Annotated in this window: 42 protein-coding genes (1 of these 42 running past the window's edge); 15 read left to right on the top strand and 27 right to left on the bottom strand. The window is 61.2% G+C overall.

Translation table 11 applies throughout. The annotated features are described in order from the left end of the window. A protein-coding gene (locus GYK42_RS24140) for a TonB-dependent receptor (RefSeq protein ID WP_240943784.1) crosses the window boundary here: on the top strand, positions 1-945 show its final stretch. The gene continues 1602 nt to the left of window position 1, outside the view; the window shows 945 of its 2547 coding nt (coding positions 1603-2547); its start codon lies off the left edge, out of view; it ends in the stop codon at positions 943-945. Positions 946-1062: 117 nt separating this feature from the next. Here GYK42_RS24140 and aroG read toward each other — a convergent pair whose 3' ends face one another. After that, complete coding sequence (gene aroG, locus GYK42_RS24135) at positions 1063-2127, bottom strand: 3-deoxy-7-phosphoheptulonate synthase AroG (RefSeq protein ID WP_058050880.1); 1065 nt, start codon at positions 2125-2127, stop codon at positions 1063-1065. A 495-nt stretch (positions 2128-2622) separates the two neighbouring features. Between aroG and GYK42_RS24130 the strand changes: the two genes are divergently transcribed. Further along, on the top strand, positions 2623-5469 hold the full coding sequence (locus GYK42_RS24130) for a TonB-dependent receptor (RefSeq protein WP_166449557.1): 2847 nt from the start codon (positions 2623-2625) through the stop codon (positions 5467-5469). 171 nt (positions 5470-5640) lie between these two features. Here GYK42_RS24130 and tldD read toward each other — a convergent pair whose 3' ends face one another. The 3 genes from tldD to GYK42_RS24115 are packed head-to-tail and all read right to left on the bottom strand — an operon-like array spanning position 5641 to position 12113. After that, complete coding sequence (gene tldD / locus GYK42_RS24125; RefSeq protein WP_058050878.1) at positions 5641-7101, bottom strand: metalloprotease TldD; 1461 nt, start codon at positions 7099-7101, stop codon at positions 5641-5643. 20 nt (positions 7102-7121) lie between these two features. Next, positions 7122-7922: a carbon-nitrogen hydrolase family protein gene (locus tag GYK42_RS24120; protein ID WP_082127856.1), complete on the bottom strand. Its 801-nt coding sequence runs from the start codon at positions 7920-7922 to the stop codon at positions 7122-7124. 30 nt (positions 7923-7952) lie between these two features. Further along, on the bottom strand, positions 7953-12113 hold the full coding sequence (locus GYK42_RS24115) for a YhdP family protein (protein WP_346768160.1): 4161 nt from the start codon (positions 12111-12113) through the stop codon (positions 7953-7955). A gap of 259 nt (positions 12114-12372) precedes the next feature. Here GYK42_RS24115 and glnE point away from each other — a divergent pair, with 259 nt between their 5' ends. The 3 genes from glnE to GYK42_RS24100 all read left to right on the top strand — a co-directional run bounded on the left by glnE (position 12373) and on the right by GYK42_RS24100 (position 16243). Then, the gene (glnE, locus tag GYK42_RS24110; protein WP_240943781.1) at positions 12373-15126 is read left to right on the top strand and encodes a bifunctional [glutamate--ammonia ligase]-adenylyl-L-tyrosine phosphorylase/[glutamate--ammonia-ligase] adenylyltransferase; all 2754 of its coding nucleotides are present in this window, start codon (positions 12373-12375) and stop codon (positions 15124-15126) included. Between the two features lie 13 nt (positions 15127-15139). Next, entirely contained in the window at positions 15140-15916 is a 777-nt protein-coding gene (locus GYK42_RS24105) for a YoaK family protein (RefSeq protein ID WP_166449554.1), read from the top strand. 138 nt (positions 15917-16054) lie between these two features. Next, positions 16055-16243, top strand: coding sequence for a hypothetical protein (locus GYK42_RS24100; protein WP_133994032.1), 189 nt, complete (start codon positions 16055-16057; stop codon positions 16241-16243). Between the two features lie 58 nt (positions 16244-16301). On the opposite strand, the gene gap is transcribed toward GYK42_RS24100, so the two are convergent. Together gap and tkt are read right to left on the bottom strand one after the other, a co-directional pair. Next, positions 16302-17312 (bottom strand): type I glyceraldehyde-3-phosphate dehydrogenase, encoded by a 1011-nt coding sequence (gene gap, locus GYK42_RS24095; RefSeq protein WP_046685413.1) that lies wholly within the window; start codon positions 17310-17312, stop codon positions 16302-16304. A 76-nt stretch (positions 17313-17388) separates the two neighbouring features. Beyond that, a complete protein-coding gene (gene tkt / locus GYK42_RS24090; protein ID WP_166449553.1) occupies positions 17389-19386 on the bottom strand; it encodes a transketolase in 1998 nt (665 codons plus the stop codon). Positions 19387-19573: 187 nt separating this feature from the next. On the opposite strand from tkt, the gene GYK42_RS24085 reads away from it, so the two are divergent. Further along, positions 19574-20299 (top strand): 16S rRNA (uracil(1498)-N(3))-methyltransferase, encoded by a 726-nt coding sequence (locus GYK42_RS24085; RefSeq protein ID WP_166449552.1) that lies wholly within the window; start codon positions 19574-19576, stop codon positions 20297-20299. 94 nt (positions 20300-20393) lie between these two features. Here GYK42_RS24085 and GYK42_RS24080 read toward each other — a convergent pair whose 3' ends face one another. Both GYK42_RS24080 and GYK42_RS24075 read right to left on the bottom strand, forming a co-directional pair. Beyond that, a complete protein-coding gene (locus GYK42_RS24080; protein WP_166449551.1) occupies positions 20394-23174 on the bottom strand; it encodes a TonB-dependent receptor in 2781 nt (926 codons plus the stop codon). 1130 nt (positions 23175-24304) lie between these two features. Beyond that, positions 24305-24550 (bottom strand): hypothetical protein, encoded by a 246-nt coding sequence (locus tag GYK42_RS24075; RefSeq protein WP_166449550.1) that lies wholly within the window; start codon positions 24548-24550, stop codon positions 24305-24307. A gap of 165 nt (positions 24551-24715) precedes the next feature. Here GYK42_RS24075 and GYK42_RS24070 point away from each other — a divergent pair, with 165 nt between their 5' ends. Beyond that, complete coding sequence (locus tag GYK42_RS24070) at positions 24716-27403, top strand: TonB-dependent receptor (RefSeq protein WP_240943780.1); 2688 nt, start codon at positions 24716-24718, stop codon at positions 27401-27403. A 231-nt stretch (positions 27404-27634) separates the two neighbouring features. After that, entirely contained in the window at positions 27635-29269 is a 1635-nt protein-coding gene (locus tag GYK42_RS24065) for an NAD(P)/FAD-dependent oxidoreductase (protein ID WP_166449548.1), read from the top strand. Between the two features lie 82 nt (positions 29270-29351). Here the strand turns inward: GYK42_RS24065 and GYK42_RS24060 are convergent, their stop codons facing one another. The 7 genes from GYK42_RS24060 to glnA all read right to left on the bottom strand — a co-directional run bounded on the left by GYK42_RS24060 (position 29352) and on the right by glnA (position 39788). Further along, complete coding sequence (locus GYK42_RS24060) at positions 29352-32045, bottom strand: TonB-dependent receptor (protein WP_166449547.1); 2694 nt, start codon at positions 32043-32045, stop codon at positions 29352-29354. A 415-nt stretch (positions 32046-32460) separates the two neighbouring features. Then, positions 32461-33843 (bottom strand): GAF domain-containing sensor histidine kinase, encoded by a 1383-nt coding sequence (locus GYK42_RS24055; RefSeq protein WP_166449546.1) that lies wholly within the window; start codon positions 33841-33843, stop codon positions 32461-32463. A gap of 134 nt (positions 33844-33977) precedes the next feature. Then, a complete protein-coding gene (gene corA, locus GYK42_RS24050) occupies positions 33978-34943 on the bottom strand; it encodes a magnesium/cobalt transporter CorA (RefSeq protein ID WP_034760218.1) in 966 nt (321 codons plus the stop codon). A gap of 140 nt (positions 34944-35083) precedes the next feature. Next, positions 35084-36574, bottom strand: a complete 1491-nt coding sequence (ntrC, locus tag GYK42_RS24045; RefSeq protein ID WP_058049185.1) for a nitrogen regulation protein NR(I) — start codon at positions 36572-36574, stop codon at positions 35084-35086. Positions 36575-36622: 48 nt separating this feature from the next. Then, a complete protein-coding gene (gene glnL / locus GYK42_RS24040; RefSeq protein ID WP_058049184.1) occupies positions 36623-37711 on the bottom strand; it encodes a nitrogen regulation protein NR(II) in 1089 nt (362 codons plus the stop codon). A gap of 5 nt (positions 37712-37716) precedes the next feature. Next, on the bottom strand, positions 37717-38199 hold the full coding sequence (locus GYK42_RS24035) for a DUF4124 domain-containing protein (protein WP_166449579.1): 483 nt from the start codon (positions 38197-38199) through the stop codon (positions 37717-37719). Between the two features lie 173 nt (positions 38200-38372). Then, positions 38373-39788, bottom strand: a complete 1416-nt coding sequence (gene glnA / locus GYK42_RS24030) for a type I glutamate--ammonia ligase (protein WP_029496182.1) — start codon at positions 39786-39788, stop codon at positions 38373-38375. Between the two features lie 384 nt (positions 39789-40172). Here glnA and GYK42_RS24025 point away from each other — a divergent pair, with 384 nt between their 5' ends. From GYK42_RS24025 to GYK42_RS24015, 3 genes are all read left to right on the top strand, one after another. Continuing rightward, positions 40173-40634: a rhodanese-like domain-containing protein gene (locus GYK42_RS24025; RefSeq protein ID WP_046685424.1), complete on the top strand. Its 462-nt coding sequence runs from the start codon at positions 40173-40175 to the stop codon at positions 40632-40634. A gap of 156 nt (positions 40635-40790) precedes the next feature. Beyond that, positions 40791-41141, top strand: a complete 351-nt coding sequence (locus GYK42_RS24020) for a type II toxin-antitoxin system RelE/ParE family toxin (RefSeq protein WP_166449545.1) — start codon at positions 40791-40793, stop codon at positions 41139-41141. Next, positions 41138-41422 carry an XRE family transcriptional regulator gene (locus tag GYK42_RS24015; RefSeq protein WP_166449544.1) on the top strand — a complete coding sequence of 95 codons (285 nt, stop codon included), beginning with the start codon at positions 41138-41140 and terminating at the stop codon, positions 41420-41422. Before GYK42_RS24020 ends, GYK42_RS24015 begins: the two co-directional genes overlap by 4 nt. A gap of 4 nt (positions 41423-41426) precedes the next feature. Here the strand turns inward: GYK42_RS24015 and GYK42_RS24010 are convergent, their stop codons facing one another. Continuing rightward, a complete protein-coding gene (locus GYK42_RS24010) occupies positions 41427-42779 on the bottom strand; it encodes a TAXI family TRAP transporter solute-binding subunit (protein WP_166449543.1) in 1353 nt (450 codons plus the stop codon). 131 nt (positions 42780-42910) lie between these two features. Between GYK42_RS24010 and GYK42_RS24005 the strand changes: the two genes are divergently transcribed. Next, on the top strand, positions 42911-43516 hold the full coding sequence (locus GYK42_RS24005; protein WP_166449542.1) for a glutathione S-transferase family protein: 606 nt from the start codon (positions 42911-42913) through the stop codon (positions 43514-43516). Here GYK42_RS24005 and GYK42_RS24000 read toward each other — a convergent pair. The 7 genes from GYK42_RS24000 to GYK42_RS23970 all read right to left on the bottom strand — a co-directional run bounded on the left by GYK42_RS24000 (position 43513) and on the right by GYK42_RS23970 (position 51948). Beyond that, the gene (locus GYK42_RS24000) at positions 43513-43893 is read right to left on the bottom strand and encodes a hypothetical protein (protein WP_166449541.1); all 381 of its coding nucleotides are present in this window, start codon (positions 43891-43893) and stop codon (positions 43513-43515) included. The two genes, GYK42_RS24005 and GYK42_RS24000, sit on opposite strands and share 4 nt — an antisense overlap. 56 nt (positions 43894-43949) lie before the next feature. Beyond that, positions 43950-47078 (bottom strand): transglycosylase domain-containing protein, encoded by a 3129-nt coding sequence (locus tag GYK42_RS23995; protein WP_166449540.1) that lies wholly within the window; start codon positions 47076-47078, stop codon positions 43950-43952. Between the two features lie 363 nt (positions 47079-47441). Beyond that, positions 47442-48227, bottom strand: coding sequence for a competence/damage-inducible protein A (locus GYK42_RS23990; RefSeq protein WP_166449539.1), 786 nt, complete (start codon positions 48225-48227; stop codon positions 47442-47444). A gap of 31 nt (positions 48228-48258) precedes the next feature. Beyond that, complete coding sequence (locus GYK42_RS23985) at positions 48259-49086, bottom strand: EI24 domain-containing protein (protein ID WP_166449538.1); 828 nt, start codon at positions 49084-49086, stop codon at positions 48259-48261. After that, complete coding sequence (locus GYK42_RS23980; RefSeq protein WP_431190184.1) at positions 49086-50126, bottom strand: sterol desaturase family protein; 1041 nt, start codon at positions 50124-50126, stop codon at positions 49086-49088. The genes GYK42_RS23985 and GYK42_RS23980 overlap by 1 nt, the downstream gene beginning before the upstream one ends. Next, positions 50123-50962, bottom strand: a complete 840-nt coding sequence (locus GYK42_RS23975; RefSeq protein WP_166449537.1) for a polysaccharide deacetylase family protein — start codon at positions 50960-50962, stop codon at positions 50123-50125. The genes GYK42_RS23980 and GYK42_RS23975 overlap by 4 nt, the downstream gene beginning before the upstream one ends. Before the next feature lie 14 nt (positions 50963-50976). Continuing rightward, complete coding sequence (locus GYK42_RS23970) at positions 50977-51948, bottom strand: cytochrome D1 domain-containing protein (RefSeq protein ID WP_058049179.1); 972 nt, start codon at positions 51946-51948, stop codon at positions 50977-50979. A 196-nt stretch (positions 51949-52144) separates the two neighbouring features. Between GYK42_RS23970 and GYK42_RS23965 the strand changes: the two genes are divergently transcribed. The 3 genes from GYK42_RS23965 to GYK42_RS23955 all read left to right on the top strand — a co-directional run bounded on the left by GYK42_RS23965 (position 52145) and on the right by GYK42_RS23955 (position 53205). Next, positions 52145-52501 carry an FKBP-type peptidyl-prolyl cis-trans isomerase gene (locus GYK42_RS23965; RefSeq protein WP_034760263.1) on the top strand — a complete coding sequence of 119 codons (357 nt, stop codon included), beginning with the start codon at positions 52145-52147 and terminating at the stop codon, positions 52499-52501. A 199-nt stretch (positions 52502-52700) separates the two neighbouring features. Further along, positions 52701-52955 (top strand): acyl-CoA-binding protein, encoded by a 255-nt coding sequence (locus tag GYK42_RS23960; RefSeq protein ID WP_034760268.1) that lies wholly within the window; start codon positions 52701-52703, stop codon positions 52953-52955. A gap of 46 nt (positions 52956-53001) precedes the next feature. Then, complete coding sequence (locus GYK42_RS23955; protein WP_205711532.1) at positions 53002-53205, top strand: hypothetical protein; 204 nt, start codon at positions 53002-53004, stop codon at positions 53203-53205. Positions 53206-53296: 91 nt separating this feature from the next. Here the strand turns inward: GYK42_RS23955 and proX are convergent, their stop codons facing one another. From proX to GYK42_RS23935, 4 genes are all read right to left on the bottom strand, one after another. After that, entirely contained in the window at positions 53297-54355 is a 1059-nt protein-coding gene (gene proX, locus GYK42_RS23950; protein ID WP_166449536.1) for a glycine betaine/L-proline ABC transporter substrate-binding protein ProX, read from the bottom strand. A 9-nt stretch (positions 54356-54364) separates the two neighbouring features. Beyond that, positions 54365-55468 (bottom strand): glycine betaine/L-proline ABC transporter permease ProW, encoded by a 1104-nt coding sequence (gene proW / locus GYK42_RS23945; protein WP_166449535.1) that lies wholly within the window; start codon positions 55466-55468, stop codon positions 54365-54367. Next, a complete protein-coding gene (gene proV, locus GYK42_RS23940; RefSeq protein WP_035828675.1) occupies positions 55465-56697 on the bottom strand; it encodes a glycine betaine/L-proline ABC transporter ATP-binding protein ProV in 1233 nt (410 codons plus the stop codon). The genes proW and proV overlap by 4 nt, the downstream gene beginning before the upstream one ends. Positions 56698-57278: 581 nt before the next feature. Continuing rightward, positions 57279-57563, bottom strand: a complete 285-nt coding sequence (locus GYK42_RS23935; RefSeq protein ID WP_070303356.1) for a polyhydroxyalkanoic acid system family protein — start codon at positions 57561-57563, stop codon at positions 57279-57281. Positions 57564-57671: the final 108 nt, after the last annotated feature.

The following is a 57671-nucleotide window of genomic DNA, read 5'->3' as shown; positions in this document are numbered from 1 at the left end:
GGCGTACGCTGGCAGCCAACGAGCCAGGTGCTGCTGCGCGGCTCCTACAACACAGGTTTCCGCGCGCCAACGCTGTATGACCTGCATGGTCCGCAAACCAAGACCTTCACGGCCAACAAGTACGACGATCCACGCCTGTGCCCGGGCGGCGTACCGATCCCTGGCGCCAACAGCAACGTCGCCTGCGGCGCGCAGCAATACATCCGTTCGGGCGGCAATCCGGACGTCGGCCCGGAAAAATCGAAGACCTTCAGCGCCGGTATCGTCATCGAGCCTGTCAAGTCGGTCACCGTGTCGCTCGATTACTTCAAGATCAAGTTGCGCGACAAGATCGGCACCGTGGCCGAACAGACCCTGTTCGACAATTACGATAAATATCAAAGCAACTTCATCTACACGGCCGACGGCAAGCTCGATTACGTGCTGGCCACCCTGGGCAACCTGGGCGAAATGCACACCTCGGGCATCGACCTGGGCCTGAACTGGAAATTGCCACGCAGCCAGTACGGCAACTTCACCTTCAACTTCGACGGCACCTGGGTACAGAAGTATGAGTACCAGAACGAACGCGGCGGCGAATTCGTGCAAAACGTGGGCGTGTATGGCGACAATGCACCGGTATTCCGCTGGAGACACAATGCCTCCCTGCAATGGAATCTGGACAAGTGGAACGCCACGCTGTCGAACAAGTACATGAGCGGCTACCGCGACCAGAACTATGTCGATCCGCAATTCGAGCAAAGCGTCAAGGCTTACTCGGTATGGTCGCTGTCGGGCGCGTACTCGGGCTTCAAGAACACCGAAGTCACCGTGGGCGTGAAAAACCTGCTGAACGAAGATCCACCGTTCAGTAACCAGATCGGCACCTTCCAGTCCGGTTACGATCCGCGTTACGCCGATCCGCTGGGCCGTACTTTCTACGTGCGCGCGACCTACAAGTTCTAAATACACCTGACATAAGCTAGCCGCTCGCTACGCTTCTGTCAGGCATCTTGAATGAAATGAAAAAGCCCGGAAAGCTTAGCTTTCCGGGCTTTTTTTCATGCTGCGCGCCACGTCACTTTATTCCGCGTCGCCCTTCAGGCGGCGCTGCTTCACGGCTTGCGCCAGGTTTTCCAGCACGGCCACGCTGGCGCTCCAGTCGATGCAGCCGTCCGTGACGGACTGGCCATAGATCAATTCCTTGCCCGGGATCAAATCCTGGCGCCCCGCCACCAGGTGCGACTCCACCATCACGCCGACGATGCGGTCGTCGCCGCCCGCCACCTGGGCGGCGATGTCGGCGCACACGGGAATCTGGTTTTCCGGTTTTTTCGAGCTGTTCGCATGCGAGGCGTCAATCATCAGGCGCGCCGCCAGGCCTTGCGCCGCGATGGCCTTGCAAGCGTCGTCCACGCTGGCCGCGTCATAGTTCGGCGTTTTGCCGCCGCGCAAGATGATGTGGCAATCCTCGTTGCCGTTGGTCGAAACGATGGCCGAGTGGCCGCCCTTCGTGACGGAAAGGAAATGGTGCGGCTGCGAGGCGGCCTTGATGGCTTCCACGGCGATTTTCACATTGCCGTCCGTGCCATTCTTGAAGCCGACGGGACAGGACAATCCCGACGCCAGCTCGCGGTGCACCTGCGATTCCGTCGTGCGCGCGCCGATGGCGCCCCAGCTGATCAGATCGGCGATGTATTGCGGACTGATCACGTCGAGGAACTCGGTACCGGCCGGCAAGCCCAGCTCATTGATGTCGCGCAACAGTTCGCGCGCCATGCGCAAGCCGTCGTTGATGCGGAAGCTGTTGTCCATGTACGGATCGTTGATCAGCCCCTTCCAGCCCACCGTGGTGCGCGGCTTCTCGAAGTAGACGCGCATGACGATTTCCAGCTCGCCCGCGAAACGCGCGCGCTCCTTGACCAGCAGGCGCGCATATTCCATCGCCGCCTTGGTGTCGTGGATGGAGCAAGGCCCGATCACCACCATCAGGCGGTCGTCCTGGCCGTGCAGGATACGGTGCAGGGCGATGCGGGCGCTGGCGGCGGTCTGTTCGGCTTGCTCCGAGCAGGCGAATTCGCGGATCAGGTGGGACGGCGGGGTCAATTCCTTCATTTCGCGAATTCGCAAATCATCGGTGCGGGGCATCATTTTCTCCAAAATTTAAGGATGGGTAAAACATCTGGGTAAAAAAAAACCGCCATCAGTGGCGGTTTTTTAGAATTTGCTGGGATCTCGTTTTGCTGCTACGTGAACCGACCGCTACTCCACCGCCTTTGGGTTGGAATTGCTAAAGTAAAAATAAGCGGTAAAAAAGTGGCGAGCGAACATGCGAGTCATCCGTAAGTGATGAACGACTATAAACCTAAATTGCAAGGGTTGGCAAGCATATTTGTCGGAAAAGCCGCATGCAGCCGCCGTTTTACACTGCAAAATACGTCAAAAAGCATAAAAAGTTGCGCGCTGCCGATGCGCACCGGCTCGCCAACAATGCTGAGGCCGCCGTGGCGCGCACGCCACGGCGGCCCGTTTTGAACCCGGGAAGCGGCGCACTACTGATATAGATCGAATCCCCGCCAGGCCGCACGGCCAAGACTTCAAGGTGCATCCCACCTTTTCCTGTCTGACCTTCCGGAGAATCGCATGACCTACAAAGAATCCGCCCATCCATCCCTGCTTTCACCGCCACGCATGGGCCTGGCCCTGGCAAGCGCCCTGCTCGCCCTGCCCGTCCTGGCACAGGAAGCTGCCCCCGTTGCCCGCGTGGAAATCACCGGCTCGAACATCCGTCGCGCGCAGGCGGAAACGGCATCCGCCGTGCAAACCCTGAACGCGGCCGACATTGAAAAATCGGGCAAGTCCAGCGTGGCCGAACTGCTGCAGACCCTGGCCGTCGACAACCAGGGTTCCGTGCCCACCAGCTTCGGCAACGGCTTTGCCGCCGGCGCTTCCGGCGTGTCGCTGCGGGGCCTAGGGACGGCCTCGACCCTGGTGCTGCTCAACGGCCGCAGGGTGGCGCCGTATGGCCTGGCCGACGATGGCCAGAAGGTATTTGCCGACCTGAACATCATTCCCCTGGAAGCGGTGGAACGGGTGGAAATCCTCAAGGATGGCGCCTCGGCCATCTATGGTTCGGACGCGATTGCCGGCGTCGTCAACGTGATCCTGCGGCGCGACTACCAGGGCACGGCCATCAAGGGCAATTACGGCAAGACGAAGGAATGGGACGGGCGCGACGCGCGCGCCGCCATCACGCACGGCTTCGGCGACATCGACAGCGACCGCTACAACGTGCTGCTGAACCTCGAATACAGCGAAAAAGCCGCCATCTGGAACCGCGACCGGGCCGGACGAGGCGCCGTGGGACGCGGCGATTTGCGCGACCTGGGCTTCAGCGCGCAGGAATCGCTCAGCGGCGCGGGCGCCATCACCACCAACAACGCGGCCGGCAGCGCCGTCAACGGCAATGTACGCAATCCCGACACGCTCGACTACTACAACCGCGGCAACCTGGCCGGCGCGGGTTTTACGCGCACCTTCCCCGGCGCCGCCTGCGGCAACTTCACCACGCACCCGCAGGGCGACCCGGGCGGCGGCTGCCTGACCGATGCCGCGCAGCAGTACAGCCAGATCCAGCCCAAGCAAAAGAATATCAATTTCTTCGGCCGCGCCGCCTGGCAACTGACGCCGGCGTTGCAAACGTATGCCGAGTTGAACGTGTATCACAGCGAATCGCATTCGGCCACCACGCCGTCGACGGTCAGCGGCTCGGTCGGCTACCCGGGCGGCCCCGTCAGCAATGCGGGCGTCTCGCTCGGCGCCGCCCACCCGGACAATCCGTATTTCGGCACGGCGGCGCGGCTGCGTTACCTGGCAGCCGACGTGGGGCCGCGCCTGTCGGAAGTCAATTCCACCTTCACGCGCTTTGTCGCCGGCATCAAGGGCACCGTGGCGGGCTGGGATATCGACAGCGCCATCCTGTACTCGCAGAACAAGGTGTCGAACGACCTGGACGGCTACCTGCAGCGCGACGTCGCCTTCGCCCTGCTCAACCCGACCGCCGCCAACGTGGCCGCGGCCAGCCTGAACCCCGCGTATGCGGCCCTGCCGGCCGGCAGCCTGTGGCGCATCGCGGAAAACGCGGGCCTCAATTCGCCCGAGCTGTACGCTGCCCTGGCGCCGCGCATCTCGAACGACGCCAAGACGCATATCGCGCAGATCGACTTCAAGGCCAGCCGCGAGGTGGCCAAGCTGGAAGGCGGCAGCCTGGGCCTGGCCGTGGGCGCCGAATTCCGCCACGAATCGACGCAACTCAAGCCCACCACGGGCACGGAGCGGGGCAATATCATCGGCCTCGGCTATTCCGCCTACAAGGGCAGCCGCAATGCCTCGGCCATCTATGCCGAAGTGCTGGCGCCCGTGCTGAAAACCGTGGAACTGTCGGGCGCCCTGCGCGCCGACCACTTCACCGATGTGGGTAATTCCTACACGCCGAAAGTGGGCGTGAAATGGACTCCCATGCGCGAACTGGCCCTGCGCGGCACCTTCGCCAAGGGTTTCCGCGCCCCCAGCGCGGCGGAAAACGGCGTCGGCGGCCTGGCCGCGTTCTCCACTGCCAGCGATCCGCTGCGCTGCGCGCTGGGCGTGGAAGTGGCGTGCGATCCCGCGCCGATCGCCGTCATCACGTCGCCCAATCCGAACCTGTCGCCCGAACGTTCGCGCAGCTATTCCGTCGGTGCCGTGTGGGACCCGCTGCCGCGCAGCAGCATTTCCGTCGACCTGTGGCAAATCCGCCGCAAGAATGAAATCAACCAAGAGCAAACGGATGCGGCCATTGCCGCCGGCAACGTGGCGCGCGACCCGTCCACGGCCACCGGCATTCCCGGCGATCCGGGCGCCATCACGGCCGTGCTGGCCAACTATGTGAATTCGGCGCAAACGACGGTGCGCGGCATCGATATCGACGCCCGCCAGCGCTTCAACCTCGACCATGGCTACGGCAGCCTGACCTTCGACCTGAAGTGGACGCATCTGTACAAATGGCTGCGCACGGAACAGGATGGCACGCAGCGCGATTTTGCCGGCACGCATGGCAATTGCGATATATCCAACTGCATGGGCACGCCGGACGACCGCATCAACCTGGGCGCCACCTGGGAACGCCAGAACTGGCGAGTCTCGGCCAACGTCAACTACCGCGCGCCGCTCGACAATGTCCGCTTCAAGAACGACCCGGACGGCTGCGCCACGCATTTCGCCGACGGCACGGACGCGCCGCGCGGCTGCCGCATCGCCTCGTTCACCACGGTGGACCTGACGGCCCGCTGGCTGGCCACGCCCAAGCTGGAAGTGTTTGCGACGATACAAAACCTGTTCGACAAGATCGCCCCGCTCGACCCGCTGACGTATGGCGCCACGGGCTACAACCCACTCGACTACGCGGGCGCGGCGGGACGCTTTGTCAGTGCGGGGGTGAAGTATAAATTCTGAGATCCAGCAACCGTGTTGGCGCGGCCGGTGGTTGGCTTGATGGTGATGTCGGCTTACGCGCTTTGCGCTAACCCGACCTACACGGGCAGCATGCCAGAAATGTAGGTCGGATTAGCGGGGCGCAGCCGCGCGTAATCCGACAACCATGTTGGCCTCACAGTGCCCGAAAAATCAGGCCGTACCGCCAACCGTAATACCATCAAGGCGCAAGGTCGGCTGCCCCACGCCCACGGGCACGCTCTGCCCCTCCTTGCCGCATACGCCCACGCCCGAATCGAGGCGCATGTCGTTGCCGATCATGGAGACACGGTTGAGCACGTCCGGGCCGTTGCCGATCAGGGTCGCGCCCTTGACAGGGTAGCTGAGCTTGCCGTTTTCAATCATGTACGCTTCACTGGCCGAGAAGACGAACTTGCCGTTCGTGATGTCGACCTGGCCGCCGCCGAAGTTGACGGCATACAGACCATTTTTGACGGACGCGAGGATCTCGCCCGGGTCCTTGTCGCCGCCCAGCATGTACGTATTTGTCATGCGCGGCATGGGCAGGTGGGCGAACGATTCGCGGCGCGCATTGCCCGTCACGGGCATCTTCATCAGGCGCGCGTTCATCGTATCCTGGATGTACCCCTTCAGGATGCCGTCCTCGATCAGGGTCGTGCATTGCGTGGGGTTGCCCTCGTCATCGATATTCAACGAGCCGCGCCGGCCCGCCAGAGTGCCGTCATCGACCACGGTGACGCCCTTGGCGGCCACGCGCTCGCCGATGCGGCCCGAAAACGCGGACGAGCCCTTGCGGTTGAAATCGCCTTCCAGGCCATGGCCGATCGCTTCGTGCAGCAGGATGCCGGGCCAGCCCGGACCCAGCACGATGGTCATGGGGCCGGCGGGCGCCGGGCGCGCTTCCAGGTTCACCAACGCCGAATTGACGGCGTCCGTTGCGTATTGTTCCAGCACGGCATCGCTGAAATAGTCGTAGCTGAATCGTCCGCCACCACCGGCCGAGCCCGTTTCGCGGCGGCCATTCTGTTCCGCGATCACGGTCAGCGACACGCGCACGAGAGGACGGATGTCGGCCGCCAGCACGCCGTCGCTGCGCAGCACCAGCACCACGTCGTATTCGCCGGCCAGGCCCGCCATCACTTGCACCACGCGGGGATCTTTCGCGCGCGCCATCTTTTCCACGCGCTCGAGCAATTGCACCTTGGCCGTGGCGTCCAGCGACGCGAGCGGATCGTTGGGCAGGTACAAGGAACGTCCGCCTTGCGGCTGCATCTGGCCGGCGATCTTGATTTTGCCGGCACCGGCGCGCGCGATCGTGCGCGTGGCCGCCGCCGCTTCCAGCAGGGCCCGCTCGGAAATGTCGTCGGAATATGCAAACGCCGTCTTGTCGCCGGACACGGCGCGCACGCCCACGCCCTGGTCGATGGAAAAACTGCCCGTCTTGACGATGCCCTCTTCCAGGCTCCAGCCTTCGCTCTTGGTCGACTGGAAATACAGGTCGGCATAGTCGACCTTGTGCGTAAACATCGTGCCCAGGGCTTTGAGCAGCTTGTCTTCGTCCAGGCCGAACGGCGTGAGCAGGATATCACGCGCCACGGCCAGGCTGGATAGATTGGGTTCAAATGGAATCATGGCTTTTCTCAACATTCAATTTACATGGTGCGGTGCGTCAGGGCCGGCAAGGACTCTCGCACGCCGGCCAAAAACACCAGGTCGATCTCGCCGCTGACCACGCCCTCGCCTTCGGGCAGCACGGCGATCACTTCGCCCCACGGGTCAATCAGCATGCTGTGGCCCCAGGTGCGCCGGCCGTTCGGATGCAGGCCGCCCTGCGCCGAGGCCAGCACATAGCACTGGTTTTCGATGGCGCGCGCGCGCAGCAGCACTTCCCAATGGGCGCTGCCCGTCGTATGGGTAAACGCGGCCGGCACGACGATCAGCGCGCAATCGCCCATGGCGCGGTACAGTTCGGGAAAGCGCAGGTCATAGCAGATGGACAGGCCGACGCGGCCGAACGGCGTCTCGATCGAACGCACCTGCGCGCCGGGCACGATGGTGCGCGATTCGTTGTACGACTCGGCGCCGCGCGTAAAACCGAACAGGTGGATCTTGTCGTAGCGGCCGGCCGGCTCGCCTTGGGGGTCGTACACCAGCGTTGTATTGAGGACCTTGCCCTCCTCACCGGAAATCAGGGGCAAGGTGCCGCCAATCAGCCAGATGCCGTGCTGGCGCGCCATCTGCGCCATGCCGTCCTGGATCGGTCCGCTGCCGGGCTGTTCCGCATGGGCCAGCTTGTCCGTTTCCTGCTTGCCCATGATGGCCCAGTATTCGGGCAGCACCACCAGCTGCGCGCCACCGGCGGCGGCCTGCGCCACCAGGCGCCGCGCCGTGGCCAGATTGTCTTCCACGGAGGGCGAGGAAATCATTTGTACTGCTGCGACTGTATGCATCATTGCCACCTCTTATCCATTCGAACGCCTCGCCTATTTCGCCACGGCCTCCACGGCTGCGGCGGCAGGCACGGCGACAGGTTCCAATTTACCACCATCGAGCTTGGTCACGACGGGCGATTTCCACGGGCCGGCGATCTGCATGTGATAGGTGAGCGCTTTCATCACGGGGGCGCGCAGGAACAATTGCGCCAGGAAACTGCCCAGGCCGATGACGGGATTGACGGCCAGCGCGTACACGAGCGGCCCCGTGCCCAGGTTAAATTCCGGAATTACCACCACGTGCAAATTCGTCGTTTCATTGGCGATATCGGCCGTGCCATCCATCAGCACGGTGGCCGCCACGCCATGCATCTTGAGGTTGTCGGTGGTCACCACGCCGCGCTTGATGCTGGCGTTGGCCGTGATGCCGTCGAAGGCCAGGCCTTCGGAAAACACATCGTGGAAATCGAGTTTCAGCAAGCGGGGCAAGGCTTGCAGGCTGAGCACGCCCAGCAGCTTGGCCGCGCCCGGATCCTGCTTGAGGAACTGGCCCGATTCCACGTTCATCTCGATCTGCCCCGACAAGGTGGGAATATCGAGCGAATACGGCAAGCCGTTCCAGGCGATGTCGCCGCTCAGGCGGCCCTTGCCGCGGCGCACCGTGTCGGCAAAGCCGAAGCGGTCGAGCAGCTTGCCCGCGTCGACGATATCGAGGCCGAAACGCAGGCTGGTCGTGCTTTGCCCATCCTTGATGACCCATTTGCCACTGCCGCTCAGCGCGCCGTCGGGGTTCGACAGTTGCAACTTGCCCACGCGCCACTCGCGCCCGCCGGCCGCCATGGTGTTATAGGCCTGCAACTCCAACCGGCCGATCTTCTTGTTGAACAGCTCGAATTGCTCGGCGACGATATCGAGCGAAGGAATCGACTGGGCGCCGCTTTTGCCTTCCAGCAAATTCTTCACGTCGTTGGCGGCCGACTCGGGAATGATCAGCGACGACAGGCGCGCCGTCATCTTGCCCAGACCGGATGGGGTTTCCAGCCACGTCACATAGCCCGACACCTGTTTCGCATCGATATTGGCTTGCCACACATCCTTTTGATGCGTGGCGCCCACCACCACGTTTTCCAGCTTGCGCTCGCCCAGCATCAGTTCGCTGGCACGGGCCGCCATCATGTCCGGCACCACATATTGCGCGATATCGGGCGCGTCGTCGGCGCCGCCGCTGTCGGCGGGCGCCGTGGCGCTGCCGGCGATCTCGCTGCCGGCGGCGATCCAGCTATCCACGTCCAGGGTTTTCATATTCACGTTGAGCATCATGCCGCTCTCCGGTTCCGGCGCCGGCGCGTTCACGCCGATGCCGCCGCGCACCAGGCGCCAGGCGTCCTTGCCCTGCTTCTGGCGCTGGTAGCGCGCCGCGATGCCGGAGCCCAGCGCGATGCGGATATCGTCCGTGCGCAAGCCGGCGCCATTGGCCGCGTTGCCCGTCAGGGTAAATTTCACGGGCAGGCTGTCGCCGGCCGGCTTTTTCAGGGGAGCGGGGAAATCCAGGCCCAGGCCCGTCAGCGGCGACTCCACATTGACCACCACCTGATGGTCGCGCGCCGTGATCAGGCCGTTGTAACGGGCGCCGCCATTCAAATGTTTCGCCAGGCGCTGCAGCACGGGTGCCGGATACGTCTTGCGCAAGCCATCGATGGTCATGTTGCCGGCCAGTTTCACCTGGATGGAACTGTCCGGCTGCGTGCCGCCCGAGATGGCCAGCGGGCCGCCCAGCAGGCTGCCATTCAAGCCATTCAGGTTGACGCCTTTTTCGTTGAATTCAATCTTGCCCTGCGTGCCCAGCACGGGCGGCATGTCATGGAACAGCACCACGTCGTTGCCCGCCAGCTGCAAGCTGCCCTGCACGGTCGACTCGAGCATGCGCTCGATAGGCAAGTGCAATTTGAGGGCCAGTTTGGCGTTGCCCGTCGCCGTCGTTTCATCCGTGAAATGCTCGATCCAGCCCAGCACGGGGCTGGCCGTCACGTACTTGAGAAATTCCTGCATCGGGCCGGCCGCATTGCCCTCGATATCGAGCAAGGTGTCGAAGACGGTCAGGTCGGGAATCACAGCTTTGACGTTCGTCAATGCCACGCCGCCCGTGGTGGCCGTGTCGCCGCGGATTTCCATGCGCGCGCGCTCGAACACAAAACTGCCCTTGATCTTTTCCGCCTGCGGCCACAGGGGCGCCTTGCCCGCCAGCGGGCCGCTTTCGGAAAATTCGCCGGGCGCATAGTTCAAGGTGCCGTTCTCGATCTTGCCGGCCACGCGGAACTCGCCGCGATTGCGCTGGGCCGGTGTGTCGGCCTTGAACGGGAAATGTTCGAGTTCGCCGCGCAGGCGCAGACTGACGTCGTGCGCCATGCCGCCTTCCAGCGCGCCCGTCAGCCAGTGGCGCAGGTGCTCGGGCGTTTGCAGCGGCAGATAGCGGCCGATGGTATTGATCTGGAAATTATCGATCGTGCCCGTCAGGTCGACCTGGCCCAGGTTCTTGCCGTCGAGCGGCAGCCGGTGCGTGCCTTGCAAGGCGACGCGCAAGCCTTGTTGATTGAAGTCGAGCTTGTCCACCTCGACCTGCAGCATATTGGCCGCTTCAAACGTCCAGCGCGCCTGCATGGAAAATTGCTCGAACGGCAAGGCCGGCTCGCTCAAGTAAGTCGGCAATTGCAGCACCAGGTCCTGCGCGTCGATGGCAATGGTGCCGCCCTTGTCGTTGGCGTCGATGCTGCCAGTCAGGCGGTCGAAGCCGGGAATGGCTGGCGCTGCCGCCTGCGCGGGGCTGGTCGCCGTCTTCGCCACGGCCAGGCGCGCCGGCTGCGCATTCAGGCCCAAATCGATGAGCTTGCCGCGCAAACGGTAACTGGCCGGTGTCGCCATCTCGCCTTCCCATTGCGCCGCAAAATCCTGCAAGCGCCCGCGCGGCGCCAGGGCGTCGAGGCGCTGGCGCTGCTGCTCGCCCAGCGGCAGCTTGTCGGCCAGCGCGGCCAGGGTTTGCAAATCGAGCGACTTGGCCGTGATTTCCGTGCGCGCCGGCTTGCGTTTGGTGGCGGCAACAAAGCGTTCGGACAAGGTCGTGGGCGGCAAGCTGAGGCCATCGCGGGTTTCCACCGCAAAATTCGTCAACTCGACCTGATGGCCATTCGCACCAAAGGTTGGCTTGCCGTCAGGCACCTGCGCCGACAGCTCTTCTTTTGCCGAAATGCGTCCGCTGACCGACAGCAGGTCGAGCGGCGCGATATGCTTGCCCAGCTGCGCCTGCACATCCGTCAAGCCCACGTCGGCCGTGAAGCCGGCCAGGCGCGCGTGATCCAGGCTCAACCAGGCGCGCAGGGCGCCCTTGCCCTGGCTCAGTTCGAACGGGTAATCGAGATAGCGGCGCCAGGCGGCCAGGTCGGCGTTTTTCAGGTCGGCGTACAGCTCGCCTTTCCACATCGACACATCCGAGATGCGCGTGCTGAAAGGCGGATGCGTGAAGTGAGCGCGCACATCGATGGGTGCGGCCAGGCTGGCCGGCGGCATGGCCTGCAAGCCCAGGCGGTGGCTGCGCCAGCGGTTGCGCAGCAGCAGATTAACCTGGGATAAAGCCAGCTCGGGTGTGCCGCGTGCCTCGTCCGTCCAGCGCACCTTGCCGTCGCGAATGATGATGTCATGCTGCGACAGCAGCCAGTCGGCGCCCTTGCCATCGCTGCCTTGCGTGCTGTCGATCAATACCCCGGCCACGTACAGCTTGCCATCCTTGCTGCGCCGCACGTCCAGGTCCGGCCGCGTGATTTCCAGGGTTGTAAAGCGCACGGAACCGAGCAGGCTCCACCATGACACGGTGGCCGATATGCTGGGCAAGCTCAGCGCCTGGCGCCCCGCCTGGTCGCGCAGGGTCACGTCGCCGAGGAAGAGATTGGGCCGCACGCCATGCCAGGAGGCATAAATACGCGCGATGCTGACCGGATTGCCCAGCGCGCGGCTGGCCGCCCGCTCGATATCGCCTTTGTAATAGTCGATATTCGGCAGGATCGCGTAGCGCAGGAATAAAAACAGCACGGCGAAGGCGAAATACGCGAGCATCACCAGTTTGATGGTAAAACCCAACACGTGGTGGGTGGCCAGGTTGGCCATGCGATAGGCGGCACGCAGCCGCTGCCAGCGCAGAGCCAATGGCACATGTTCTGTCACGCTTGCTTCTGGCGGTTTTTGCATCAATAAGCTAATAAACTGGTCCGGCGTCAAATAATGGCAAAAATCGTCTGCATTCGTGGTGCGCACCTGCATCCTTGCGCTTGCGTCTGAGCAAAGCCTCCCTTACCATCGTCCGGAAGAGCACGCACTACCGGCGGTATTGGGTCGGCGGCACAATTTTACCGCATCCCCCGGCGTTCGCAGCCAAGTTAAACAAGAACATGCACGCAGCATCCACGAGACAGTTACCGATACCATGAGCACACAGCCTTTGATTTCCGCCTCCCGTTTCTACCAGCGCTGGCTGGACGCCGCCCCCGAGCGCGCCGCGCAGGTAGCACAACTGGTGCGCGCGCCGCTGGACGGGCTCGATTTTGCCGCCGAGTTGGCCGCCCAGGCGAACGCCGCCACGCCGCCACTGCCGCCCGAGCGGGCCATGCGCCGCCTGCGCAACCTGCTCGTCTGCGGCCTGATCGCGCGCGATTTAGGCGGCCAGGCGGACTTGAACGAAGTCGTCACAGCCATGACGGGCTTTGCCGATTTCGCCATCCGCACGCACGTGGACGCCATCATGGCCGAGATGGTGGCCTTGCACGGCATGCCTGTCGGCGAGGAATCGGGCGAGGAACAGGCCTTGATGGTGCTGGCGATGGGCAAGCAGGGCGGTGGCGAACTGAATGTCTCGTCCGACATCGACCTGATCTTTGTCTACCCGGAAGATGGCGATACGCAAGCGACCCAGCCGGGCCAGCGCAGCCTGTCCAACCACGAGTTTTTCATTCGCATGGGCAAGAAACTGATCGCCGCCCTGGCCGAGATCACGCAGGATGGCTTTACTTTCCGCGTGGACATGGCCTTGCGTCCGAACGGCAATTCGGGTCCGTTGGCGGCCAGCCTCAGCATGGTGGAGCAATACCTGATCGTGCAGGGGCGCGAATGGGAGCGCTACGCCTGGGTCAAGGCGCGCGCCGTGACGGGCAAGCCGGAAGATATTGCGTCCCTTGACGCCATCGTGCGCCCCTTTGTCTTCCGCCGCTACCTCGATTTCGGCGTCATCGACGCCATCCGCACCATGCACGGCCAGATCCGCGCCGAGGTCAACCGCCAGGAACGGCTGCATCCGGACCGCAGCAACAACGTCAAGCTGGGCCGGGGCGGCATCCGCGAAATCGAATTCCTCGCGCAAGTGTTTCAGCTGATACGGGGCGGGCGCGACGCCGAGCTGCGCGAGCGTTCCACGCGCGCCACCCTGCGCACGGTGGCGGACAAGGGGCTATTGGAGCCGGCCATCGTGGAACAGCTGCTCGGTTCCTACACGTTCTTGCGCAACCTCGAACACCGGCTGCAGTATCTTGACGATGCGCAAACCCACACCCTGCCCGCCAACGACGCCGACCGCCTCACCGTGGCGCAGATGATGGGTTTACCCGACACGTCCACCCTGCTGGCCCAGCTGGAAGCGCACCGCGTGTTTGTCGCCGGCCAGTTCGACGAGATGTTCAGCGACAAGAGCAGCGGCACGCCGCCGGCCGACACGGGCATCGACCCGCAAACGTCGAACGACTGCGCCGCGTCCGACCAGCAGGAAGCCATCGAAGCGCGCTTTGCCGCCCTGGGCTTCCATGAGCCGGCCGCCTGCGCGCGCCGCCTGCTGGCCACGTGGCAAGCGCCCCGTTTGCAATCCTTGCCCGAGGCGAGCCGCACGCGCCTCGTCGCCCTCGTCAATTCCGCCCTGCCCCTGATCACCGATTGCTCCGTGTCCAACGGTAACGCCAGCCAGCTGGCCACCCTGGGCCGTCTGCTCGATTTCCTGGAAGCGATCGCGCGCCGCTCGGCCTATCTGTCGCTGCTGACGGAATACCCGCATACGCTCGAACGCGTCGTGCGCATGGTGTGCGCCAGCGGCTGGGCCGCCACCTTTCTTACGCAGCACCCGATTTTGCTCGACGAACTGTTAGACGAGCGCATCCGCAACACGGTGCCGGACCCGGCCGCGCTGGCCCTGGACCTGCAGCGCCAGCTCGACGACGCGCCCGGCGACACGGAACGGCAGATGGATATCCTGCGCGAAATGCACCACGCTCAGCTGTTCCAGTGCCTGGCGCAAGACCTGGCGGGCGACCTGAGCGTGGAAAAACTGGCCGACTACCTGTCGCAGCTGGCCGACATCATCGTCGCCGCCACCGTGCAAGCCGTCTGGCAAACGTTACCGACACGCCACCGCGAAGTGCCGAAATTCGCCGTCATCGCGTATGGCAAGCTGGGCGGCAAGGAACTCGGTTATGTCTCGGACCTCGACGTCATTTTCCTGTTCGACGACGACGACCAGGAAGCGCCGGGCCTGTACGCCAAGCTGGCGCAGCGCTTCATTACCTGGATGACCTCGCATACTTCGGCCGGCATTTTGTTCGACATCGACATCGCTCTGCGTCCCGACGGCGCCTCGGGCATGCTGGTCTCCAGCGTGCAGGCATTCGAGCGCTACCAGGGCAGCGCGGCCTGGGTGTGGGAACACCAGGCGCTCACGCGCGCGCGCTTTTGCGCCGGCGACGCCACCATCGGCAAGCATTTCGAGCGCATCCGCGACACGATCCTGCGCAAGGAACGCCCGGAAAACGGCCCGCTCAAGGGCGAAGTGGTGGCCATGCGCAAGAAGATGCTCGATGCGCACCCACCCCGCCCCGGCAGCTTCGATTTGAAGCAGGACCCGGGCGGCATGATCGACATCGAATTCATGGTGCAATACCTGGTGCTCCAGCATGCGGCGCAGTATCCGCAGCTGACGGCCAATTCGGGCAATATCGCCCTGCTGCGCCTGTGCGGCGAACTGGGTCTGATCGATGCGCAGCTGGCCGCCCTGGTCGCCGACGCCTACCGCGCGCTGCGCAAGCTGCAGCACCAGCTGCGCCTGCAGGGCCAAGACCTGGCCCGCGTGGAACCGGAACGGGTGCGCGCGCATGCGGACAACGTGATGCGCCTGTGGCAAGCCATCTTCGGCGCCACGGTCTGAGGCCACCCCGGGCATGCCGCTCCATTACCTGTCGCGCCTGAGCGGATCGGCGCGCGATACGCAAGCCAATCTGCAGCTGGGCTGCGTGCTGGCGCTGGTGGCCGGCGCAGTGAATGCGGGCGGATTCCTCGCCATCGGCGGCTATACCTCGCACATGACGGGCATCGTCTCGGGCATGGCGGACGACCTGGCGCTGGGCAATATCACGGTGGCCCTGGCCGCGCTGGGCGCGTGGCTGGCTTTTGTCAGCGGCGCGGCCGTCACGGCCATCATGGTGAACTGGGGCAAGCGGCGGCGCCTGCACAGCCAGTTTGCCGCCAGCCTGCTGCTGGAAGCGGCGCTACTGCTGATGTTCGGCTTGACGGGCAATTACCTGGCCGCCATGCCCGACGTGCTGGGCCCCGTCACCATCTTGTTGCTGTGCTTTGTGATGGGTTTGCAGAACGCCATCATCACCAAGATTTCGGGCGCCGTCATCCGCACCACGCACGTGACGGGCCTGTCCACCGACATCGGCATCGAACTGGGCAAGATGGCGTATTACAACCGGCGCCACCTGCCCGACCGGATGGTCAAAGTGAACCGCGGCAAGCTGAGAACGCATAGCCTGCTGATCGCCTGCTTCTTCATCGGCGGCGTCAGCGGCGCCCTGGCCTTCAAGCACATCGGCTTTCCCGCCGCCACCATCCTGCTCGCCGGCGTGCTGACTCTGCTGTCGGGCGTGCCCGTGCTGCGCGACTTGCGCCTTCTGTGGCGTTTTTATCGGCGCCGCCTGCACGCCTGGCGTTAGCAGGAATATTTTTCTTTATAGCAATAAAATACTGATTTTAATGCTAAGATTTTTCTGCGCCTGGCCGGTTCATCATGCCTGCCGTGGCGGCCTTTTGATTTGACACCCAACCGTTGTCCAATTGTGAAAGCGAGAAAAATGATTTCCATTAAAAAAGCCCTGTTTGTCTTTGCCATCGCCGTGGGCGCCGCCGCCTCGTTCTCCAGCACGGCCGCCGTGCGCGCGTGGATTCCGTCGGAAAATTGCGATTACATCCTCAACATGTGCTACCAAGGTGTCGAGGCGTCGTGCGAGCAGTGGCGCAACCAGTGCGAACCCAAGGAATAAGCTGGCATCAGACGAAAAAAACGCCCCGAAGGGCGTTTTTTTGTATGCTAGCCAGAAATTACTTCGCCGACATCAGTGCAACGGTGGTGTCGAGCATGCGGTTCGAGAAACCCCACTCGTTGTCGTACCACGACGATACTTTCACCAGGCGGCCCGACACTTTGGTCAGGGTCGAATCGAAGTTCGACGAAGCCGGGTTGTGGTTGAAGTCGATCGAGACCAGCGGTTCGGTCTGGTACGTCAGGATGCCTTCCAGGGCGCCTTCCGAAGCGGACTTCATCAGGGCATTGACTTCTTCCACGGTCGTGTCGCGCTTGGCGATGAACGACAGGTCGACCAGCGACACGTTGATGGTCGGCACGCGGATGGCGAAGCCGTCCAGTTTGCCATTCAGCTCAGGCAGCACCAGGCCCACGGCGGCAGCGGCGCCCGTCTTGGTCGGGATCATGCTCATGGTGGCCGAACGGGCGCGGCGCAGGTCTTCATGCATCACGTCGGACAATACCTGGTCGTTGGTGTAGGCGTGCACGGTGGTCATCAGGCCCGTTTCGATGCCGATGGCGTCGTTCAGCGGCTTGACCAGCGGTGCCAGGCAGTTGGTGGTGCACGAAGCGTTCGAGATGACGGTGTCCGTCGATTTCAGTACCGAGTGGTTCACGCCGAACACGACGGTCGCATCGACGTCCTTGCCGCCTGGTGCCGAGATGATGACTTTTTTCGCGCCGCCCTTCAAGTGAGCCGAAGCCTTCTCTTTGGTGGTGAAGAAGCCCGTGCATTCCAGCACGACGTCCACGCCCAGCTCGCCCCATGGGATTTCAGCAGGATTGCGCTGTGCGAATACGCGGATCGGATCGCCATTGACGATCATGTTGTCGCCTTCGACGGTGACCGTGCCCGGGAACTTGCCGTGCGCGGTGTCGTAGCGGGTCAGGTGGGCGTTCGATTTGGCATCGCCCAGGTCATTGATGGCAACGATCTGGATATCCTGTTTTTTGCCGCCTTCGTAGAAAGCGCGCAACACATTACGGCCGATGCGGCCGTAGCCATTGATTGCAACTTTGATCGTCATACTCTGCTCCTGATTAAAAAAGAAGGTACATGCACGCTCCCGGCGAACACATCGCCAGGACCGTTAAAAATCAATATTAGCCGGCGATAACGGCTTTCACCTTGGCGACGACGTTCTCGACCGTGAAACCGAAGTGCTTGAACAGCACGCCAGCAGGAGCCGATTCGCCGAACGTGTCGATACCGACCACGGCGCCTTCCAGGCCCACGTATTTGTACCAGAAGCTGGTCACGCCCGCTTCGATGGCCACGCGCGGCACGCCTTTCGTCAGCACGCTGGCCTTGTAGGCGGCGTCCTGGCGGTCGTACACGTCGGTCGACGGCATCGACACCACGCGCACGGCGATGCCTTCGGCGGCCAGCGCGCTGGCGGCGGCGACAGCCAGTTCCACTTCGGAACCGGTGGCGATCAGGATCGCCTTGGGCTCAAGCACGTCGTTCAGCACATAGCCGCCGCGGTAGATGTTCTGGATCTGTTCGGCGCTACGTTCCTGGTACGGCAGGTTCTGGCGCGAGAAGATCAGGGTCGACGGACCATCCTTGCGGCGCACGGCGGCGCCCCAGGCAGCAGCCGACTCGACGGTGTCGCATGGACGCCAGTTGTCCAGGTTCGGGATCAAGCGCATCGACGAGACGTGCTCGACCGATTGGTGCGTCGGGCCGTCTTCGCCCAGGCCGATCGAATCGTGGGTAAACACAAAGATCGAACGCAGTTTCATCAGGGCAGCCATGCGCAGCGCATTGCGGCTGTAGTCGGAGAACGTCAGGAACGTGGCGCCGAACGGGATATAGCCGCCGTGCAGGGTGATGCCGTTCATGATGGCGCTCATGCCGAATTCGCGCACGCCGTAGTTGATATGGTTGCCAGGCTGACCAGAACGCACGGCCACGCACTCTTTCCAGTTGGTCAGGTTCGAACCGGTCAGGTCGGCCGAGCCGCCGAGGAATTCCGGCAGGGACGAAGCCAGCGCCTGGATGGCGTTCTGGCTGGCCTTGCGGGTAGCGATGTTTTCTTTCTTCTCGACGCAGGAAGCGATGGCAGCCGACAGGGCCGCTTCGAATGCCTGTGGCAGGTCGCCTTGCATGCGACGGGTCAGTTCAGCGGCTTGCTGCGGGAATTCGCGGTTGTAGGCGGCAAAGCGCTCGTTCCAGTCTTTTTCCAGCAGGGCGCCCTGCTCTTTCGCATCCCATGCCGCGTACACGTCGGCCGGCATTTCGAATGGAGCGGCATCCCAGCCGATGTATTCGCGCACGGCGGCAATTTCCTTGTCGCCCAGCGCGGCGCCGTGAACCTTGTCGCCGCCTTGCAGGTTCGGCGAACCCTTGCCGATGATGGTCTTGCAGCAGATCAGGGTCGGCTTACTGGCGGTCTTGGCGGCGGCGATGGCGGCGGCCACGGCGGCAACATCGTGGCCGTCGACGGCGCGGATGACGTTCCAGCCGTATGCTTCGAAGCGGGCCGGGGTGTCGTCCGTGAACCAGCCTTCGACCTTGCCGTCGATGGAAATGCCGTTGTCATCGTACAGGGCGATCAGTTTATTCAGGCCCAGGGTGCCGGCCAGCGCGCACACCTCGTGCGAAATGCCTTCCATCAGGCAGCCGTCGCCGACGAAAGCGTAGGTGTAGTGGTTGACGACGTCGTGGCCGGGCTTGTTGAATTCAGCGGCCAGCAATTGCTCCGACAGGGCCATGCCGACGGCGTTGGCAATGCCCTGGCCCAGCGGGCCGGTGGTCGTTTCCACGCCTGGCGTGATATCGACTTCCGGGTGGCCCGGGGTTTTCGAATGCATCTGGCGGAAGGCCTTGATGTCGTCCATCGACAGGTCGTAACCGGTCAGGTGCAGCAGCGCGTAGTGCAGCATCGAGCCGTGGCCGTTCGACAACAGGAAACGGTCGCGGTTCTGCCATTTCGGGTTCGCGGGATTGTGGCGATAGTGACCACTCCACAGGGCAACTGCGATCTCGGCCATGCCCATCGGCATGCCTGGATGGCCGGAGTTGGCCTTTTGTACAGCGTCCATTGCCAGTGCGCGGATCGCATTGGCCATTTTGGTAGTCGGGAGCGTAGTTGTCATGATGGTGTGGGTCAGTCGCGAGTTTGGGATTCGTTTGCAACAGCGCGGACAGGGAAGCCGGCTGCTTTCTGTAGTCAACTATTTTACCAGACTGGGGGGCCGCAAATTAGAATTGCGGCGTACTGGCCCGCCAAATGGCTATACTTTGACGTCTTTCCACCCCACTTACCCCCCGTTGAGGATTTGCATGCCGCGTTTTTATTGCCCCCAGCCGCTCGTCGCCGGCGCCACCGTCTCGCTGCCGGAGGCTGTCGCCCACCATATCCAGGTCGTGCGCCTGGCGCCGGGCGACGTCATCACCCTGTTCAATGGCGAAGGCGGCGAAGCGCAGGCGAGCCTGGTGGCGGTGGCCAAGCGCAGCGTGACGGCGGAGATCCAGGCGCATGTGGCGCGCGAGGCCGAGTTGCCGTACGCCGTGACCCTGGCGCAGGCGTTGCCGGAAGCATCCAAAATGGACTGGATCATCGAAAAAGCCATCGAACTGGGCGCGGCCGGCATCGTGCCGCTGTCGGCGCAGCGCTGCGTCGTGCGCCTGTCCGCCGAGCGGGCCGAGAAAAAACTCATGCATTGGCAAGGCATTATCGTGTCCGCCTCGGAACAATGCGGGCGCAACCGTCTGGCCCAGTTGGCTCCGCTGCAAGACTTCAATAGCTGGAGCGGCCAGCAAGATTTGCATAAACGCATCATTTTGACGCCGCGCGCGCAACAGTCGCTGGCCGACTGGGCGCGTCACCAGCCGCCGCAAGCGATCACCGTGATGGTGGGGCCGGAAGGGGGGTTTTCGGAGGCGGAAGAAAAGGCTGCCCTGGCCGCCGGCGCCATCGGCCTGTCCATGGGGCCGCGCATTTTGCGCACGGAAACGGCGGGCCTGACGGCGCTGGTCACGCTGAGTGCATTGTGGGGCGGCATGTAAATGGCATAAAAAAAGCGCAGCGCGGTTTCCCGCATTGCGCCAGTGATGCAACATGCTACGGACAGCCCGTGCCGGCGCTGTCCAGCCTGTCTAATTAGAACGTGTACTCGGCGCCCACTTTCAGGGTGCGTGGACGCAACGTGTAGCCGTCACGCACGTTGATTGGGCGCTGTTCATCGAAGACGTTGTTGATATTCGCCAGCAAACGCAGGTTTTTGAAGCCCGTGTATGCGAAGTTCAGATCGGTGCGCACATCGCTACCCACGCGGCATGGCAGGTTATCGCCTTTCAATGCAGCGCGGCAACCGGCTTCATTCCAGGTATCCTGATCCGTCTCGTCGTTGTTCAGTGCCGTTCCCGACGTATAGTTGACGCGCACACCAGCCGTGACCGGACCTTTGCGCCATGCCGTGCTAAATACCGACACGACACGCGGGGTGCCACGCAAGCCGACGGTGTTTGGACGGTACTGGTTGGCGTCAATGTCCCAGTAACGCAGCTTCAGGTTGACCGTGGTCGCCAGACCCATCGTCACGGTACCATACTCGCCAGCCGAAAAGCGGCCGTTCACATCGATGTCCACGCCCTGCGTCTCGGTCTTGCCGAAGTTTTCATAGCCCAGGAACAGCGATTGAATGGTACCAGTACCCCAGGCGATGTTCGCGCCTGGCGACAGTTCGTTGGCACGTGCTGCCAGACGGCGATCGGTGTCGCTGATCGGATTGCGCGCCAGTTTTTCAGCATAGCCAGGCACATCTTCACGGGCCAGCACGTACGCTACGTCGCGCGTGGCGATCTCGTCCCGGCGTTCGATCTTGAAGTAGTCGACAGCGACGCTGACGTTCTTGATCGGTTCCGCCACGAAGCCCAATGTCAGACTGCGCGAAGTTTCCGGTTTCAAGGTCGAACTCGATGAAATCATGACCGGAACCGAAGTCAGGCAACCCGAGTTATAGGCCGTAGACGAATCGGAAACGTCGCTGGCAGTGCCTTTTTTCAGGATATCGCGGATTGCGGTTGCGGTTGCGCAACGTTTTGGATCGAGCTGGCTGTTGTAGAAACCTGTCACGCCCACTTTACCCAACGATTCCGGGATATTCGGAGCGCGGAATCCACCGGCTATCGTACCGCGCAACATCAGCTTCGGCGTTACCGTCCAGCGCGCAGCAAATTTAGGCGACAAGTGGGCCGAAAAGCCTGGCGCCTTGTCCAGACGCAGCGCGCCGTTCAACTCCAGGCCTTTCAATACGGGCGCGTTCAGCTCCAGAAATGCGGCGCTCAGATTGCGCTGGCCATCGATCCACAGGGAACCTGTATTGATGATCTCGGCATTCATCACGGCATCGACCGACTTGATGTACATCTTTTCTTGACGCAACTCGGCGCCAAAAGCAAACGCCAATTGACCGCCAGGCAGAGGCATCAGGTCGCCAGACAGCTTGGCGTCGATGAAGTTGGTCGACAGGTGGGAATCGGTGCCTGCGACTGGGAACATGCGGTTCAACAACTCATCACTGTTGCCACCACCTAACTTGTACTCGCCGCTGACGATCGCGGCGGGCAGGCGGTCACGGTGGGCGCCACGGCTGCGCAAGGTACCTTCGCCCCCCGTACGCCCGATGGTGGCTTCCCAGTCATAGGCGCCGATCGTGCCTTCCAGGCCGGCCATGACACGGTACTGCGTCGCTTTGGCCGGCGAAGTCCAATCCATGTTGGAATCCATGAAACGATAGTCGAGGCCAACCGGGAAGTTATACGGATTGTAGGCGGAATTGGCCGGCAATTTAGGTTTCTGCACGGTTTGCGATTTCTTCACATTACCGTCGAACCAGGTCCATGGCGAACCGGCAGCCATGCCGAATGGCAGCGGCGAGTAATTGGTGCGGGTTTCCGAATACGACACTTCCGCGAAACCGCGCGTGGTGTCGCTGAGCTTGAAGTGCAAGGCGCTGTACAGATTGACGCGTTCAGCGCCATCCGACGACGGGTTAATGCCGTTCAAGTCGCTCACACACAGGCCGGCAGCATTGAAAGTGCTACAACCTTTCACAGCTTGGCGTACCTTGCGGCCGCTTTCGTTCAAGTTGCCCGGGAACGAAGTCAGGCTGGGATCGCCGAAAGCGGTAGATACATGTTTTTTGTGCCAGGCGGGATACTCGCGCAGCACCTTGCTGAGTTTGTAGCCCTCGCGCTTGTAACCTTCGACGTTGAAGAACACGTTGTAGCGGTCTTTTTCCAGATCGCCGTAACCAGCCAACAGGCCAACCGTCGTTTGCTTGCCGATGTTAGGGTCGATGCCCTGCTGATAGTTGGCGCTGGTGCTGACGCCCTGGAAGCTCTTGCGGGTGATGATGTTGATTACGCCAGCCAGCGCATCGGAACCGTAGATCGCGGAAGCGCCGTCCTTGAGCACCTCGACGCGCTCGATCACGTCGGCCGGAATGGAATCGAGGTTGACGAAAGTATCCTTGGCGCCATCGGCGAACGGATAATTGGACACGCGGCGGCCATTCACCAGTACCAGGGTGGCGCCGGTGCCCAGGCCACGCATCGATGCGCCGGACGCACCGCGCGCAAAGCTGTTGGAGTTGCCGTCATCCTTGATCGCGCCCGTGTCGAACGAGGTCAGCGTATCGAGAATCTGGCGCACGGTATTGGCGCCTGTCGCCTTGATTTCATCGCGGCGCAATACGGTCACCGGCGAGGCGGTCTCGGTATCCAGACGCTTGATGTTCGAACCAGTCACTTCAACACGTTGCATGACCGGCTCCGCGGCATCTCCCGTGTTTTGTGCATGGGCGGAGGCAGCAATGGCGCTCAAAGCAAAAAACACCGCCTTACTGATAGGGCTTAATTTTGGTTTACTCAGCATCATGTTTAGCAATCTCAATTTGTAATTTTAATGAACACCAGGCAACTGGATCACAGTGGCTCATGTGGCACTTTTTTGTATCAAAATTTTTGACACAAGTCAGTATCTGTAACGGAAAAAGTATTGTCAATTAACATTGCCTAATCCTTAATGGATTGAATAAAAAACAGTCAAATATTTTTTTTCTGTTGTTTTTTCACATTGGAATTTAGCAATATTTTCATTTTTTCAGCTATTTGTTGCGCTCCGAGCGGACAACACAGGCCCGCCGCAACAAGGTCATTCCAGCCGCTTCGAGGCCTGTCGACTACGGTCATTTCTCCAATGAAAACATACTGAAAAACGCTCTTTCCGCGCAGCGTCTTGCACATTCACACTTCTCAAGAAAAATTGCAAAAATATAAATACATTGATATAAAACAATATTTTTGTCGGACAACATGGAAACTATCGGAATGAAATACTGCACTCGCCAAGTTTCCCGTCAAATATCAGTGCGCGCAGCTTGAATTGTTAAATCGGCTGCCCGCCGCATGCGGGTGCAGGAAGATACAGGAAGCAAGGCGCGCCGCTTTCCAGCCACCTTGCCGGACACTGGACAGGAAGATTGCCCGGCATGCTGTTGAGATAGCCGATGGAGAAATAAGGGCAAAAAAAAGCAGGATGACTGAAAAGTCATCCTGCCCTTTCGTTGAACGGAGCGGCGTTGCTGCCGCCAGGTCCGCCTTGCTATATAGAATAGAACGCGCATGCCACCCAGGCTGAAGAAACGGCCCTGGCCGCCGGCGCCATCGGCCTGTCCATGGGGGCGGCGCAGCGCCACAATACTCTGTCATTACACGGCGAATTACCGTGCGCCGCAATTCGGCGCCGATAATAACAGTCGCGTCGCAATGCGGAATATCACTGCATTGTTTTTATTGTGAAAACATCGCGAACAATATAATAAAACAAACAAATATAATCCGCGCACTCATGAAATGGCGGAGCCGCTATTATCTTTTCAAATATGGAAATGAATAAAACGCCCAAGCAATCGGTGATCAAGCACCAATATGGTACGGCGTTGCACTCCTTTGATGCAGAAACCTAATATTGCACCATGATGGCGCTTACGTCTATCGTTCTCCGACTTAGTACAAAAAAACAACGCTTTTGCCGCCATACCATACATCTGCACCTGCCCGGCAAGCCTGCAAGCATGCGGTCTTCAGGCCATGCGCGACGCTGCACTGCAGCAAAATGGAGATACCAAACTGTGCCTGGTGTTGTTTTTTCATATGCATTTCCACTATAAAAATTGACAGCCAAGTAGCTGCGATGGTTTCATTAACGTCTTGAAATTTTGAATACTCAAACGTTTCAAAGACACCGTCCATGAGACGATCGATAAAATAATAGATACATATACGGCCGGCGTTGCCAATACAAGGCAATCTCAAGCCGTATATTCATAAGTGAGGAGTTTTGCAATGATGGTGGAAACAGGATTATCGCGTTCTATACGTTTGATGTTTATCGGCAGCATTGCGTTCGGCATGCACATGGCCAACGCACAAACCACTGGCGAAAACATTCAGAAGGTCGAAGTGACCGGTTCGAGCATCAAGCGCGCGGAAGCCGAAACCATTTCGGTCATTCAAACGCTGACCCGCAAGGATATCGAGCAAACCGGTAAGGCATCGATCGCCGACGTCGTGCGCAGCATTTCCGCCGACAACAACGGCAGTATCAGCGGCTCCTTCACCAACGGTTTCGCCGGTAGCGCCTCGGGCGTTTCGCTGCGCGGCTTGAGCGTCAGCTCGACCCTCGTGCTGATCAATGGCCGCCGCACGGCGCCATACGGCTTCGGCGATGACGGCCAGCGCAGCTTCGTCGACTTGAACTCGATTCCCCTCGACGCCGTGGACCGCATCGATATCCTGAAAGACGGCGCTTCCGCCATTTATGGTTCCGACGCGATCGCCGGCGTGGTCAACATCATCTTGCGCCAGAACTATGTCGGCAAGACCATTTCCGCCAACGTCGGCCAGAGCGGCCACGGCGACGGCACCGTCACCAGCATCTCCGGCGCCATCGGCTTCGGCGACATGGACACCGACAAATTCAACGTCTTCGCCACCATCGATGCGAAAAAATCGGGCGAAATCAAGCAAACCAGCCGCGACAAGTGGATCGGCCAGGCCGATGCGCGCCCATGGGGTGGCCGCGACCAGCGCGCTGGCCAGACCACCGCAGGCAACGGCGGCGGCAGCTCATTCCTGGGCACCCTGCGTCCAATCTCGCCAACGCTCGGCAATGTAACCAACTTGCCAGGTTCGTGCGACCCGATCAACCTCGATCCGACCGGCGGCGGCTCGAACGACAACTCGCGCGGCGGCTGCCTGTGGGATCCGATCCAGTTCGCGACCATCCAGCCAAAGACCGAAAACGTCAACCTGTTCATGCGCGGCACCCTGGCGCTGGGCGCGAATGCGCAAGGCTACACGGAAGTGGGTATCTTCAAGTCAAAGGCCGACACCTACACCACCCCGTCCGGCCTGACCGGCGCCGGCTTTGACCTGGTCAATGCCCGCGTCAACAACACCGGCACCGGTCCGGATCAGCTGCTGATGCCGGCGAACCACCCGGACAACATCCTGGGCGTCGCCGCCCGTCCGCGCTGGGTCGATGAATCGCGTCCACGCGTGTCGAACCTCGAAACGACCGTCACCCGTGTCCTGGCCGGCGTCAAGGGTACGTATGCCAACTGGGATTACGATACCGGCCTGATGTACGCAGAAAGCAAAACCGACCGTACGCAAACGGGCTACTACCGTACCAGCGCCCTGCGCACGGCGCTGAACAACGGCACCTTCCGCATCGGCAAGGGCGTGATCAACACCCCTGAAGTACTGGCACTGGTATCGCCTACGCTGAGCAACTCGGGCACAACGAAGAGCACCTCGCTGGACTTCAAGGCTTCGCGCGAACTGTTCCAATTGCCAGGCGGCATGATGGGCCTCGCGCTGGGCGCCGAATACCGCAAGGAAGAAACGAACAGCCAGTCGACGCCATACACCGACATCAACGATATCGTTGGCCTGGGCTATTCCGCTTCGCAAGGTTCGCGCAACGTCAAGGCTCTGTACGCCGAGCTCGCCGCGCCGGTCATGAAAGAGCTGGAACTGCAATTCGCGCTGCGCAGCGATGATTATTCGGACTATGGCCGCTCGACCACGCCAAAAGTCGGCTTCAAGTTCACGCCAGCATCGGCCGTGGCTTTCCGCGGTACGTATGCGGAAGGTTTCCGCGCACCTAGCGCAGCGGAAAACGGCAACAGCGCCGTGGCGGCGTTCACCAGCATCGCCAGCGATCCAGTGCGTTGCGCCGTGACGAAATTGCCTATCGATTGCTCGTCGCAACAAGTTGGCGCGATCACCATCGGCAACAAGAACATCAAGCCGGAAACATCGAAGAGCTACAGCCTGGGCATGGTGCTTGAGCCGATCAAGAACATCAGCCTGTCGATCGACTGGTGGAAAATCGTACGCGATGGCGAAATCAACGGCTCCGATCCTGGCGCAGTGGTCGCCAATCCAGCTGGCTACCCAGATGCGGAAATCGTTCGTGGCGAACCTACGAGCAACTTCCCAGGCCTGGCTGGTCCTATCCTGATGGTCAAAGCGCCTTACCTGAACGCAGGCAAGACCAAGACCTCGGGTATCGATCTGGATCTGCGCGGCAAGTACAACGCCGGCGAATACGGCCGCTTCAACTCGGGCGTGACGGTCACGTACATGAAAGAGTTCACCCGTACCAACGCCGATGGCACGGTACTGGAATTTGCCGGCACCCACGGTGACGTCAACCTGTCCGGTAACGGCGGTACGCCGAAGACCAAAGTCCGCCTGACCCTGGGCTGGGATCAAGGTCCGGTCAACGTCACGGCCAACATGAACTACGTCAGCAGCATCAGCAACAAGAACGATGTCAACGGCGATTGCCTAGACGTCGATGCCAACGACGTGCCGTACAAAAACTGCCGTATCGCTTCGTTCACCACCACGGATCTGTTTGCCAAGTGGAGCGTCACGAAACAATGGGAACTTACCGCGTCGATCACCAACCTGTTCGACAAGATGGCACCACTGGACGTGCAAACCTACGGCCGCATCAACTACAACCCATCGCTGCACCAAGCGGGCGCAGTGGGCCGTTACTTCACGCTGGGCGGCCGCTACACGTTCTAATCGCCAGGCAAGAAATAACAGCTAGTTAGCAAGAAAATCCGGCGGCCATGCATTGGCCGCCGGATTTTTTCTTTTCAACGCCTCTTTCCCGCAGCGCCCCCTCTCCCTCGCCAATACGCTGCAGATGGCCCGCAGCTGGACATGCGGGTAAAATAGCGCCTTGATGCCCTCACGCGGCACCACACACTCTCCGCTAGATACGGAGCCCGGCAATTTTTGAAAATACACACCATGTTGCGACTCAACGAAGTAAAACTCCCCCTCGAACACGACGATGCCGCCCTGCCGGCCGCCATCCTGGCCCGCCTCGGCATTGCCGCCGGTGAGCTACTCGGCTTTACCGTCTTCAAGCGCAGCTATGACGCGCGCAAGCGCAGTGCCGTGGTGTTGATTTACTCGCTGCACGTGGAGGTCAAGAATGAAGCGGCCGTGCTGGCGCGCCTGGGCCACGATATCCACCTGATGCCCGCGCCCGACACCGACTATAAATTCGTCGCCGGCGGCGAGCAGCTGGCCGGCCACACCAATGAACCGCGTCCCATCGTCATCGGCACGGGCCCGTGCGGCCTGTTCGTGGCGCTGATCCTGGCGCAGATGGGCTTGCGCCCCCTCATCCTGGAACGGGGCAAGCAGGTGCGCGAGCGCACGGTCGACACCTTCGGCTTCTGGCGCAAGCGCGAACTGAACCCCGAGTCGAACGTGCAGTTCGGCGAAGGCGGCGCCGGCACCTTCTCGGACGGCAAGCTGTACAGCCAGATCAAGGATCCCAAGCACTACGGCCGCAAGGTGCTGACGGAATTCGTCAAGGCTGGCGCGCCCGAAGAAATCATGTATGTGAGCAAACCGCACATCGGTACCTTCCGCCTGGTCAAGATGGTGGAAGAAATGCGCGCGAATATCGAGCAGCTGGGCGGCGAGTACCGCTTCAGCAGCAAGGTGGTCGATCTCGACATCGTGCCAGGCAGCGATGGCGGGCAGGTGCGCGGCGTGGTGCTGGACAACGGCGAAACCATCGCCAGCAACCATGTCGTGCTGGCCATTGGCCACAGCGCGCGCGACACCTTCGAGATGCTGCACCGCCGCGGCGTGTACATCGAAGCGAAACCGTTCTCGATCGGCTTCCGCGTGGAACACCCGCAATCGCTGATCGACAGCTGCCGCTTCGGCCCCAGCGCCGGCCACCCGATCCTGGGCGCGGCCGACTACAAGCTCGTGCACCACGCCAGCAATGGCCGCTCCGTCTACAGCTTCTGCATGTGCCCGGGCGGCACGGTGGTCGCGGCCGCCTCGGAACCGGGCCGTCTGGTAACGAACGGCATGAGCCAGTATTCGCGCAACGAACGCAACGCCAACAGCGCCATCGTCGTGGGCATCACGCCCGCCGACTACCCGGGCGACCCGCTGGCCGGCATCGCCCTGCAGCGCGAACTGGAAGAGCGCGCGTTTGCCCTCGGTGGCGGCAACTACGATGCGCCAGGACAATTGGTCGGCGATTTCGTGGCTGGCCGCGCCTCGACGGAATTTGGCAGCGTGGTGCCCTCCTACAAGCCGGCCGTGCACCTGACGGACCTGGCGCCGTCCTTGCCCGAATACGCGATCACGGCCCTGCGCGAAGCTTTCCCGGCGTTCAACAAGCAGATCAAGGGTTACTACAAGGCCGACGCCGTGCTGACGGGCGTGGAAACGCGCACCTCATCGCCGATCCGCATCAAGCGCCGCGACGATGACCTGCAAAGCCTGAATACACGGGGACTGTTCCCCGCCGGAGAAGGCGCCGGCTATGCGGGCGGCATTCTGTCGGCGGCCGTCGACGGCATCAAGGTGGCCGAGGCGGTGGCGCTGTCGATGGCGGCGCGCGGAAAATAAGCCACGACGGCCGTGCCGCATGGCCAGCGCAAAAAAACGCCCGGGTTTACCCGGGCGTTTCAGCTTTCAGCCTGCAACAAGCTTAGAACGTATAGCTGCCGCGCAGATACACGGTACGGCCGATGGCGTCGGCATAGCGTGGATCATAGCCAGCCTGGAAGGTCGTGGTTTGATAGCTCAGTGGCGGCTCGCGATCGAACAGATTGCGTACGCCGACGGTCAGGGTCACGTTCTTGGTGGCGGCAACCGTTCCGAAAGCATCAAAGGTGGTGTAGGACGCCACTTTGTGTTCTTCATCCTGGTCCAGGTAGCCAGACTTGTAATGACCCGACATACCGGCACTGAAGATACCGCTGTTCCAGTTCACGCTGGCCGTATGCTGCCAGCGGAAGATCGGACCGGTGCCGGAGAAGACGCCGACGTTCTGCTTCCACTTGCCGCCTTCGGCACTTTGATACTCGTACTTGTTGACGTACGTGCTGTTGGTGACCAGGGCGAACGTGCCAAAGTCACTGGTGCGCAAGCGGTAGTTGACGCTCAAGTCGAGACCGCGGGTCTTCACGCCACCCAGGTTCTGGGTACGCAGGTCGACATAGCCGCAAGTGGCCGGATTCGGGCACTGTGAACCGTCGGTGGCCAGGTTGCCGTTCGCCGTGCGGTGGTACACGGCCGCGTAGGTAACCGGATCTCCAAACACATCGTCTTCCGCCAGGCTGCCGATCGAATGGTCGAGCTTGATGTCCCAGTAATCGATGCCGATGCTCAGGTTGGCGATCGGTTCGAAGACGACGCCCAAAGTAATGTTGCGCGACTCTTCAGGAGACAGCTTTTTATTACCGCCAAACAAGGCCTGGAATTGCTGTTGGCAATTCGTTGCCTTGGGCTTGCCAGGCAATGCCGTACCGCCCGGGCAATTGATAGGGTCATCACGCTGGCTGGTATTGGTGTACGTTTGCGAGGAATTGATCTCGTACAGCGATGGCGCGCGGAAACCGGTCGAGTACGAACCGCGGAACAGCACTTCTTTCGTCGGCTGGAAGCGGAACGCCACTTTCGGGTTGGTCGTATTGCCGAAATCGCTGTAACGGTCATAGCGCACGGCGGCGGTCACGTCCAAGGTCTTGAGGATAGGCACGTTCAACTCGGCATACACGGCTTGCGTGGTGCGCGAACCTTCGTCATGCGTTTCCGGATCGATACCGGTACTGGCAACGACCTTGGCGGCATATTCCGAATTGGCGGTGCTGAGGAATTTCTCATGTCCCACCTGCGCACCCACGGCCAGAGCGGCAGCGCGGCCAGCGCCCAGCCAGTCGCCCAGTTCGCGGCTTGCATTGAAGTCGGCGACCTTGGTCGTACCCTTGGCATTGCGGACATTGCCGTTCAATGCGGCACTTTCGATCAAGGCCATGCCGGCCGCGTCCTGGTCGCCGTATGGATTGATGATGCCGTTCAAGACACCCTTCGTGATGATGCCGCCATCACTGTAGCCCATCAGATTCACAGCGACCTTGTTTTCATTGAAGGTCAGCGCCGCGTTGTAATCCCAGCCGGCGAGGTTGCCGTTCAAGCCAGCGACGAAGCGCTGTTGCTTGTTGATATTTTCATCAGCGCGCGAACCGTTCGGCAAATCGCGCCATTTGACGTTCACGAAGCCAGGATTGACGCCGGCAGGCATGAAGTTGGGATCGACGTAAGCGGCGTCGAGCGGAATGTTCGGCGTGAAATTGCCATTGCCAGGGTAGTACGGATTCGGCGAACCATCGAGGCGCGTGCGGTTCTGGCGCAAGCCACCATACGGTACCGGGGCGATAGCACTGTAGACCTTGCTTTCGCTGTTCAGGTATTCCAGGCTCATCTCATGATTTGCGTTCAGCTTCAGGACGCCTTTGAGCAAGCCGGTCGTGCGTTTGCTTTTTGGCACATAGTCCACGAAGTTCGAGGTCGACATATTGCAGCTGGTACCATCGCCGCTCGGTACCAGGAAGGTACCCGCGGCGCAGGTAGGCGCCGTCGGATTGCCCGTCTGGTCGTCCTGATAGTAATTGGCGGGGCTGGTGGTCGGCGAAATGCCGCCTGGATAGCGCTTGTTGTAATTGCGCTGGGTACCGGTAATGGCACGCTGGCTCTGGGTATCGAGCATACCGAAAATATTGAAGCCATCCTTATCCAGGTCGCCATAGCCGAAACCGACATTGGCATTCTTGGAGAAGCCACCCGATTGTTCCGGCATATCGGCACCGATGCTGACGATGCCGCCCTGGAAGTCCTTGCGCGTGATGAAGTTAATCACGCCACCGACGGCATCGCTGCCGTACAGCGACGACGCGCCATCGCGCAATACTTCAACGCGTTCGAGCGCGGCAAACGGGATCATGTTCAAGTCGGGCGCCGAGGCGTCGAGCGCATTGTTGGCCATGCGGCGGCCGTTCAGCAAGACGAGGGTCTTGTTCGCGCCAATACCGCGCAAGTCGGCGAACGAGGCGCCGCCGGTACCCAGGCCGACGACCTGGCTGGTGCCCTGCGATGCCTGCGAGGCGCTCAGGTTCGACATGACCTGCTCGATGGTAGTAATGCCCTGTTTTTTCAGGTCATCCATTTTCATGATGGTGATCGGCACTGAGGTTTCACCATCGATCCGTTTGATGGCGGAGCCGGTGACTTCGACACGCTGCATGGGTGCATCGCTCTGTTGTGCCATGGCCGGCTGGGCCAGCATGGTCAGGCCAGCGACGACGGCGCTACCCGTAAACATCAAACGCAAAGAACGAGACAAGACTGTTTCCATCATCATTGCAAACTCCCCTTGATATATGTTTTTGTTGCATTTTTATGATGTGAACTCGGCGCCACCGAACTGCCGATGCGGCGCTCCGTACAGGGCGGCTATCTGCGCATTAACATTCTTTATCGTTATGAAAACCGCACCCGGACCTGCGCCAAAGGGCCGCCCGAACTTGATGAATGATGATGCTTAGCCGCCATGCCACTACCGGTCAAAGGCCCAGTTGCCGTTGGCAGACTGAACCTTAATGAACCATCAAAACACGGGGAATTGGAAGGTGTCAACGATGCACTGAGCGCAGGAATGAAAAACAACAATTTACAATTCAGTAATACTGTTTTGCACAATGATGGTATACGGTATGCACCAGAAGTCAGCGTCGCTGCACTATGTCAGTGAGGTTTTTTTACGCCTGCCGGGAGGCAAGCGGCAGCCTGATTTGTATATGACAGCCGGGAGTGCAATCGATGGCGCACACCTGGCCGCCCAGTTGCTGCACGATGGTGTAGACGATGTGCATGCCCAGGCCGGAGCCGCCCTGGCCGCGCTTGGTGGTGAAAAACGGTTCAAACATGTGTTCGCGCACGGCTGGCGCCAGGCCGATGCCGTCGTCGGAAAAGTCCAGCAGCAGCCAGCGCGTATCCGCGTCATCGCCGTCCGCCTCGATGCGCGCACGGATCGTGATGCGCCCCGGGCCACCCTGCGGATAACCATGGCGGGCGCTGTTCATCAGCAGGTTCGAGAGGATTTGCGACAGCTTGCCGGCCGCCAGGCGCACCTGGCAATCGGGCGCGATATCGAGTTCCACGCCCAGTGCCGCCTTGCGCAGTTCCGGGCTGTGCGCCGACACCAGACCGTGTACATAATCGTGCAACGCCAGGTCGGCCACGTATTCGCTGACCTGGTCCACGGCCAGCTGCTTGAAATTGCCGATCAGGTCGGCGGCGCGCGCCAGGTTGCGCTCGATCAGGGCGGCCGCGCCTTTCAAGGATTCGGCAATGTCGATCAGCTCGGCGCGGCTGACCTTGGCGCCGCCCAGCACCTGCACCAGCTGGTCGGCATAGCTGCCCATGCTCGAGGCCGCCGTCAGCGCCACGCCGATGGGCGTGTTGACCTCATGCGAGACGCCGGCAACGAGCGAGCCGAGGGCCGCCATCTGCTCCTGCTCGATCAGGTTGGCCTGCGCCGCCAGCAGCGACTCGGTGCGCACGCGCACGATTTCTTCCAGCTGCTGTGTACGCTCCTGGTGCTGCAGCTCGGCCGCGCCGCGGGCCGAGAAGATCGACAGCAGCAGCAAGGCCAGCAAGCGCTTGTTTTCATCGATGGGACGCGTGTCGATGGCCGACAGGATGCCCAGGGTCTTGCCATCGGTATCGATCAGCGGCATGCCGACATAGCTTTCCGCCTGCATGTCGACCAAGAGGGTATCAAGTGGAAAGCGACGCTGGATATCGCTGCCGTGAAAACACATGCTCTGGCAGGTCACGTCCTGGCAAGGCGTGTGCTGCAGGCTGTATTCGATATTCGGCTGGTAGCCGTCGCCGCCCCACAGGGCCAGGGTGCGGATACCTTCGCTGCCATCGTCCAGGCGCACCAGCCGCCCGGCGATCACATAGTGCACGTCGAGCGCTTCGGCCAGGTCCTTGACGAGGATGCGCAGGAAGTCGTCGCCACGGGCGTGGGCCGTCGAGGCGGTGATCGAGCGCAGGGCCGCCTCCGCCAAGGTGCGCCGCTGCTCGGGATCGAACAGGGGTTCTTGCGAATTCACATCAAACAACGGAATACTCATGAATGCTCCTGCGCGGCACGGAAAGCGCAGGCACAGCTGCCGGCGCGGCGATCCTCAGCAAAGGCCCGGGTCAACGGACTTGCCGCGATTGTACCCCCGGCTATTGTTTAATAATACAGATACGCAGGAATTTTTTATAACCAGCCGGAACGCTTGAACAAGTAATACATATAACCGCAGACACAGCTCATCACTGCCACGGCGGCCGGATAGCCATAATGCCAGTCCAGTTCCGGCATGAACTTGAAGTTCATGCCCCAGATGCCGGCAAACGCGGTAAACACGGCGAAGATCGCGGCCCAGGCCGCCAATTGCTTGTTCACTTCGCTCTCATCGATGGCGACCATCGACAGATTCACCTGGATCGCCGTGCTGATCGTATCGCGGATGGTGTCGAGCGTGCCGTTGATACGCGCCAGGTGGTCGTGCACGTCGCGGAAATACTCCTGGGTATCGTGGCACAGCGGCGGCACCCGCCCGCCGTGCAGCTTGCCCACCGCTTCCATCAGGGGTGCCACCACGTGGCGCAAGACCATGACCTTGCGTTTCAATTGATACAGCCGTTCGATATTGTCTCGCTCGGTGCCACGGTCGAAGATGCGGTCCTCGATCAGTTCCAGTTCCGATTCGAGCGCGTCGAGCACGGGAAAGTAACGGTCGACGACGGCGTCCATCAGCGCGTACAGCACGAAGGCCGAACCCTGGCGCAGCAGATGCGGCTCGCGCTCGGCACGCGCTCGGACACCGAGGAAACCTTGCGAGCTGTTGCTGCGCGACGAGAGCACGTAATTGGCGCCAACGAAAATGTCGACTTCGCCCAGCACCAGTTCGTTCTCGACCATTTCCACGGTTTTCACGACGGCAAACAGGGAATCGCCATATTCCTCGATCTTCGGCCGCTGGTGGCCCCGCTGCGCATCCTCGACGGCCAGTTCGTGCAGGCAAAACTCGTGCTGCATCTGTTTCAGCTCGTCCGGCGTGGCGTCGAGCAGGGCCACCCAGACGAAGCAATCGGGGCGTTCGACGTAATCGCTGATATCGTCGATCGGCAAGTCGGCCAGTTTTTTGCCATCCTGGTAGGCCACGCAGTTTATGAGCATGCTATTCCACAGTTCAAGTTAACACCGGACGAAACAGTCCGGCAGGCGCTAGCTTACCTTATCGCCTGCTGTGGGTGTTGTGGCGTGCGAGGAACGCCAGGAGGGGAAGCGGACGGGGCGGGGCCCCGTCCGGATGGCAATCAGTCGTCCTTGGCGCCGTCGATGCCCAGTTCGGAGATCTTGCGGGTGATGGTGTTGCGGCCGATACCCAGGCGCACGGCGGCGTCATTCTTGCGCCCGTGCGTATGCTTGAGCGCCGTCTTGATCAGGGCCGATTCGAACTGGCGTCCCAGCACGGCCATGACTTCCTGCTGCCCCGCGCCCAGCATGCCGGCCGCCTGCAATTCCAGTAAACCAATCCAGCCCGGCGGCGCGCCGTTGGCTGGCGCGGCTGCTTCGAAGACCTGGCCGCCGTGCGGCTGGGCAACGGCCGCCGGCGCAGCCTCGCCCGCCGCCGCAGTGGCCGCGCCATCGCCCTGCCCCTGCGTCAATTCCAGCGGCAAGTCCTTGATTTCCACCGTCTGGCCCGGCGCCATGACGGTGATCCAGTTGCACAGGTTTTCCAGCTGGCGTACGTTGCCGGGCAAATCGAGGCTGCTGAGGAACTGCATCGTCGGTTCGCTCATGCGCTTGGCTTCCACGCCCAACTGGCGCGCGCTTTGCACCAGGAAGTGGCGCACCAGGATGGGGATATCCTCGCGCCGCTCCCGCAAACTGGGCAGGCGCAACCGGATCACGTTCAAGCGGTGATACAAGTCTTCGCGGAACAGGCCGTCGCGCACGCGCTGCTCGAGGTTCTGGTGCGTGGCCGTAATGACACGCACGTTGGCCTTCATCGGCTGATGGCCGCCGACGCGATAGAAATGGCCATCGGACAGCACGCGCAGCAAGCGCGTCTGCAAGTCGAACGGCATGTCGCCGATTTCATCGAGAAACAAAGTGCCGTTCTCGGCCTGCTCGAAGCGGCCCCGGCGCGTCGTCTGCGCGCCCGTAAACGCACCGCGTTCATGGCCGAACAGTTCGGACTCGAGCAAATCCTTCGGGATCGCTGCCGTGTTCAGGGCAATGAAAGGCTGCGCCGCGCGCGGGCTGTGCTTGTGCAGCGCGCGCGCCACGAGCTCCTTGCCGGAACCGGATTCGCCCGTGATGAGCACCGTCACATTCGACTGCGACAAACGGCCGATGGCGCGGAAGACTTCCTGCATGGCCGGCGCCTGGCCGAGGATTTCCGGCGTTTCCGACGGGCCCGATTCAACGCTCGTTTCGCGCAGGCTCTCTTCCAGCGCGCGGCGGATCAGCTCGACAGCCTTGTCGATGTCGAAAGGCTTGGCCAGGTATTCGAAGGCGCCGCCCTGGAAGGCTGCGACGGCCGAATCGAGGTCGGAAAAGGCCGTGATGATGATGACCGGCAGGCCGGGAAAGCGCGACTTGACCGTCTGCAGCAATTCCAGGCCGGACGCGCCCGGCATGCGGATATCGGACACGAGCACTTGCGGCGTGTCAAATTCCAGTGCGGCGATGGCGTCGCGCGCATTGGCAAAACTCTTGGTGGCGAGATTTTCCCGCGCCAGGGCTTTTTCCAGCACCCAGCGGATTGATTCGTCGTCGTCAACTATCCAGATTGGCTTCATTAGTGTGTGCGTCCCGCAATGGATTTCATGGGTGGGATACCTCCTCGCTTATGGCAAGGGTAGAACGATCCTGAAATCGGTGTATCCAGGCCGGCTTTCGCACTCGATCACGCCCAGGTGCTGTTGCACGAAGGTTTGCGCCAAGGTCAGTCCCAGCCCGCTGCCGCCTTCCCTGCCCGACACCAGCGGGTAGAAAATCCGGTCGCGGATCTGGGGTGCGATGCCCGGTCCATTGTCAATGATATGCAAGTCTAATGCCAGGTTGTAGCGGACCTTGGCCAGGGTCACCTGGCGCGCCACGCGCGTCTTGAAAATGAGCTCCGCATCGCCCGCCTCGATGCGCTCGGCCAGGGCCTGTGCCGCGTTGTGCGCGATGTTGAGCACGGTCTGTATCAATTGCTCCTTGTCGCCGCGAAACTCGGGAATCGAGGCATCGTAATCGCGCGAAATGGTCAGACCGCTGGGAAATTCAGCCAGGATCAGGCTGCGCACGCGCTCGCACACTTCGTGGATATTCACGTCGCCGACGATATGCGGGCGGCGGTGCGGCGCCAGCAGGCGGTCGACCAGGGTTTGCAGGCGGTCCGCTTCCTTGATGATCACCTGTGTGTATTCGCGCAGCTCGCTCAGGTGCAGGGCCGGCAATTCCAGCTCCAGCAGCTGCGCCGCGCCGCGGATGCCGCCCAGCGGATTCTTGATTTCATGCGCCAGGTTGCGGATCAGCTCCTTGTTGACCTGGCTCTGGTCGAGGATACGCTCTTCGCGGTCGAGTTTGAGCTGCTGCACGTTCTCGCGCAACTCGATCAGCACGCCGTCGCGCGGCGCGTCGAGCGCGCTGACGATGCTGTGCACGCGCAGCGGCTCGCGTCCCAGGCGTTCCAGGCTCAGGTCCTGGCGCAAGTCGGAAAATTTATGTTCGAGCGCCTGCGCGCAAATGCCGGCCAGCTCGTCGGGATTCAAGAACAGCGCCGTCAGCTTTTGCCGCGACAGTGCTTTCAATGAGCTTTCCAGCAGGTTTTCCGCCGCCGCGTTGGCATAACTGATGCGGCCGTCGCCATCGAGCAGGATCACGGCCGAAGCGAGCAAATCGAGGCCGGCCAGGTGCGCCGGGCGGCTGGAATGGTTGTCTAGTGTCATGTGCTTTACCGAATATTCGCGATCTCGCGTTTCAGGGCCTCGACGTTCTGCTGCGTCCGGCTAATGTTGTCCTTCAACTGCGCCACTCTTTCCTGGTATTTCGCATAGTTGCGCTCATTGCCCTGGCGCTCGGGCTGGCCGCCATTGAACTCCAGGCGCTGCGCCGCCAGCTTCTGCTCTTCGCTGCGCAGCTCGTCCTGCAGGATCTGGCGCCGGTCCAGGTCGCGCGCGCGCTGCTCGGCGCCATCGACCTTGGGAAACGCGCCGGCGGCAGGCGCCGCAGTGGCCGCCGCCTGCGTGGCGGGCCGGGCCGGCACGCCGGCCAGCGGCGCCGTCTTGCGTGGCGGCTCCGTCATGGCGCCCGGCAAATCGAGCAACTGGCAATGCGCGCCAGCCCGCTTGTCCGTGTACGTCTTGTGTCCTTGCGCATCGGCGCATACATACAGCTGCCCGTGCGCCTGTGCCGCCGCGCCCAGCAATCCTGCCATCAGCGCCATTCTGTAATGCTTGGTCAATCTCTACTCCTGTCGGCGCGTGCCGCATCGTTCCTGGGCCGACTATACAACAACGCACTGTGGCGCCATAACAAAAAACGCGGGCGAGACCATCGCCTCACCCGCGTTTTTTTATTCACTACCGGCACATTGCCGGCGTGGCGCCATTACAGCGAGTAGTACATGTCGAACTCGGCAGGATGCGTGGTCATGCGCATGCGCTGTACGTCCTGCATTTTCAGTTCCAGGTAAGCATCGATCATCGAATCGCTGAACACGCCGCCACGGGTCAGGAACTCGCGGTCCTTGTCCAGCGCATCGAGTGCTTCTTCCAGCGAAGCGCACACGGTCGGGATCAGTGCGTCTTCTTCCGGCGGCAGATGGTACAGATCTTTCGAGGCGGCTTCGCCCGGATGGATCTTGTTGGCAACGCCGTCCAGGCCGGCCATCAGCAGCGCGGCGAAGCACAGGTACGGGTTCGCCAGTGGATCCGGGAAGCGCGCTTCGACGCGGCGGCCTTTTGGATTGGCCACGTGCGGGATACGGATCGAGGCGGAACGGTTTTTCGCCGAGTACGCCAGTTTCACTGGGGCTTCGTAGCCTGGTACCAGACGCTTGTACGAGTTGGTGCCCGGGTTGGTGATCGCGTTCAGTGCCTTGGCGTGCTTGATGATGCCGCCGATGTAGTACAGGGCGAAATCGGACAGGCCGGCATAGCCGTCGCCAGCGAACAGGTTTTTGCCATCTTTCCATACGGATTGATGCACGTGCATGCCCGAACCGTTGTCGCCAACGATAGGTTTCGGCATGAAGGTGGCGGTCTTGCCATAGCTGTGCGCCACGTTCCACACCACGTATTTCAGGTTTTGCGTCCAGTCGGCGCGCTCGACCAGGGTCGAGAACTTGGTGCCGATTTCATTCTGGCCGGCGCCGGCCACTTCGTGATGATGTACCTCAACCGGGATGCCCAAGGACTCGAGAATCAGGCACATTTCCGAACGCATGTCCTGGAAGCTGTCTACTGGTGGCACCGGGAAATAGCCGCCCTTGACGGTAGGACGGTGGCCGCTGTTGCCGCCTTCGATGTCCTTGCCGGTCGACCACGAACCTTCGTCTGAACCGATCTTGACGAAGCAGCCCGACATGTCGATCTTCCAGCGCACGCTGTCGAAGATGAAGAATTCTGGCTCAGGGCCGAAGTAGGCGGTGTCGCCCATGCCCGACGATTTCAGGTAGGCTTCGGCGCGTTTCGCGATCGAGCGCGGGTCGCGGTCGTAGCCCTTGCCGTCCGACGGTTCGATCACGTCGCACTGCATGAACAGCGTGGTTTCTTCCATGAACGGGTCGATATTGGCCGTGTTTGGATCCGGCAGCAAGATCATGTCGGACGCTTCAATGCCTTTCCAGCCAGCGATCGAAGAACCGTCAAAGGCGTGGCCCGACTCGAATTTGTCCATGTCGAAGTGCGACACGGGAACCGTCACGTGCTGCTCTTTACCACGGGTATCAGCAAAGCGGAAATCAACGAATTTGACTTCGTTTTCTTCTACCATCTTCAAGACTTCTGCGGCTGTCATTGCCATGCGTATCTCCTAAATGAATGTGGGGTGAGCCGACCTTAATGCGTCTGGGCTGATGAAGCGAAGCAAACATTGCGTGCCACCAAAACTCATAAGGATCATAGCAGATTCCATGCCAGCTTCTGGTGGGATGACGCCGCCAAGGTCAAAACCCGGCCATCCCAGTGAAAGTTTTCCTGCCCGCGATTTTCCTGCTGCGTTTGCGTCAAATCAAGAATGCACTATGCAAGTGCAAAAAACGAATATCGCACCATTATCGTGCATTTTGCACCAATTCCTGAAAAATGCCTCCTTCTGGTGCATGCACGATGCACCGTTGTTTCCCGTTTGCGGCACGCGGACGGCGCACTATAATCGAGCACACCTGCCACTTTCATCGAGGACGCCATGACCACCGCCGCCGACATCCTGACCACCGCCCGCAGCCGGGCCAATGAAGGTACGCCGTATGCCGGCGCCGTCACGCCGCAGGAAGCGTACGACCTGCTGCAGCGCGATGCGGCCGTCAAGCTGATCGACGTGCGCACAAATGCCGAGCGCGACTGGGTGGGGCGGGTCGATATCGCCGATACCCAGCATGGTGCGGTGCAGTGGGCCACCTACCCCGGTGGCGTGCCGAATCCCGATTTCCTCGCGCAACTGGCCGCCCAGGCCGGCAAGGACGAGGTGCTGCTGTTCCTGTGCCGCTCCGGCGTGCGTTCGCGCCACGCGGCCAAGCTGGCGACCGAGCACGGCTACCTGAACTGCTACGACATCCTCGAAGGTTTTGAGGGCGACAAGGATGCCGACGGCCACCGCAAGCAGATCGGCGGCTGGTGCAAGGCGGGACTGCCGTGGCTGGGCGCCTGACGCTGGCCACCTGACTATCTGAACCGTGTTTGATCTGGCGGGCCACCCTGCGGCCCGCTATCGGCTACAACCATCCATGCGCGCCCGATTTTTCAACTGCGGCGCAAATTCTCCTTGTAAGTATGTACCTTATATAGTACAACATGGGGGTGCGTCATGGATGCTTCCGGCTTGCGGCAGATTACCCTGCTGTTCTATGCGAACGGCAATGGTGGCGAACCCGTGCGTGACTGGCTCAAGTCGTTGTCCATCGAAGAGCGCCATGTGATCGGACAAGACTTGATGCATGCGCAATGGCGCTGGCCCGTCGGCATGCCCTTATGCCGACACCTGGGACAAGGCTTGTCGGAAGTGCGCAGCAGCTTGCCCGGCAACTGTATCGCGCGCGTGCTGATCTGCCATCACGGCGATTGCCTGGTGGCGCTGCACGGCTTTATCAAGAAAACCCGCGCCACGCCCGATGACGATCTGGCGCTGGCCCGCAAACGCTACAAGGAACTGACATGAACGCCACCGCTTCGCACCTAGGCAGCAGTCTCGACGACTTCCTCAAGGAGGAAGGCATTTTCGAGCAAACGCAAAACCGTGCCATCAAGGAAGTGATCGCATGGCAACTGACGCAGGCGATGCAGGAACAAGCGATGTCGAAGACGCGCATGGCGGCCCTGCTGCAGACGAGCCGCTCGCAGCTCGACCGCCTGCTCGACCCCAGCAGCGACGTGACGCTCTCCACCCTGGAGCGGGCCGCCGCGCTGGTCGGACGCAAGCTGTCGATCACCCTCGTGTAAATCCTCAGGCCGGCTCTCCCACCTCGGCGGCAGGGTGCTCGCCCATCAAGGATAAAATGCGCTTGCGCACGAAATTGATGTGGCTGCGCAAGCCATACAGCCCATCGGCAAACGACAGGGGAATCGAGATCTGGTTGACCATCTCCTCGATCTGGTCGAGCCGTTTCAATTGCGCCGCATACACTTGCGCGCGCTGCTCTGGCGGCACGTCCTCCAGCGCCTGCTCCACCGTGCGCAGTTGGCCATACCAGCGATACACGCGCGAACGGATGCGCCACACGTACAAAGGCGGCACGACGCGCGAGAGGGGCAGGATCAAAGCTCCGAGCGCCACCACCAGCACCCACATGCGGTCAAAGAAATTGGCCAGCCAAAAACTCATGTAGCGCTGCAGCACGGGCGCGCCATCCTTGTAGAATTTCAGCGCTTCCGGTGCCACGGGAATTTCCGTGTAGCGCGCGGACGGGAACTGCCCCTGCTGCTGGAACCAGCCCGTGCCCCCATGGATGCTGGCCGCCGCCTGCACGAACAGGTCGACGAGGGCTGGATGCAAGTCTTCGCGCGCGACCAAAGTGGCCGTCGGCGCGATCAAATGATAATCCTGGGCGGGAATGTTCTGCCCCAGGTCAACGATACCGCGCGGCAAGACGACGTGGGTCAGGAAAGGCAGGCGCCGCGTGTACGCCTCCGCCTGCGAAAAATCAAACAGCTTGATGCCCGGCGTTTGCAACAGCATCTGGATCAGCGGCGCTTCCGGCGCCGAGCTGAACACGAGGCCGTCGATGCGCCCCTCCAGCAACTCCACCGTGGCCGGCGTGTTTTGCAAGTCGCTCACCGTCAGCTCGTTCGCCTCGACGCCATTGACGGACAGCAACTGCCGGAACAGACCGGGCACGCCCGTGCCTTCCGGTCCCAGGTTGATCTTCATGCCCTTCAATTGCGCCAGCTCCGTCACCGCCTTGTCTTCGCGCATAAAGAGCCAGACGGGTTCCGTAAACAGGCTGCCCAGGGAAATCAGGCCGTGGCGCTCGGCATCCTCGTGCTCCGTCGAGCCGCTTTGCACGAAGGCGATATCGGTCTTGCCATTGTTGAGGCGCTGCAGGTTTTCCTGCGAGCCCAGCGACGGCTGCAAGGTCACCTTGATGCCGTGCTTGGCCAGGGTGGATGCATATTTCTTGCCGAACTCTTCATAGGCGCTGTTGTCCTGCCCCGTCGACAAGCTTACCTGGCGCGGTGGCGCCGGGTCGACCAGCCAGTAAGCGAGCGCGCAGAACGCGCCGACCAGCAGCAAGGTGGGACCGGCGGTGGCGAGGAAATCGCGCACGGAAAAGCGGCTGAACGCGAGGATTTTGGACATGTGGTGGCGCATAGGTTTCATGGGTGGCTACGATGCCAAGAAAAGCTCAACTATGCAAGGCACTTTCACATGCGCGGCGTGGCCAAATCCGCTACAGTGGCAGATCAACCACCCGCCCTCTGGAGTCCCGCATGCTGAAAATTCTTGGAAAAGCCGCCTCGATCAATGTCCGCAAAGTCCTGTGGACGTGCGATGAACTCGACCTGCCGTATGAACGCGAAGACTGGGGCAGCGGCTTTCGCAGTACCGATGACCCCGCCTTCCTGGCCTTGAACCCGAACGCCATGGTGCCCGTGCTGCTTGATGGCGACCTGGTGCTGTGGGAGTCGAACACGATTTGCCGCTACCTGTGCGCCCAGGCGGGCCGCGACGATTTGCTGCCAAGCACGCCCCGCGCCCGCGCGGAAGTGGAAAAATGGATGGACTGGCAGATGGGTGACCTCAACAACAGCTGGCGCTACGCCTTCATGTCGCTGGTACGCCAGAGCCCGGCACATCAGGACGCGGCGCAGCTGGCGGCCGGTATTACCGGATGGAACAAGATGATGGGCGTGCTGGAACAGCAGCTGCAGCGCACGGGCGCCTTCGTCTGCGGCGAGCAATTTACCTTGGCCGATATCGTGCTGGGCCTGTCCGTCAAGCGCTGGCTGATGGCGCCCATGCAGCGTCCCGACTATCCTGCCATCGCCGCTTATCACGCGCGCCTGGAAGGTAAAACCGCTGTGTTTGCCGGCTAATCGAGTTCGATTGCCTCGACCGTGCCGCCGATGACATAGCAATCGCCATCGCGGCGCACTTCGTCCAGGGTCACCGGGTCATCGTGCGTGTACATGCCGTCCACGTCGACGCACCATACGTCGCCGAAACGCAGCAACTTCACGCCGCAGCAGATGCGGTTGATGAAGTTGCCCGGCGTCTTGATCATCAATTCCCGCACGTCGCCCACGGTGATGGCGACCTGGCGCCAGACATTGCCTTCCAGCCCATGATTTCTTGCGTACAAGACGATGCGCACGGCCTGCACGCCGCCGGGCTGATACTGCTGCTCGAGGGACACGAGAGCGCCATCGTCAAAGCGGTGGTATTGCTGAAAAATCTGCTGCGTCTTGTCCAATTACACTCCCTCAAAAAAAACCGGCCATGAAGGCCGGTTTCAGCTGCAACAGTAGCTTAATTCGTACACTGCTTGGCCACGCCTTCGGCCGGCGCAGGCGCCTCGATCAGCGGCATCAGGCTTGGCGCCAGGGATACCAGCAATTGCACGGGCAAGGCGCTGGTGAAGTCATAGTTTTTCGATTCCGGTCCGCGCACATACGCCGTCATGCTGCCATAGAAGCGCTCGCCGATATTGAAGACGAACGTGGCCGAACGGTTCACATAGCGCGACTCGATCAGGCGGCCGCCGGCGCCATACACGTCGAAACGCTGATCGCCCGTACCCGTCTTGCCGCCCATCGGAATCGGCACGCCGTCGGCGCCGACAAATGCCGTCTTCGCCCGTTTCGCCGTGCCGTCCGACACCACTTCGCGTATGGCCTTGGCGACAGCGCGCGCCACGTCCGGCGACAGCACTTGCTCCGCTTCCACCTTGCTGCCCCGCTTGACCATGGTGTCGTAAGGCGTGTTGGCGGCGAAATGCATGGAATCGATGCGCACGCTTGGTTTACGCACGCCATCGTTGATGATGATGCCCATCAGTTCGGCCAGCGCGGCGGGACGGTCGGCCGAGGCGCCCAGGGTCGTCGCATAGGACGGCACGAGCGAGTCGAACGGATAACCCATCTTCTTCCACTGGCGGTGGATTTCCAGGAAACCTTCCACCTCCAGCAAGTTGGCGATGCGGCGGTCCTGCGCATGCTTGCGGTGCGTATTAAACAGCCATTTATAGACTTCCTGGCGTTCCTTCTCGCTGGCCGCCACCATCTGCGACAAGGTGGAACCCTCGTGCTGGCGCAGGTACGCCACCATCCACAGTTCCAGCGGATGCACGTTGGCCAGGTAGCCGCGGTCGGCCAAGGACCAGTTTTCCATTGCGTACTGCTGGTACATCTTGGCGACGCGCTCGGGCGGTACTTCGTTTTGCGACGTCAGGTTGGCGTTGAGGAAATCGCCGAATTCCGCCACGGTCCCCTTCGGGTTAACGGTGCGGAAGATATTGGCCAGGCGCACAGGTGTCGGGCGGATGCTGGCCAGCAGGATCTTTTCCTGCTCGTCAACGCTCTTGCCGCGGTACTTCTGGTAGAAGCGATGCAGGAATTCTCGCCCTTCCTTGTCGGCAAACCGGCTCAGGTACTGGGCCCGGCGCGGATCGTCCGCGTCCGCCAGCAGCGAGGCCGAGGAATCGGGACGTGAAAACATGTAGTAACGGGCCACGTCGCGCATCAGGCGCACGAACACCAGGTTGGTCGACTGGCGCAGCGCCTGCTGCACCGTCATGATGCGGCTGTCGTCGAGCTTGGAGAAGTTGCCGAAATGGTGCAAGCCGCCGCCCGTGAAGAAACCTTCTCCCGGATTGCCCGAATATTTGCGTTCCATCGCGGCCGCCAGCATGGCGGGAAGATTGCGCGCCTCGCCGAGCGGCAATGGTTTCAGATAGGCAATCGCCCACTGCGACAGCATGTCCTTCGGATCGACGGCGATTTTATTCAGCTCGGCCGCGCCCATGCCGCTGTAGCGCTGGTGCAACTGGTCGATGATGTCCATATACGTCACCAGGGTGCGCAGCTTGGCCGTGGAACCGAGGTCGAGCTTGGCGCCTTCATTGATGTCGAGCGGCTGGTCGTAATTATCCGTCTGCACGCGCAGCAAGTTGGCCTGGTCGCCCTTTTGCAGCAAGGTAAAGCTGTAGACGACGTTGGCGGGGTCTCCATTGCCCAGCATGCCCTTGCCCGTCAAACCGGCCGCTTTCGCCACTTCCGGATCGCGCAGCTCGCGCAAGACCTTGGTGACGGCATTTTGCGCCTGCGCGTCGAGCGTACTGACCACTTTCAGGTCCAGGCGGTCGAGGTTGTACAAGCGCGGATCGCCGAGCATGCTGGCCAGGTGATTGCGCACGGCATTCGAGGCCTTGCGCGTGACGAACGAGGTCGACGCTTCCGATTGCACGCCCGAGGCCGTCGACGGACGCAGCTTCTCGGCGATGGCCGCATCGCGCAGCTGCGGCGAAATCACGCCCGCTTGCGCCAGCAGGCGCAGATGGCTGTTCGCCAGTGCTTCCAGGTCGGCGCCGCCAGCCACCAGGTAATGCGAAGGACGGCGCTGGGCGATCAAGAGGCTCAGCGCCTGCTTGTAGGCCAGCGCGCTGCCCGGCTGGTCCATTTTTCCCTTGAGCAAGGTCTTCACTTCGGCAAATGGACGGCCATACCAGACCCACATGCCGTCGCCGATGCCGTTGACTTCGCCAAAACCGCTCTTTGCCGACAGCGGCACGGTGTTGAGGTAATTGACGACGATCTTGCGCCGCGCTTCCATGGTGTTTTCGCCATCCTGGTATGAACGCAGACTGGCCGAAATCATTTGCAGCAGCTTGTCCTGCATGGAACTGGTGCGGCCATCTTCCGAATGCCGGTATTTTTCAATTTGCGTGGCCAGGGTGCTGCCGCCGCCGCCGCGGTGGCCGCCGAACAGGTTCAGCGCCTTGTCGAGGACGGCCTTGCTCAGGCGGTCCCATTCCACGGCCGGATTGCGCTCGGGCGTGCCAGGGTCGAGCAATTCGCGGTTTTCGATGAACAGCAGGCTTTGCACGAGCGCGGGCGGCGCTTCGGCAAAGCCGTCGAACATGCGCTCGGGATAGCTGGCCGCAAACAAGGGTGCGGCGCGGCAATCGAGAATGGACAATCCCGCGCGGTTTTTCTCGTGATATGTGGCAAAGATGCCCCGGTCGACCAGTTGCACCATTTTCGGCGACATGCGCGCCTGCGCCGTCACTTCATAGTCGCGGGCGTTCAGCTTGGTAATGAAATCCGGCAGGCTGGCATAGCCAAGGCGCTCATCGTAGGGCCCGTGCTGCGGATAGCGGATGGCGCCGGCCGGTGCTGGTCCAGGCTCGACCTTAAACGCCAGCTGGCGGTCCAGACGCGTGAAAAACTCCGCCTGCAGGGCCGATGTGCGCACTTCGCGCATGACGAACCACGCCACGCCGGCAATCAGCGCCAGCACGATGATGGCGAAGATCGGCCAGATGCGCGAACGGCGCTTCTTCGGCGGACTCGCCGGCGGTGGCGCCTCGGCGCCCGTGTCGGGGAGTGGATCAGAAGGGGGCCGCTCTTGCGCGGCCAGATTGACGCCTGTGTCTTTCATGGGATGCTGGGGTAAGGTTGGGTTTGGACGGCGCGGGAAAGGCGGCAGCGATACCGCTCCGCGCAGGATAAGACGAGGGCCAGCCAGGGCCGGTCACAACAAAGCTTGCTTAACATGATGTCCATACCGGTGAATCAAAAAAACACGCTACTGCACAGGCAGGCGACCCCGCGTTCGACACGCAAAGCCCCTGTTCACCATTCCACCACATCGGCATGAAAACGACTGACGAGCGCACACAAAAATCTTGCTTCATTGAAGATTTTCGCAAAAAAACAACGTCCTGGAAGGTACGCTGGCGTACATAGAGGCAAAGCGGGCTGAACGCCAGCGAAAAGCCGCTGGCGCCGGGCTGGCTGCATCTCAGATGGTGGTGTATTCCGCCTGCAAGGTATCGAGCGCGGCGCACATCTGCGCAAAGGCGGCGGCGGCCTGCGCGGGCTCGCCCTTGACGCCCAGTTCGATATGCCGGCGCGTCTGCGCATCGCCCACGCTGGGCAGGCTGAACACTTTGATCAGCGGAAACTCCGCTTCCAGGCGCACCATCAGCGGCGTCAGCAGGGATTCGGCCGTTTCGTACACGAGCAAGGCATGTTCCGCGTGCGGCACCTGGTTGAACAGGTGCGCATAATGCGTGTCGAGCACCCATTCGATCATGGGCCAGGACATGACGGGAAAGCCGGGCACAAAGTAATGTTCGCGCACGGCAAAGCCGGCAATCTTGTTGTACGGATTCGGAATCAGCTCGGCGCCTTGCACGAATTCCGCCATTTTCAGGCGGTGCAGGTTTTCCGGCGAGTTCAAATCGGCCGGCACGCCCGCCTCTTCTCCCATTTCCGTGATCCGTTGCTGGATATTGACCTTGCCCTGCGGATGCAGCACCAGCGGCAAGCCCAGCGCATCGGCAGCCGCCTGGCGCGTATGGTCGTCCGGCGTGGCGCCGATGCCGCCAAAACTGAAGACGATGTCGCCGCTGGCAAAGCTGCGCTTGAGCAAGGCCACCAGGCGGGCAGGTTCGTCGCCCACGTATTCCGCCCAGCTCAGCTGCAAGCCCCGCGCCTTGAGCATTTGTACTACTTTCGGGAAATGCTGGTCCGTGCGCTTGCCCGACAGGATTTCGTCGCCGATGATGATCAATCCGATAGCCATGAAACTCCCTCGTAGAATTCGATAAAAATACTCAAGCGTCCGCTGGCGCCACGTCGGTCATGCCGCGTACGCCCCGCAAACGCGACAGTGCTTCCAGGCAGTAATACTGGAACCACAGGCCCGTAAAGATAAAGATCAGTACATACAGCCAGATGGCGAACGCCGCCAGGAAGGGGAAGAACACCACCGACATCACGCCGCCCATCCACAGCATGCCCGGCACGGCGCCCGCCGCGCCGGACACCATGCCGATGGCCAGCAGAGGCCAGCGCTGCGTGCGCATGATAGCGTGGCGCTCTTCCGCGCTGGCGTAGTCGGCCATGGCGTCGTAGGCCATCACGCGGTACGTCAGCCAGCCCCACAGCACGGCCTGCCCCATCAATGCGGCCGGCGGAAACGCGTACAGGGGCAGCATGATGACCCAGGCGATAATGAACAGCAGGAACGTGGCCAGCGAAGTGGCGACGCTGCCCAGCAGGCTGCCGCCATGCTTCTTGTCCAGCTGCGGAAAGTGCCGTCCGCCCACATGGCGGCCGATGGCCGGCATGGCGAACAGGCCCATGAAGATCAGCGCCGTCAAGATCATCAGCGGCAGCAGCATGAACATGGCGATCAGCGGCACGATCACGGCTTTCAGCATGCCCAGGCCGAAGGTGGACAGCACCTGCCCGCTGGTGCGGAAGAAATCATACTGCGTAAACAGCGCATGCAGGCTGTCGATCAGCGGCTGCAAGCCCACGTACAGCAGTGCGCCCCAGAGGATCACGGACAGGATGAACGGCGCCACGCTCAGCAGCAGTATCTTGCCATGCAATTGCGACAGCAGGGCGCGGCCATACGAATTCAACACGTTACGCATCAACGGCGTCCTTTTCGTTTGATTCTTGCAAATTCCACCATGCGGCGCAGGCCCAGCCATTGCTGCTGCCAGAAGCCGCGGCCATAGTTGCGTCCGGGCCGGCCCATGCCCTTGCTGTCGATGCGGGCCAGCTGGTCGCGCACGCCCGTGCGCGCATAGCCGGCCGAGAAATTCGCGGTGCCCAGCAGCATATCCCAAATCGGCAAGACGACGCCGAAGTTGCAGCCGCCCATGCTGCCCTTGCCTTTCGATTCATGCCCCACGCCGATCGCGTGATGCGTGCGGTGGAAACGGGGCGAAATCAACAGCCGCTCGCCGATGCGGCCGAAGTGTATCCTCACATTCGCGTGCTGCAAGCTTTGCAGAATGCGCGAAATGGACACCAGCAACACGTACTGGCCCGGCGGCACGCCGATGCCGAGCGCCACAAGGGCCATCACCACATCGCGCAGAAAGTCGTCGAGCAGGTGGTTGCGGTCATCGCTCCACAAATTCATGTTTTGCTGGCTGTGATGCAGGCTGTGCAAGCCCCACCACCAGCCGAAATGGTGCGAAGCCCGATGGTAGCAATAGTCGACGAAGTCCAGTATCACAAAATAAATGATAAAACTGAGCAAGGGACTGATGCCGGGTAACAGCGATTCCAGGTTCAAGGGATGGATGTCATCGAAACGCAAGGCGCCCGCCAGCGCATCCATCAGCGGATCGAGCGTAAAGAAGACGACGACGGAAAACAGGCCGATCCGGTGCAGCACGGTGTAGATAAAATCGTTCCAGCGGGCGCGCGGATCCGTGATCTTTTGCGCCGGAATCCAGGCTTCGAGCGGGCGCAGCACGAGAAACAGCAGCACCAGTTCGCACAGGCCGATCAGCAGCCATTCCGTGCCCTCGAACGCTTCTTCCGTGAATTCGCCAAAGCCCAGGTGATACACGAGTGGGTTGACGATGGTCTGGAACAGCCAGCCTTGCGCCACGCCAAAGGCGTCGACCACCGTATCGATGACGGGGGTGACGAAGCCGAGGATGTCGGCGGCCATCATGGCTGGCCCTTCTTCTGCGCGTAGGCAGGGTGCTCGCGCAACGTGGCAAAGCAGAACCCTTTGTCTTGCAAGCCAGAAATCAAGGCGTCGAGGTTGGCAGGCGCCCACGCATCCTTGCGCGACCAGATACCCATGTGCGAAATGAAAATGTCGCCGCTGCGCAAGTTCGCCAGCGCTTTTTTCAGCAGCATGGCGTTCGGATACTTGTCGCTGGGCAGCTCATCGCCCGAGTAGCCGGCTGGCGCCCAGGCCGCATGCTGGTAGCCGCAGGCGCTGCCGGCCGCCAGGGTGCGCGGCGACGTATAGCCGCCTGGTGCGCGCCAGAACGGATCGAGCTTGTGCCCGGTCAGTTCCTGGAAGCGCATATCGACCCGGCGCAATTCTTCGCAGAATTGTTTATCACTAAAGGACGCCAGCTTGCCGCCGTCCTTGCCGAACTGGGGCTTGACCTGGATCAAGCCGTTGGCCAGATCCTTTTTCCAGTACACGTGGTCAAACGTATGCGTGCCGAATGCATGGCCTTCGGCGACCCGGGCTTTCCAGTACGGCGCCCACGACGGATCGAGCGAATAGTCGCCCCGCGTCGTCTTTTCATTGGCCAGGAAAAACGTGGCTTTGATATGACGCTTGTTCAGCACGTCGGCAATCAGTTGCGCTTGCGACTGGTTGCCCGTGTCGAAGGTCATATAGATGGTGCCTTTGCAGGCGGCCGGGGCTGAAGATGCGGCCGCGGCCGGTGCTGCTGGCGCCGGTGCGGCGGCATGCGCGGGCGACAGCATGGCGCTGGCGCACAGCAGCATGGCGGACACGCGGCCCGCGGGAATCAGGTGTTTCATCGTCACACCCGCCATCACATGCGCGGCGAGTGGGTGGCGAAATACACGCCATGGGGCGAGCGGCCTACCGGTATCGTCTTAATGACCTTGCGCGTCGTCAAGTCGATTACGGCCACTTTCTTGATCCAGCGCAGGGTCACCCACATGGTCTTGCCATCGGGCGTGATTTCCATGCAGTCCGGGCCGCCCGGTACATTGATGGTGCCCACGTTTTCCAGCGTTTTCTGGTCGATGATGTTGATCGTGTTCGACACGCGGTTCGAGACAAACGTCATACGGTTGTCACCGAGCGCGCGGAAATTATGCGTGCCGGCGCCCGCCTTGATGCGCTTGACGGTCTTTTGCGTGCGCCAGTCGATCACTTCCACGTAATCGCTGCCCATGATGCCGACCAGCAAATGCTTGCCATCGGGCGTCATCGTGATACCGGCGGGCGCGGGGCCGACAGGCATGGTCCACTTGACGGTTTGCGTGGCCAGGTCGATGGCGCTGACCTGGTTGCTGCCCTGCTGGGTAATGAAAGCCATGGTGCTGTCGGCCGTGAACGCCATGTGGCTGGGCAGCTTCGGCAGCGGGATGCGCTTGGCCAGGGTCAGGTTCTTGCCGTCGTAGCGGTACAGGTCGATGCGGTCCAGGCGCAGCGAATTCGAAATGAACCACTTCTGGTCCGGCGAAAAGCCGATCTGGTACGGGTCGAGGATGTTGCTGATGCGGCGCTGGATCTGGCCCGACACGGGGTCGAGGAAAATGAGCTCGTTGCCGACGGAACTGGCGACGATCAGCGACTTGCCATCGGGCGTTTCCATCAGATGATGCGGTTCCTTGCCGACGGCAAAGGTGGACAGGGGAGCATAGGTTTTCTGATCCAGCAGTTGCACCGTAGCATCACGGGAATTGAGCACCACCACCACTTCGGCTTGCGCCGTCGATATTGCGGAAACCAGGCACAGCGAGGAAAAAACAAGGCGGCGTAGACTGCGGAACATGGAAGAAATCACTGTTAAATACAAAACATGCATTTTACGTGGAACACTGTATTTATTGTGTGAAATCCCCTTTAAATGCGACCGACAACCACACATCGGCGTAATTTCCGGTTTTTCCCTGCGCCAGGCCTGGAATGGCGCTTTGCAACTCATTGCTCTACAATCTGAAGCTTTCATCGCCTACACAAGGATTATCATGACCACCACCACTACCGCTTCCGGCCTGCAATACATCGATACCGTCGTTGGCGAAGGCGCTGAAGCGCAAGCCGGCAACAATGTTGTCGTGCATTACACTGGCTGGCTGCAAAACGACGACGGCAGCGCCGGTTCGAAATTTGACTCGAGCAAGGACCGCAACGATCCATTCGAATTCCCGCTGGGCGCAGGCCGCGTCATCCAGGGTTGGGACGAAGGCGTGCAAGGCATGAAAGTGGGCGGCAAGCGCCAGCTGATCATCCCTGCAGCACTGGGCTATGGCGCGCGCGGCGCCGGCGGCGTGATTCCACCGAACGCCACCCTGATTTTCGACGTTGAACTGCTGGGCGTATAAGAAGCTGAAGGCTGCGATCCAACGACCGCGCCAGGCGCCGCCCCTGTTTACTCAGCGGCGGCGTTTTTGTTTTGAGTGTGTCCTCTAATGCACGGCGCGCTTTTTTCACTATGATGTCAGGTACTGCAGCACGCACGGTGGCCACTCCGCCGGGCCTGCCGCACTTTTCCAGCGATTCCATCAGCACACAGGAGCCATCATGAGTTTACAAGAGCAATTCGAACAAGCGCAGCTCGATTCCAAGACCCTGTCCGAGCGTCCGGACAATATGACCTTGTTGAAAATCTACGCCTTGTTCAAGCAAGCGTCGAGCGGCGACGCCACGGGCGAACGTCCTGGCATGACCGACTTCGTCAACCGCGCCAAGTTCGACGCCTGGGCGGCCCTGGCCGGCACCTCGAAGGAAGATGCGCAGCAACAATACATCGACCTGATCGAAGACTTGAAGGACTGATCGTCCCTCCCTGCCCCGGCGCCTACCGGGGCAGTATAATTTCTGTATGACACCATCACCGAATTCCCTGGTTTCCCTGGGCCATGCCGCCGGCCTGCCCCGCTTCACGGCTGTCGATGTCAACGAACACAACACGCAAGCGCATGGCTTTTACCGCCACCTGGGATTTATCGGGGAAAGCCGCTCCGAACGCGACCCGTTCGGCAAGCCTTTCCCCATTTTGCACCTGAAACTGCCCGAAAACGGCTAAAAACTCACCAAAAACCACCAAAACAGGCCGTTAACGCAAAAGTGGCTACCAAAATGGTAGCCACTCTTTCATGTTGAAACGGCGCTAGAATTTACTTTTTCGCCGCCGCCAGCGCTTGCGCGATCCAGCCGTCAAACTTTTGCTGGTGGAACTTGATCCAGCCAGCCGTATGGCGGGCGATATCGGCTTGCGTGTTTTCCCCACGGCGCATGCGCTCGTTCTGCGCATTGATGTCGGCCACGGGCAGCTGCATCACTTCGAACAGCTTGGCAGCCGCCGGGTTTTTCTCGGCCCAGGCCTTGTTCGACACGATGCGCGCCGTGTTGACGGCAAAGCCGTAATCGCTGCCATTGTCCAGGCGCGTGTTCACTTTCTCCGGGTTGGCCGAGAACGGCACTTTCAGCCAGACCACGTCCTTGCCCGGCACCAGCACGCCGCTGACCCAGTACGGCGTCCACGTGTAGTACAAAATCGGTTCGCCGCGCTTGTAGCGGCCCATGGTGTCGGCGATCAGGGCCGCATAGCTGCCCTGCACGTGCGTTACCGTCTCGCGCAATTTATACGCATCCATGTGGTTCTCGATCAGCGCTTCGCAGCCCCAGCCGGGGTTGCAGCCCGTCAAGTCGGCCTTGCCGTCGCCGTCGTGATCAAACAGCTTGGCCAGGTTCGGGTCGCGCAACTGGTCGATATTCGTGATGTTGTACTTCTCGGCTGTCGCCTTGTCGATCAGATAACCTTGCGCGGCAGGACCGGCGTATTGGCCCGTGCGCAGCAGCTTGGCGTCACCGCCCGCGTTGTTATAGAAATCCTTGTGCATCGGATCCCAATGCACGGCCATGAAGGTGGCGTCGCCGTTGGCGATGGCGATATGCGCCGTCGGATATTCCACTTCCTTGATCGGCTGCACTTCGTAGCCGAGCTTTTCCAGGGCCTTGTCGACCAACATGGTCTGGAAAGTTTCTTCCGCGATCGAGCTTTGCAGCGCCTGCACCTTGATGCCCTTGCCGGGCAACGCATCGGCGGACGCGGCCGGCGTCTGCGCCATGGCCAGGCTCGTGGTCAGGGCCATGGCGGCGATTGCCAGGGCGGAAAACAGCTGGAACTTGCGTTGCGATTTTTGCGTCACTTTAAAATTATCAATTTGATGCATGTGTATCCTTTATTGTGCGTTGGCCAGCGTAGCTTGCTGTTCAACATTATTTTTCTCCGTATTGCCGCGCACCAGGCGCAGCACGAAACCGGCAGGACCCGTCTGGTACCAATGGCGCACGCCGCGGCGTGGCTGGCCCATCGCTTGCGTCAAGCGGTCCAGGGTGATGGCCAGCAGCACGATACCCAGGCCACCGACGGTTGCCAGGCCCATGTCCAGGCGGCCGATGCCGCGCAATACCATCTGGCCCAGGCCACCGACGGCGATCATCGAGGCGATCACGACCATCGACAGCGACAGCATCAGCGACTGGTTGATACCGGCCATGATGGACGGCATGGCCAGCGGGAATTGCACGCGGGTCAGCAACTGCCACGGCGAGGCACCATACGCGCGGGCCGCTTCGATCAGGTCGGGACGCACCTGGCGGATACCGAGGTTGGTCAGACGCACGAGCGGCGGCAGGGCAAAGATGATCGTCACGATCACGCCTGGCGCATTACCGATACCAAACAGCATCACCACCGGCACCAAGTAGACGAAGGCAGGCGTCGTCTGCATGGCGTCGAGCAAGGGACGCAGGATATTCTGCGCCCGGTCGCTGCTGGCAAGGAAAATACCGAGCGGCAAACCGATGGCCAGACAGAACGCCAGCGAGGTGAGCACCAGCGACAGGGTCGTCATGGCTTCCGGCCAGATGCCCAGCATCGATACGACCAGCAGCGCCAGCACGGTGCCGATGGCCAAGGTGCGGCTGGTAAATTGCCACGCCAGCAAGCCGATGATGGCGATGACCGTCAGCGACGGGGCCGCCAGCAGCACGCCTTCCACGCCGGACAGCACGCTGTCGATCGGCGCGCGCACGGCCTGGAAGAATGGGCGGAAATGGGCGACAACCCAGCCCAGGCCCTGGTTGATCCAGCTTTCCAGCGGCAGCGAGCCGTCGAAAATCTGCGTCAGATGAAAACCGGAGGCCGCGTGATCAGGCTGCACGGCCGGTCCGGCCGCATCCAGCCACGACGTGTCGCCCGGCGGCGTCAGCGCCCAGGGATTGATTTGAGCGGCCGGCTGTGCAACAACAGCTTCTACTGTGGAAACGGTGCTTGGATTCATGCTTGTCCTTTCTGTTGTTGTTCGGCAATGGCTGGCGTATCGCGGTCGAGGAACTTCAGCAAGGTTGTCTTGCTGATGGCGCCGCGGAAGCTGCCGTCATCGGCCACCACTGGGACGGCGTAAGGCAGCTGCGCCACCTGGCCGAACAGGCCGGCGACCGGCTCGTCCGCGTTGATGGTCTGCACGTCGGGCAGGTAGGCATGCGCCAGACCCAGCGGACCAACATGGCCGTCGAGCGCGCTGCGCAGCGAATCGGCCGACACGACGCCGAGGAACTTGCGCTGCGGATTGACGACGTAGGCAAACGCGCGATCCTGCTCTTCCAGCATCGACAGCGCGGCGCGCGAACCGCGGCTCGGCGACTCGGACACGACGATCTGGCTCTTGCGGGCAATATCGCTGGCCTTGAACACGGCCGCCGCATCGACGCCGCGCACAAAGTTGCGCACGTAATCGTTGGCAGGCTTACGCAGGATTTCTTCCGGCGTGCCTACTTGCACCACGTGGCCGTCTTTCATGATGGCGACGCGGTCGCCGATACGCATGGCTTCGTCGAGGTCATGCGAAATGAAGACGATGGTGCGGCGCTTGATTTGCTGCAAGCGCAGCAGTTCTGATTGCATTTCCGTACGGATAATCGGATCGAGCGCGGAAAACGCTTCATCCATCAGCAAAATCGACGGATCGCAAGCCAGCGCACGGGCCAGGCCCACGCGCTGCTGCATGCCGCCCGACAATTCGTCGGGATAGCTGGCGCCGTAGCCGTCCAGGCCCACCTGCTCCAGCGCTTGCTGGGCCAGCGCATGGCGCTCGGCCTTGGGCATGCCGGCCAGTTCCATGCCGAAGGCAGTGTTGTCGAGCACGGTAATTTGCGGCAGCAGCGCGAACGACTGGAACACCATGCTGATGTCCTTGCGGCGCAGGGCGCGCAGCTGGGCGTCTGGCAAGGTATTGATGTCGTTGCCATCAATCAGGATGCGGCCGGCCGTCGGTTCGATCAAACGGTTCAGCATGCGCACCAGGGTAGACTTGCCCGAACCGGACAAGCCCATGATGACGAAGATCTCGCCCGCTTCAATGGTAAAGGTGGCGTCGAAAACGCCGATGGTGCAATCGGTCTTGGCCAGGATGTCCTGCTTGCTGGCGCCTTGATGAACGAGTTCAAGTGCTTCTTCTGGCTTGTCGCCGAACACTTTGAACACATGGTCGATGATGATTTGTTTTGCCACGATGTGGTTCTCCCTCGATTTGACGAATGGAATGAAACCCTGCAAGCCTGCTAGCTTGCGGCGGGAATCAACAAACCCTGTTGCGTCGGCTACGCCACGGCGCACAAGCGCACGGGAGCGACAGGAAACAGGGGGTGACACGCATGTGACCAGCGGATGGCCAAAGCCGGTGCCGGGGTGCCGTGTGCGTGCTAAAAGAGGCTGTGGTTCAGGACTTTTAACAACGCTAGCGCCATGCAAATACATGGCACCAAATGTATTTGACCGAAAAAAACGATCAAGGTACTTTTAACTGGATGCGGGTGTAAAACCCGAAGAATTATTCACCACTCAGCAAGTGGGGAGTACTGCGAAGCAGAAGGTGAAACGCGGTGTAGCTGTTGTAAATATGACTCAAGTATAACGCAAAAAGCCGCCAAAGTCCAATGGCTTTCCAAATAGAAATGTGCTAGCAATGTTCGCTAGCGTACAGTCAGACGTCAAAAAGGCGAAAAGCGACGTGTTTTCGCCGCCTTTTCGCCCTCCGCCGCGGCGCCATCCTTACCACCAAACGCGGTGCCAGACAAGCGGGTCAAACGCCATCAGGCTGGCTCGGCAAACACCTTGCGCATCTTCTCGGCAATCTTGCCTTCAATCGTGGAAGCGAAGGCGCTGAGCATGAAGCCCAGCTTGATTTGCAATTGCGCCTGCTCTTTTTCCAGGGTCAGCGAACCATCGACGCCGCTGCGCTCGAAGCGCAGCACATCGCCATCCCAGGCGCACGCCAGATCATATTCCTGGGCCAGCTTGTCGGCCACTTGCTGCGCCGCTTCGCGTGCCTTTGCTGCTGTCAGCTTATGTTGCTGAACTATATTTATATCCGCCATCAAACGATCCTTTTATTATAAAAACGGGGGCCATACGGCCAGCATCATACCAGCCGCCATGCGGCGGGCACGGCCGCAGCCGGCGCCGGAGGGGTAAAAAAGCCCGCC

The sequence above is a fragment of the Janthinobacterium lividum genome (assembly GCF_011601275.1).
Lineage (GTDB): Bacteria > Pseudomonadota > Gammaproteobacteria > Burkholderiales > Burkholderiaceae_D > Janthinobacterium > Janthinobacterium lividum_E.
This window is presented reverse-complemented; position numbering and strand designations above follow the sequence as displayed.

Coding starts and splice junctions, on each gene's coding strand:
- aroG (WP_058050880.1), bottom strand. CDS start 2,127: ATGCCCCGCACCGATGATTTGCGAATTCGCGAAATGAAGGAATTGACC.
- GYK42_RS24130 (WP_166449557.1), top strand. CDS start 2,623: ATGACCTACAAAGAATCCGCCCATCCATCCCTGCTTTCACCGCCACGC.
- tldD (WP_058050878.1), bottom strand. CDS start 7,101: ATGATTCCATTTGAACCCAATCTATCCAGCCTGGCCGTGGCGCGTGAT.
- GYK42_RS24120 (WP_082127856.1), bottom strand. CDS start 7,922: ATGATGCATACAGTCGCAGCAGTACAAATGATTTCCTCGCCCTCCGTG.
- glnE (WP_240943781.1), top strand. CDS start 12,373: ATGAGCACACAGCCTTTGATTTCCGCCTCCCGTTTCTACCAGCGCTGG.
- GYK42_RS24105 (WP_166449554.1), top strand. CDS start 15,140: ATGCCGCTCCATTACCTGTCGCGCCTGAGCGGATCGGCGCGCGATACG.
- GYK42_RS24100 (WP_133994032.1), top strand. CDS start 16,055: ATGATTTCCATTAAAAAAGCCCTGTTTGTCTTTGCCATCGCCGTGGGC.
- gap (WP_046685413.1), bottom strand. CDS start 17,312: ATGACGATCAAAGTTGCAATCAATGGCTACGGCCGCATCGGCCGTAAT.
- tkt (WP_166449553.1), bottom strand. CDS start 19,386: ATGACAACTACGCTCCCGACTACCAAAATGGCCAATGCGATCCGCGCA.
- GYK42_RS24085 (WP_166449552.1), top strand. CDS start 19,574: ATGCCGCGTTTTTATTGCCCCCAGCCGCTCGTCGCCGGCGCCACCGTC.
- GYK42_RS24080 (WP_166449551.1), bottom strand. CDS start 23,174: ATGATGCTGAGTAAACCAAAATTAAGCCCTATCAGTAAGGCGGTGTTT.
- GYK42_RS24075 (WP_166449550.1), bottom strand. CDS start 24,550: ATGGACGGTGTCTTTGAAACGTTTGAGTATTCAAAATTTCAAGACGTT.
- GYK42_RS24070 (WP_240943780.1), top strand. CDS start 24,716: ATGGCCAACGCACAAACCACTGGCGAAAACATTCAGAAGGTCGAAGTG.
- GYK42_RS24065 (WP_166449548.1), top strand. CDS start 27,635: ATGTTGCGACTCAACGAAGTAAAACTCCCCCTCGAACACGACGATGCC.
- GYK42_RS24055 (WP_166449546.1), bottom strand. CDS start 33,843: ATGAGTATTCCGTTGTTTGATGTGAATTCGCAAGAACCCCTGTTCGAT.
- corA (WP_034760218.1), bottom strand. CDS start 34,943: ATGCTCATAAACTGCGTGGCCTACCAGGATGGCAAAAAACTGGCCGAC.
- ntrC (WP_058049185.1), bottom strand. CDS start 36,574: ATGAAGCCAATCTGGATAGTTGACGACGACGAATCAATCCGCTGGGTG.
- glnL (WP_058049184.1), bottom strand. CDS start 37,711: ATGACACTAGACAACCATTCCAGCCGCCCGGCGCACCTGGCCGGCCTC.
- GYK42_RS24035 (WP_166449579.1), bottom strand. CDS start 38,199: ATGGCAGGATTGCTGGGCGCGGCGGCACAGGCGCACGGGCAGCTGTAT.
- glnA (WP_029496182.1), bottom strand. CDS start 39,788: ATGGCAATGACAGCCGCAGAAGTCTTGAAGATGGTAGAAGAAAACGAA.
- GYK42_RS24025 (WP_046685424.1), top strand. CDS start 40,173: ATGACCACCGCCGCCGACATCCTGACCACCGCCCGCAGCCGGGCCAAT.
- GYK42_RS24020 (WP_166449545.1), top strand. CDS start 40,791: ATGGATGCTTCCGGCTTGCGGCAGATTACCCTGCTGTTCTATGCGAAC.
- GYK42_RS24015 (WP_166449544.1), top strand. CDS start 41,138: ATGAACGCCACCGCTTCGCACCTAGGCAGCAGTCTCGACGACTTCCTC.
- GYK42_RS24010 (WP_166449543.1), bottom strand. CDS start 42,779: ATGTCCAAAATCCTCGCGTTCAGCCGCTTTTCCGTGCGCGATTTCCTC.
- GYK42_RS24005 (WP_166449542.1), top strand. CDS start 42,911: ATGCTGAAAATTCTTGGAAAAGCCGCCTCGATCAATGTCCGCAAAGTC.
- GYK42_RS23995 (WP_166449540.1), bottom strand. CDS start 47,078: ATGAAAGACACAGGCGTCAATCTGGCCGCGCAAGAGCGGCCCCCTTCT.
- GYK42_RS23990 (WP_166449539.1), bottom strand. CDS start 48,227: ATGGCTATCGGATTGATCATCATCGGCGACGAAATCCTGTCGGGCAAG.
- GYK42_RS23985 (WP_166449538.1), bottom strand. CDS start 49,086: ATGCGTAACGTGTTGAATTCGTATGGCCGCGCCCTGCTGTCGCAATTG.
- GYK42_RS23980 (WP_431190184.1), bottom strand. CDS start 50,126: ATGATGGCCGCCGACATCCTCGGCTTCGTCACCCCCGTCATCGATACG.
- GYK42_RS23975 (WP_166449537.1), bottom strand. CDS start 50,962: ATGAAACACCTGATTCCCGCGGGCCGCGTGTCCGCCATGCTGCTGTGC.
- GYK42_RS23970 (WP_058049179.1), bottom strand. CDS start 51,948: ATGTTCCGCAGTCTACGCCGCCTTGTTTTTTCCTCGCTGTGCCTGGTT.
- GYK42_RS23965 (WP_034760263.1), top strand. CDS start 52,145: ATGACCACCACCACTACCGCTTCCGGCCTGCAATACATCGATACCGTC.
- GYK42_RS23960 (WP_034760268.1), top strand. CDS start 52,701: ATGAGTTTACAAGAGCAATTCGAACAAGCGCAGCTCGATTCCAAGACC.
- GYK42_RS23955 (WP_205711532.1), top strand. CDS start 53,002: ATGACACCATCACCGAATTCCCTGGTTTCCCTGGGCCATGCCGCCGGC.
- proX (WP_166449536.1), bottom strand. CDS start 54,355: ATGCATCAAATTGATAATTTTAAAGTGACGCAAAAATCGCAACGCAAG.
- proW (WP_166449535.1), bottom strand. CDS start 55,468: ATGAATCCAAGCACCGTTTCCACAGTAGAAGCTGTTGTTGCACAGCCG.
- GYK42_RS23935 (WP_070303356.1), bottom strand. CDS start 57,563: ATGGCGGATATAAATATAGTTCAGCAACATAAGCTGACAGCAGCAAAG.